The organism is Pseudomonas sp. R2-37-08W, assembly GCF_003851705.1.
Classification (GTDB): domain Bacteria; phylum Pseudomonadota; class Gammaproteobacteria; order Pseudomonadales; family Pseudomonadaceae; genus Aquipseudomonas.
The window spans coordinates 298015-354687 of record NZ_CP027728.1; the positions used below are offsets into that span (position 1 = coordinate 298015).

54 protein-coding genes (2 of these 54 cut by a window edge) are annotated in these 56673 nt (G+C 60.5%); 19 read left to right on the forward strand and 35 right to left on the reverse strand.

Annotated elements, in window-relative coordinates:
• The 4 genes from tcyN to C4J93_RS01235 all read right to left on the reverse strand — a co-directional run.
• A protein-coding gene (gene tcyN, locus C4J93_RS01220; protein WP_124360781.1) for an L-cystine ABC transporter ATP-binding protein TcyN crosses the window boundary here: on the reverse strand, positions 1 to 667 show its 5' portion. It extends 80 nt beyond the left edge of the window; the window shows 667 of its 747 coding nt (coding positions 1–667); it begins with the start codon at positions 665 to 667; the stop codon falls past the left edge of the window.
• A gap of 3 nt (positions 668 to 670) precedes the next feature.
• Positions 671 to 1336, reverse strand: a complete 666-nt coding sequence (gene tcyL, locus C4J93_RS01225) for a cystine ABC transporter permease (protein ID WP_003187646.1) — start codon at positions 1334 to 1336, stop codon at positions 671 to 673.
• The gene (tcyJ, locus tag C4J93_RS01230; RefSeq protein ID WP_124428382.1) at positions 1336 to 2130 is read right to left on the reverse strand and encodes a cystine ABC transporter substrate-binding protein; all 795 of its coding nucleotides are present in this window, start codon (positions 2128 to 2130) and stop codon (positions 1336 to 1338) included. Before tcyJ ends, tcyL begins: the two co-directional genes overlap by 1 nt.
• Positions 2131 to 2408: 278 nt before the next feature.
• Positions 2409 to 3404: a D-cysteine desulfhydrase gene (locus C4J93_RS01235; RefSeq protein WP_124428383.1), complete on the reverse strand. Its 996-nt coding sequence runs from the start codon at positions 3402 to 3404 to the stop codon at positions 2409 to 2411.
• Positions 3405 to 3569: 165 nt separating this feature from the next.
• On the opposite strand from C4J93_RS01235, the gene epsC reads away from it, so the two are divergent.
• Both epsC and betT read left to right on the forward strand, forming a co-directional pair.
• Positions 3570 to 4496 carry a serine O-acetyltransferase EpsC gene (epsC, locus tag C4J93_RS01240; RefSeq protein ID WP_124360785.1) on the forward strand — a complete coding sequence of 309 codons (927 nt, stop codon included), beginning with the start codon at positions 3570 to 3572 and terminating at the stop codon, positions 4494 to 4496.
• A gap of 402 nt (positions 4497 to 4898) precedes the next feature.
• On the forward strand, positions 4899 to 6860 hold the full coding sequence (gene betT, locus C4J93_RS01245) for a choline transporter BetT (RefSeq protein ID WP_164487677.1): 1962 nt from the start codon (positions 4899 to 4901) through the stop codon (positions 6858 to 6860).
• A gap of 123 nt (positions 6861 to 6983) precedes the next feature.
• Here betT and C4J93_RS01250 read toward each other — a convergent pair whose 3' ends face one another.
• Genes C4J93_RS01250 through C4J93_RS01260 form a run of 3 tightly spaced genes read right to left on the reverse strand, consistent with a single transcriptional unit; the run spans position 6984 to position 9177 of the window.
• Complete coding sequence (locus C4J93_RS01250) at positions 6984 to 7880, reverse strand: SDR family oxidoreductase (RefSeq protein WP_124369202.1); 897 nt, start codon at positions 7878 to 7880, stop codon at positions 6984 to 6986.
• A 25-nt stretch (positions 7881 to 7905) separates the two neighbouring features.
• The gene (locus tag C4J93_RS01255; protein WP_218566849.1) at positions 7906 to 8415 is read right to left on the reverse strand and encodes a DUF1097 domain-containing protein; all 510 of its coding nucleotides are present in this window, start codon (positions 8413 to 8415) and stop codon (positions 7906 to 7908) included.
• Between the two features lie 30 nt (positions 8416 to 8445).
• Entirely contained in the window at positions 8446 to 9177 is a 732-nt protein-coding gene (locus C4J93_RS01260; protein WP_124369203.1) for an SDR family oxidoreductase, read from the reverse strand.
• A gap of 115 nt (positions 9178 to 9292) precedes the next feature.
• Here C4J93_RS01260 and C4J93_RS01265 point away from each other — a divergent pair, with 115 nt between their 5' ends.
• On the forward strand, positions 9293 to 10183 hold the full coding sequence (locus tag C4J93_RS01265) for a LysR family transcriptional regulator (protein ID WP_124428384.1): 891 nt from the start codon (positions 9293 to 9295) through the stop codon (positions 10181 to 10183).
• A gap of 206 nt (positions 10184 to 10389) precedes the next feature.
• On the forward strand, positions 10390 to 11427 hold the full coding sequence (mgrA, locus tag C4J93_RS01270) for an L-glyceraldehyde 3-phosphate reductase (protein WP_124360787.1): 1038 nt from the start codon (positions 10390 to 10392) through the stop codon (positions 11425 to 11427).
• 129 nt (positions 11428 to 11556) lie between these two features.
• Here mgrA and tauD read toward each other — a convergent pair whose 3' ends face one another.
• The 7 genes from tauD to C4J93_RS01305 form a co-directional block, all read right to left on the reverse strand.
• A complete protein-coding gene (gene tauD / locus C4J93_RS01275) occupies positions 11557 to 12393 on the reverse strand; it encodes a taurine dioxygenase (RefSeq protein ID WP_124428385.1) in 837 nt (278 codons plus the stop codon).
• 14 nt (positions 12394 to 12407) lie between these two features.
• A complete protein-coding gene (gene tauC / locus C4J93_RS01280) occupies positions 12408 to 13244 on the reverse strand; it encodes a taurine ABC transporter permease TauC (protein WP_124428386.1) in 837 nt (278 codons plus the stop codon).
• Positions 13241 to 14020: a taurine ABC transporter ATP-binding subunit gene (tauB, locus tag C4J93_RS01285; RefSeq protein ID WP_124360790.1), complete on the reverse strand. Its 780-nt coding sequence runs from the start codon at positions 14018 to 14020 to the stop codon at positions 13241 to 13243. The genes tauC and tauB overlap by 4 nt, the downstream gene beginning before the upstream one ends.
• 13 nt (positions 14021 to 14033) lie before the next feature.
• Positions 14034 to 15026, reverse strand: a complete 993-nt coding sequence (gene tauA / locus C4J93_RS01290; protein ID WP_124428387.1) for a taurine ABC transporter substrate-binding protein — start codon at positions 15024 to 15026, stop codon at positions 14034 to 14036.
• Positions 15027 to 15256: 230 nt separating this feature from the next.
• The gene (gshA, locus tag C4J93_RS01295) at positions 15257 to 16840 is read right to left on the reverse strand and encodes a glutamate--cysteine ligase (protein WP_124428388.1); all 1584 of its coding nucleotides are present in this window, start codon (positions 16838 to 16840) and stop codon (positions 15257 to 15259) included.
• Positions 16841 to 17054: 214 nt separating this feature from the next.
• Entirely contained in the window at positions 17055 to 17438 is a 384-nt protein-coding gene (locus C4J93_RS01300; RefSeq protein WP_124428389.1) for a PaaI family thioesterase, read from the reverse strand.
• Positions 17438 to 19762: a Tex family protein gene (locus C4J93_RS01305; protein ID WP_124413541.1), complete on the reverse strand. Its 2325-nt coding sequence runs from the start codon at positions 19760 to 19762 to the stop codon at positions 17438 to 17440. The genes C4J93_RS01300 and C4J93_RS01305 overlap by 1 nt, the downstream gene beginning before the upstream one ends.
• Positions 19763 to 20117: 355 nt before the next feature.
• Here C4J93_RS01305 and ompR point away from each other — a divergent pair, with 355 nt between their 5' ends.
• Complete coding sequence (gene ompR / locus C4J93_RS01310; RefSeq protein WP_003236035.1) at positions 20118 to 20858, forward strand: two-component system response regulator OmpR; 741 nt, start codon at positions 20118 to 20120, stop codon at positions 20856 to 20858.
• Between the two features lie 116 nt (positions 20859 to 20974).
• Positions 20975 to 22288 carry an ATP-binding protein gene (locus C4J93_RS01315; RefSeq protein WP_124360795.1) on the forward strand — a complete coding sequence of 438 codons (1314 nt, stop codon included), beginning with the start codon at positions 20975 to 20977 and terminating at the stop codon, positions 22286 to 22288.
• Between the two features lie 141 nt (positions 22289 to 22429).
• Here the strand turns inward: C4J93_RS01315 and rimK are convergent, their stop codons facing one another.
• The 3 genes from rimK to C4J93_RS01330 all read right to left on the reverse strand — a co-directional run bounded on the left by rimK (position 22430) and on the right by C4J93_RS01330 (position 24606).
• On the reverse strand, positions 22430 to 23335 hold the full coding sequence (gene rimK / locus C4J93_RS01320; protein ID WP_057725432.1) for a 30S ribosomal protein S6--L-glutamate ligase: 906 nt from the start codon (positions 23333 to 23335) through the stop codon (positions 22430 to 22432).
• Positions 23332 to 23748 (reverse strand): ATP-dependent zinc protease, encoded by a 417-nt coding sequence (locus tag C4J93_RS01325; RefSeq protein WP_235365450.1) that lies wholly within the window; start codon positions 23746 to 23748, stop codon positions 23332 to 23334. The genes rimK and C4J93_RS01325 overlap by 4 nt, the downstream gene beginning before the upstream one ends.
• A 78-nt stretch (positions 23749 to 23826) precedes the next feature.
• On the reverse strand, positions 23827 to 24606 hold the full coding sequence (locus C4J93_RS01330; RefSeq protein WP_124428390.1) for an EAL domain-containing protein: 780 nt from the start codon (positions 24604 to 24606) through the stop codon (positions 23827 to 23829).
• Positions 24607 to 24722: 116 nt separating this feature from the next.
• On the opposite strand from C4J93_RS01330, the gene C4J93_RS01335 reads away from it, so the two are divergent.
• Positions 24723 to 25130, forward strand: a complete 408-nt coding sequence (locus tag C4J93_RS01335) for an RNA-binding S4 domain-containing protein (protein WP_124428391.1) — start codon at positions 24723 to 24725, stop codon at positions 25128 to 25130.
• Between the two features lie 136 nt (positions 25131 to 25266).
• On the opposite strand, the gene C4J93_RS01340 is transcribed toward C4J93_RS01335, so the two are convergent.
• Positions 25267 to 26070: a phosphatase PAP2 family protein gene (locus tag C4J93_RS01340; RefSeq protein WP_124428392.1), complete on the reverse strand. Its 804-nt coding sequence runs from the start codon at positions 26068 to 26070 to the stop codon at positions 25267 to 25269.
• 124 nt (positions 26071 to 26194) lie between these two features.
• Here C4J93_RS01340 and hslO point away from each other — a divergent pair, with 124 nt between their 5' ends.
• Together hslO and C4J93_RS01350 are read left to right on the forward strand one after the other, a co-directional pair.
• Positions 26195 to 27097 carry an Hsp33 family molecular chaperone HslO gene (gene hslO / locus C4J93_RS01345; protein WP_124428393.1) on the forward strand — a complete coding sequence of 301 codons (903 nt, stop codon included), beginning with the start codon at positions 26195 to 26197 and terminating at the stop codon, positions 27095 to 27097.
• Positions 27098 to 27276: 179 nt separating this feature from the next.
• On the forward strand, positions 27277 to 28818 hold the full coding sequence (locus tag C4J93_RS01350) for a phosphoenolpyruvate carboxykinase (protein ID WP_124365432.1): 1542 nt from the start codon (positions 27277 to 27279) through the stop codon (positions 28816 to 28818).
• Between the two features lie 59 nt (positions 28819 to 28877).
• On the opposite strand, the gene C4J93_RS01355 is transcribed toward C4J93_RS01350, so the two are convergent.
• From C4J93_RS01355 to C4J93_RS01380, 6 genes are all read right to left on the reverse strand, one after another.
• The gene (locus C4J93_RS01355; RefSeq protein WP_256660123.1) at positions 28878 to 29741 is read right to left on the reverse strand and encodes a DMT family transporter; all 864 of its coding nucleotides are present in this window, start codon (positions 29739 to 29741) and stop codon (positions 28878 to 28880) included.
• A 335-nt stretch (positions 29742 to 30076) separates the two neighbouring features.
• Positions 30077 to 30433, reverse strand: a complete 357-nt coding sequence (locus C4J93_RS01360) for a DUF1493 family protein (protein ID WP_124428394.1) — start codon at positions 30431 to 30433, stop codon at positions 30077 to 30079.
• Between the two features lie 286 nt (positions 30434 to 30719).
• A complete protein-coding gene (locus tag C4J93_RS01365; RefSeq protein ID WP_124428395.1) occupies positions 30720 to 31202 on the reverse strand; it encodes a hypothetical protein in 483 nt (160 codons plus the stop codon).
• A gap of 273 nt (positions 31203 to 31475) precedes the next feature.
• On the reverse strand, positions 31476 to 31796 hold the full coding sequence (locus tag C4J93_RS01370; RefSeq protein WP_164485224.1) for a hypothetical protein: 321 nt from the start codon (positions 31794 to 31796) through the stop codon (positions 31476 to 31478).
• Between the two features lie 301 nt (positions 31797 to 32097).
• A complete protein-coding gene (locus tag C4J93_RS01375; protein ID WP_124402735.1) occupies positions 32098 to 32697 on the reverse strand; it encodes a putative adenosine monophosphate-protein transferase Fic in 600 nt (199 codons plus the stop codon).
• The gene (locus tag C4J93_RS01380) at positions 32697 to 32867 is read right to left on the reverse strand and encodes a YhfG family protein (RefSeq protein ID WP_124402736.1); all 171 of its coding nucleotides are present in this window, start codon (positions 32865 to 32867) and stop codon (positions 32697 to 32699) included. Before C4J93_RS01380 ends, C4J93_RS01375 begins: the two co-directional genes overlap by 1 nt.
• Before the next feature lie 175 nt (positions 32868 to 33042).
• Here C4J93_RS01380 and C4J93_RS01385 point away from each other — a divergent pair, with 175 nt between their 5' ends.
• The 3 genes from C4J93_RS01385 (at position 33043) to C4J93_RS01395 (ending at position 36881) form a co-directional block, all read left to right on the forward strand.
• On the forward strand, positions 33043 to 34218 hold the full coding sequence (locus C4J93_RS01385; protein WP_124428396.1) for a tetratricopeptide repeat protein: 1176 nt from the start codon (positions 33043 to 33045) through the stop codon (positions 34216 to 34218).
• A gap of 270 nt (positions 34219 to 34488) precedes the next feature.
• The gene (locus tag C4J93_RS01390; RefSeq protein WP_124428397.1) at positions 34489 to 36426 is read left to right on the forward strand and encodes an ATP-dependent DNA helicase RecQ; all 1938 of its coding nucleotides are present in this window, start codon (positions 34489 to 34491) and stop codon (positions 36424 to 36426) included.
• A gap of 23 nt (positions 36427 to 36449) precedes the next feature.
• A complete protein-coding gene (locus C4J93_RS01395) occupies positions 36450 to 36881 on the forward strand; it encodes a thioesterase family protein (RefSeq protein WP_124428398.1) in 432 nt (143 codons plus the stop codon).
• Between the two features lie 80 nt (positions 36882 to 36961).
• On the opposite strand, the gene C4J93_RS01400 is transcribed toward C4J93_RS01395, so the two are convergent.
• The 3 genes from C4J93_RS01400 to fdhD form a co-directional block, all read right to left on the reverse strand.
• Positions 36962 to 37441, reverse strand: a complete 480-nt coding sequence (locus tag C4J93_RS01400) for a glycine zipper domain-containing protein (RefSeq protein ID WP_124369222.1) — start codon at positions 37439 to 37441, stop codon at positions 36962 to 36964.
• Positions 37442 to 37657: 216 nt separating this feature from the next.
• Positions 37658 to 40006, reverse strand: coding sequence for an FdhF/YdeP family oxidoreductase (locus C4J93_RS01405; RefSeq protein ID WP_124428399.1), 2349 nt, complete (start codon positions 40004 to 40006; stop codon positions 37658 to 37660).
• Entirely contained in the window at positions 40003 to 40842 is an 840-nt protein-coding gene (gene fdhD, locus C4J93_RS01410; RefSeq protein ID WP_124428400.1) for a formate dehydrogenase accessory sulfurtransferase FdhD, read from the reverse strand. The genes C4J93_RS01405 and fdhD overlap by 4 nt, the downstream gene beginning before the upstream one ends.
• Positions 40843 to 41053: 211 nt before the next feature.
• Here fdhD and lysM point away from each other — a divergent pair, with 211 nt between their 5' ends.
• The gene (gene lysM / locus C4J93_RS01415; protein ID WP_003187704.1) at positions 41054 to 41494 is read left to right on the forward strand and encodes a peptidoglycan-binding protein LysM; all 441 of its coding nucleotides are present in this window, start codon (positions 41054 to 41056) and stop codon (positions 41492 to 41494) included.
• A gap of 109 nt (positions 41495 to 41603) precedes the next feature.
• On the opposite strand, the gene yrfG is transcribed toward lysM, so the two are convergent.
• A complete protein-coding gene (gene yrfG / locus C4J93_RS01420) occupies positions 41604 to 42266 on the reverse strand; it encodes a GMP/IMP nucleotidase (protein WP_124428401.1) in 663 nt (220 codons plus the stop codon).
• Between the two features lie 87 nt (positions 42267 to 42353).
• On the opposite strand from yrfG, the gene nudE reads away from it, so the two are divergent.
• Together nudE and cysQ are read left to right on the forward strand one after the other, a co-directional pair.
• Entirely contained in the window at positions 42354 to 42920 is a 567-nt protein-coding gene (gene nudE, locus C4J93_RS01425) for an ADP compounds hydrolase NudE (RefSeq protein WP_124360813.1), read from the forward strand.
• On the forward strand, positions 42917 to 43753 hold the full coding sequence (gene cysQ, locus C4J93_RS01430) for a 3'(2'),5'-bisphosphate nucleotidase CysQ (RefSeq protein WP_124428402.1): 837 nt from the start codon (positions 42917 to 42919) through the stop codon (positions 43751 to 43753). Before nudE ends, cysQ begins: the two co-directional genes overlap by 4 nt.
• 110 nt (positions 43754 to 43863) lie before the next feature.
• Here the strand turns inward: cysQ and C4J93_RS01435 are convergent, their stop codons facing one another.
• The 7 genes from C4J93_RS01435 to rfbB are packed head-to-tail and all read right to left on the reverse strand — an operon-like array spanning position 43864 to position 50935.
• A complete protein-coding gene (locus C4J93_RS01435; protein ID WP_124428403.1) occupies positions 43864 to 44319 on the reverse strand; it encodes a YiiD C-terminal domain-containing protein in 456 nt (151 codons plus the stop codon).
• A gap of 26 nt (positions 44320 to 44345) precedes the next feature.
• Entirely contained in the window at positions 44346 to 45731 is a 1386-nt protein-coding gene (locus C4J93_RS01440; protein WP_124428404.1) for a sigma-54 dependent transcriptional regulator, read from the reverse strand.
• A complete protein-coding gene (locus C4J93_RS01445) occupies positions 45728 to 47536 on the reverse strand; it encodes an ATP-binding protein (RefSeq protein ID WP_124428405.1) in 1809 nt (602 codons plus the stop codon). Before C4J93_RS01445 ends, C4J93_RS01440 begins: the two co-directional genes overlap by 4 nt.
• A 36-nt stretch (positions 47537 to 47572) precedes the next feature.
• Positions 47573 to 48442 (reverse strand): dTDP-4-dehydrorhamnose reductase, encoded by an 870-nt coding sequence (rfbD, locus tag C4J93_RS01450; RefSeq protein ID WP_124428406.1) that lies wholly within the window; start codon positions 48440 to 48442, stop codon positions 47573 to 47575.
• Complete coding sequence (rfbC, locus tag C4J93_RS01455; RefSeq protein WP_124428407.1) at positions 48439 to 48984, reverse strand: dTDP-4-dehydrorhamnose 3,5-epimerase; 546 nt, start codon at positions 48982 to 48984, stop codon at positions 48439 to 48441. Before rfbC ends, rfbD begins: the two co-directional genes overlap by 4 nt.
• Positions 48981 to 49856, reverse strand: a complete 876-nt coding sequence (gene rfbA, locus C4J93_RS01460; protein WP_124428408.1) for a glucose-1-phosphate thymidylyltransferase RfbA — start codon at positions 49854 to 49856, stop codon at positions 48981 to 48983. The genes rfbC and rfbA overlap by 4 nt, the downstream gene beginning before the upstream one ends.
• Complete coding sequence (gene rfbB / locus C4J93_RS01465) at positions 49853 to 50935, reverse strand: dTDP-glucose 4,6-dehydratase (RefSeq protein ID WP_124428409.1); 1083 nt, start codon at positions 50933 to 50935, stop codon at positions 49853 to 49855. Before rfbB ends, rfbA begins: the two co-directional genes overlap by 4 nt.
• A gap of 185 nt (positions 50936 to 51120) precedes the next feature.
• Between rfbB and C4J93_RS01470 the strand changes: the two genes are divergently transcribed.
• The 4 genes from C4J93_RS01470 to C4J93_RS01485 form a co-directional block, all read left to right on the forward strand.
• Positions 51121 to 54027 carry an aminotransferase gene (locus tag C4J93_RS01470; RefSeq protein ID WP_124428410.1) on the forward strand — a complete coding sequence of 969 codons (2907 nt, stop codon included), beginning with the start codon at positions 51121 to 51123 and terminating at the stop codon, positions 54025 to 54027.
• 121 nt (positions 54028 to 54148) lie between these two features.
• Positions 54149 to 55255 (forward strand): agmatine deiminase, encoded by a 1107-nt coding sequence (aguA, locus tag C4J93_RS01475; protein ID WP_124428411.1) that lies wholly within the window; start codon positions 54149 to 54151, stop codon positions 55253 to 55255.
• 237 nt (positions 55256 to 55492) lie between these two features.
• Positions 55493 to 55708, forward strand: a complete 216-nt coding sequence (locus C4J93_RS01480) for a hypothetical protein (protein WP_124369234.1) — start codon at positions 55493 to 55495, stop codon at positions 55706 to 55708.
• Positions 55709 to 56009: 301 nt separating this feature from the next.
• Positions 56010 to 56673 carry the 5' portion of an OprD family porin gene (locus C4J93_RS01485; protein ID WP_124369236.1) on the forward strand. It continues 623 nt past the right edge of the window, so 664 of the gene's 1287 nt are visible here — the first part of the coding sequence; the start codon lies at positions 56010 to 56012; its stop codon lies beyond the right edge, outside the window.

The window sequence follows — 56673 nt, forward strand, 5'->3', positions numbered from 1 at the left end:
GTTCGACGATCACGCCCTTGTCGAAAAAGATCACACGGTTGGCCACATCCCGGGCAAAGCTCATCTCGTGGGTGACGATCACCATGGTGCGGTTTTCTTCGGCCAGGCTGCGGATGGTCGCCAGCACTTCACCCACCAGTTCGGGGTCGAGGGCCGAGGTGGGTTCGTCGAACAGGATGACCTCCGGCTCCATGGCCAGCGCCCGAGCGATCGCCACACGCTGTTGCTGCCCACCGGACAAGCGCCGAGGATAAGCCGCCTCCTTGCCCGCCAGGCCCACTTTGGCCAGTAGCTTGCGGCCCAGTTCGGTCGCCGCCTCGCGTGGCATCTTCTTGACCACGATCGGGCCTTCGATGACGTTTTCCAGCGCGGTGCGGTGGGGGAACAGGTTGAAGTTCTGGAAGACAAAACCGACGTGCTGGCGCAGGCGTCGCACCAGGCCCTGTTGCTGGTTGAGTGGCTTGCTGCTGTCGATCTCGATGTCGCCCACCTTGATGCGGCCGCTGGTGGGTTCTTCGAGAAAATTCAGGCAGCGCAGGAAGGTGGTCTTGCCGGAACCGCTGGGGCCGATGATGGCCACGACCTCGCCGGCCTTGACCTCCAGGTCGATACCGTTGAGCACCACCTGGCCGTTGAATTGTTTGGTCAGCTTTTCAACCACGATCATGCTTCAAGACTCCAGGTCGTGCCGGTTGACCCGGTCTTCCAGACGATTTTGCAGATGCGCCAGGATGCTCGCCAGGATCCAATAGATCAGGGCTGCGGACAGATACATGGTGAAAATTTCGAAGGTGCGCGCCGAGACCAGTTGCGCCTGACGGAACAGCTCGGGCACCTGGATAGTGGCGGCCAGCGCCGTGTCCTTGACCAGCGAAATGAAACTGTTGCCCAGCGGCGGCAAGGCCGTGCGCATGGCTTGCGGCAGGATGGCCCGGCGCAACGTCTGCGCACGGGTCATGCCGATACTCGCGGCGGCTTCCCACTGGCCACGCTCGATGGACGCGATGGCGGCCCGCAGGATTTCACAGGCGTAGGCGGCCATGTTCAGCGAAAAGCCGATCATGGCGGCCGGGATCGGGTCCAGCTCGATGCCCACTTGCGGCAAGCCGTAGTAGATCAGGAACAGTTGCACCAGCAACGGCGTGCCGCGAAAGAACGACACGTAGACCCGCGCCGTCCAACTCAGCAGCTTGAAGCGCGACAGGCGCATCAACGCCAGGCCGAAGCCCAGCAGCAGGCCGAAAAACATCCCGCCCAGGCTAAGGATCACCGTGTAATACGCGCCCTTGAGCAGAAAGGGCGCGGAGTCCAGCGCGAGTTGGAAACCTGCTTCCATTATTGAGTGACGTCAGCGTTGAAGTACTTCTCGGACAACTTCTTCAAGGTGCCGTCGGCGCGCAGCTTGTCGAGGGCCTTGTTTACCGCGTCGAGCAGTTCAGGCTCGCCCTTGCGCAGGGCAATACCGGCTTCCTGGCGGGAGAAGGCGTCGCCGGCAGCGGCGGTGTCCTTGGCTTTCTTGGCGTATTCCAGAGCGGCCAGGCGGTCGATCAGGATCGCGTCGATGCGGCCGATGCGCAGGTCCTGGAATTTGGTCGGGTCGTCGTTGTAGGTCCTGATTTCCGCTTTGGGTTGGTTGGCCTTGAGCCATTGTTCGTAGTTGGTGCCCAGGCCTACCCCGACTTTCTTGCCGGCCAGGTCGGCGGCGGTCTTGATGCTGTCGACATTCTTCGCCAGGGTCAGCGCCTGGATACCGGAAATGGTGTAGGGCTTGGAGAAGTCATACTTCTTCTTGCGCTCTTCGGAAATCGTCACCTGGTTGACCACGGCGTCCAGGCGTTTGGATTCCAGGGCGGCGAGGATGCCGTCCCATGGCGTGGCTTGCAGCTTGACCTTGACGCCCAGCTCCTTGGCCAGCGCCTCGGACAGCTCCACCTCGAAGCCGCTGAGCTTGCCGCTTTCATCGACAAAGCTGAACGGTGGGTAGGTGCCTTCCAGGCCGATCTTGATCTCGCCGGCTTTCTTGATGGTGTTCAGTTGCTCGCCGGCGACCGCCTGGCCAAGCATGCCTGCGCCGAGCGCCAAGCCCAATGTGCCGACCAGCAATGTGCGACGCAATACAGAAATAGTCATGAAGAGCCCCTGTGGTTTTTTATGGTGAGCGAAGCCGGTGACGCAGTAGCCGTATCCTGCCTTAAAGCGCGGTGCGCGTCTTCGCCTTCGGCGCGATGATAAAGCCGGTTTTTAAGACTTGAAAATAATATAAATCCAACTTCATATTCATATTTCGAATATCAATGAGGTCAAGTGTGGGAGGGGGCTTGCTCCCGATGGCGGTGTAACAGTCCCTTTATCTGTATCTGACCCACCGCTATCGGGAGCAAGCCCCCTCCCACATTTACAGCGCTCAGTCAGTTGAACACCGAATCGTACGCAAACAACGCCGGCGCTCCGCCGGTATGCAGGAAAATGATCGGCCCGTCTGCGAACCGCTGGCGCCCGATACCGTCCAGCAGGCCGGCCATGGCCTTGCCCGTGTAGACCGGGTCGAGCAACAGACCTTCCTGGCTGGCCAGAAGTTTGATCGCCGACAACGTACCCGCATTCGGCTCGCCATAACGCGGGCCGAAGTATTCGTCCCACAGGATCACCTTGAAGGCTTCGGGCACCTGCATGCCGAGCAGCTCGGCCGTGCGCTCGGCCAGGCCTTGCACTTTCGGGCGTTGGGCTTCGTCGGTGCGCGACACGGTGACGCCGATCACCGGCAGGTTCGGCAGCGCTTCGCTCAACGCCAGTGCCAGGCCGCTGTGGGTGCCTGCGCTGCCGGAGGCCAGTACCACCGCCGCAAAGTCGAGGCCGCTGTCTTCGATCTGCGCCGCCAGCTCCAGGCCCGCGCGCACATACCCCAACGCACCGAGGGCGTTCGAGCCGCCGATAGGCACCAGGTAGGGCTTCTTGCCGTTGCTGCGCAGGCGGTCGGCGAGGGCGTTGAGTTGGTCGTCGGCATTGTCGAGGTTTTCCACCCGCTCCACCTTGGTGTCGAACAGCTCCAGCAACAGGCGGTTGCCGTTGCTCAGATAGTTGGGGTCTTCGGTGCCGGTGGGGTTTTCCAGCAGGGCGACGCAGCCCAGGCCGAGCCTGGCAGCCAGCGCGGCGGTCTGGCGCACATGGTTGGACTGGATAGCGCCGGCGGTGACCAGGGTATCGGCGCCCTGGGCGATGGCGTCAGCGGCGAGGTATTCAAGTTTGCGCAATTTATTGCCACCCATGGCCAGTGGGGTGGTGTCGTCACGCTTGACGTAGATATCCCTGCCCAGCCAGGCCGACAGCCGCTCGAGTTTTTCCAGGGCGGTGGCGCCGCCCAACAGTTCCAGACGGTTAAAGCGGTCGAGCTGTTGTTTGATCATGGCTATGCACGGTGGCTGAGTGATGGGGCGACTATAGGCAGGCACTTTTCATCGGGCAACCGCCAATCGCTTATGTCAGATGGTTCTTAGCCTCACACCATTGGTTCTTAAGCGCTGCCATGGCCATACCGTAAAGTGAGGGCCATTTCGTCAGGAGTGAATACTGTGAGTGAGCGTTCCAGCCATTGGCAACTACAGACCATCGTCAGCCAACTGCGCAGCGCCCGGGACCAGTGGCGAACGCGCAATGGCCGCTTGAGTGGCGAACATGGAGGCCGCGAATTACCGTCTCGCCAAGCGGTGGCGCAGATTCTCGAAGCCTTGTGCGGCGCACTGTTCCCGATGCGCCTGGGCCCGGTGGACCTGCGCGAAGAAAGTGAAGACTTCTACGTCGGGCATACCCTCGACGTCGCCCTTAACGCCTTGCTCGCCCAGGCCCGCCTGGAGTTGCGCTACGCCGCGCGCCAGGGCGGCCAGGATGACCGTGAGGTCGACGCCCAGGCCATTCGCCTGATCCAGGATTTCGCCCTGGCCTTGCCGGCGTTGCGCAGCCTGCTGGACACCGACGTACTGGCCGCCTACCACGGAGACCCGGCCGCGCGGAGCGTGGATGAGGTGCTGCTGTGCTACCCCGGCATCCTGGCGGTGATCCACCATCGCCTGGCCCATCATCTGTACCGCGCCGGTTTGCCCCTGCTGGCGCGGATCAGCGCGGAAATCGCTCATTCGGCCACCGGTATCGATATCCATCCCGGCGCGCAGATCGGCCCGAGTTTCTTCATCGACCACGGGACCGGCGTGGTGATTGGCGAGACGGCGATCATCGGCGAGCGGGTGCGCATCTACCAGGCGGTGACATTGGGCGCCAAGCGCTTCCCCGCGGATGAAGATGGGCAATTGCAGAAAGGCCATCCGCGCCACCCTATTGTGGAGGACGATGTGGTGATCTACGCCGGCGCTACGATTCTGGGGCGGATTACCATCGGCCAGGGTTCGACCATCGGCGGTAATGTGTGGCTGACCCGCAGCGTGCCGGCCGGGGCGAATATTACCCAGGCGAATTTGCAGCATGATGATGGCGCGCAAAAGTAACGAACCTGCGCAAATCCCCTGTGGGAGGGGGCTTGCTCCCGATAGCGGTGGACCAGCCATACATGTGCTGGCTGACCCACTGCTATCGGGAGCAAGCCCCCTCCCACATGTTTGACTGCATTCCAAAATCATCCCGTCATTGCTGAACGAATTCCGCACCTCACGCGTCATACCAATCCCTAAGCTAGTGTAGGAATCACCTACCACTCGGCCCCGAAATTAGTCCCAAACCGCCTATCCATGTTTAACTTGAACGTTCGTTCAAGTTAAACCGGTGGTTCGCTGCCCGCTCACAACAGGAGGCTTACCTTTGCTGAGTCCGTTATTGACAGCCACATTTCACACCTCGGGGGTGCATGGTTCATGAGTGCATCATCTACCCCGTCCAGCGGTCAGGTGCGCATGAATGCGCCCGTCTTCTACTTTGCCGCCACGGCTATTCTGCTGTTCGGCATCACTGTCATCGCTATCCCGCAACAGGCCGGTGCCTGGCTGCTGGCGGCGCAAAACTGGGCGGCCAATACGGTCGGCTGGTACTACATGCTGGCGATGACCCTGTATCTGGTCTTCGTGGTGGTCACCGCGTTATCGGGCTACGGCAAGATAAAACTCGGTGCCGACCACGACGAGCCCGAATTCAGTTACCTGTCCTGGGCCGGCATGCTGTTCGCCGCCGGGATCAGCATCACGCTGTTCTTCTTTTGCGTGTCCGAGCCGTTGACCCACCTGGTGCAACCGCCCCAGGGCGAGGCGCTGAATGCCGACGCGGCGCGCCAGGCCATGCAGATCCTGTTCCTGCACTGGGGCCTGCACGGCTGGGGCGTGTTCGCGTTTGTCGGTATGGCTCTGGCGTACTTCGCCTACCGGCATAACCTGCCGCTTGCGCTGCGTTCGGCGCTGTACCCGTTGATTGGCAAGCGCATCAATGGCCCGATCGGTTATGCGGTGGATGGCTTCGGCATCATCGCCACGGTGTTCGGCCTGGGTGCCGACATGGGCTTTGGCGTGCTGCACCTCAATTCCGGCCTGGATTACCTGTTCGGTATTGCCCATACGCAGTGGATCCAGGTGGGCTTGATCACCTTGATGATGGGCGCGGCGATCATCGTCGCCGTGGCCGGCGTCGACAAGGGTGTGCGGGTGATGTCCGATATCAACATGCTGCTGGCCTGCGCGCTGCTGCTGTTTGTGTTGTTTGCCGGGCCCACCCAGCATTTGCTCAACACCTTGATCCAGAACATCGGGGACTACCTGGGGGCCTTGCCGACCAAGAGTTTCGATGTGTACGCCTACGACAAACCCAGCGACTGGCTGGGTGGCTGGACGGTGTTCTACTGGGCGTGGTGGATCGCATGGTCGCCGTTTGTGGGCCTGTTCATCGCACGGATCTCCCGTGGCCGCACCATCCGCGAATTCGTGTTTGGCGTGCTGCTGATCCCGCTGGGTTTCACCCTGGCGTGGATGTCGATCTTCGGCAACAGCGCCATCGACCAGGTGCTCAACCATGGCATGACCGCGTTGGGCCAGTCCGCCATCGATGAACCGTCGATGAGCCTGTACCTGCTGCTGGAAACCTACCCGTGGAGTAAAACCGTGATTGCGGTCACGGTGTTCATCAGCTTTGTGTTCTTCGTGACCTCGGCGGATTCCGGCACCGTGGTGCTGTCGACCCTGTCGTCCAAGGGCGGCAACGCCGATGAAGACGGACCGAAATGGCTGCGCGTGTTCTGGGGCGCGATGACCGCCCTGGTCACCAGCGCCTTGCTGTTTGCCGGCAGTATCGATTCGTTGAAGTCAGCGGTGGTGCTGACTTCGCTGCCGTTCTCGCTGATCCTGTTGCTGATGATGTGGGGGCTGCACAAGGCGTTCTACCTCGAATCGCAAAAGCAGATCGCGCAGTTGCATTCGCTGGCGCCGGTGTCGGGCTCACGCAAGGGCACGGGCGGTTGGCGCCAGCGTTTGAGCCAGGCCGTGCATTTCCCGTCGCGGGATGAGGTGTACCGCTTCCTTGAGACCACGGTACGTCCGGCGATTGAAGAAGTGACGGCGGTGTTTGTCGAAAAAGGCCTCAACGTCGTCACCCAGCCTGACCCGTCCAACGACAGCGTCAGCCTGGAAATCGGCCACGGCGAAGAGCATCCGTTTGTTTACCAGGTGCAGATGCGCGGCTATTTCACGCCCTCGTTTGCGCGCGGCGGCATGGGGTCCAAACAGCTCAACAATCGCCGCTATTATCGGGCGGAAGTGCACTTGCGTGAGGGCAGCCAGGACTACGACCTGGTGGGCTACACCAAGGAGCAGATCATCAACGACATCCTCGACCAGTACGAGCGGCACCTGCAGTTTCTGCACCTGGTGCGCTAGCAGAAGCGAACTGGCTGGCGAGGGACGTTAACGGTAATGCGGGCATGCTGGATGCCCGCGTTGTCCTGGCGTTTTTCTCGCGAACCAGCTCGCTCCTGCAGAGATCGACCCGCCAGCCATTTTTCAATGTGCAGCCGGTTTCAGCAGGTCCTGCAGGCCGATACGACGAAACATCTCTGCGCGCACTCGGTCTGCCACGCCGTTGACCACTTCACAGCCGTCTTCGGAAGGGTCGATATGCCGACGAAACGGGCGCGTACCAAAGGGCAGGCCGACAACCTCGACAATCGCCCGCGCCACCTCGCGCACATCGGCATCCGCCGGTTCCAGCGCCGCCAGGCCTTGCAGGGCGGTATCCGCCACGCCGGCGTAGGGGCCGTCTTCGTACTCGCTCGCACGGGCTTGGTCAGCGGGTTTGCCGGAGTGCACAAAGTGGTTGGTGCCCTTGGTGAAAGCACCCGGCACGATGATCGACGTTTCAACCCCCCACCGACTCAGTTCACTGGCATAGGAAACCGCCAGGGAATCCATCGCCGCCTTGGCCGCGAAGTACGGCGCAAGAAACGGCGGGGTGCCGCCACGTGCGCTGCTGGACGACACCCACAGCACCAGGCCTTTGCCTTGTTTGCGCAGGTACGGCAGTGCGGCGCGGTTGACCCGCTGGGTGCTCAACACGTTAATGTCGTACAGCTGGGCGAACTGTTCAGGACTGAAAGCTTCTGCCGGGCCGAATGACATATGCCCGGCGTTGTGGATGATCACATCCAGGCGGCCACAGTCCGCGACGATCCTGGCGACGCCTGCCTCTACGGAGTCACTGGATGCCACGTCCAGCTCGACACTGCGCAAGTCCACGCTGTGTTCGGCGGCGTAACGCTCTACCTCGGCCACCTGCGGCGCGTTGCGCCCCAGGGTTTCACGCATGCTGGCGTAAACGGTGTGGCCGGCATCGGCCAGGGCGCGAGCGGTAAGGGCGCCGAAACCGCTGGACGCACCGGTAATCAGGATGATGGATTTCATGGCATTGGCCTTTAAAAATGGAGATTCAGGCGTGGCGTGCAAGGCGTTGCTGCACGGCGTGTGAGAGCCAGCCGGCGAAGGCACCGAGGCTGCTGGCGCCGCCCAACTCAGCGACGCTTTCCAGCGATGGCTCCAGATGCGAGGCGAAGTACGCGATCAGGCCGAGGAAATAGCTGAGGATGTTGTTCATCACCGGCACGGCGCGCAGCGATACCACGACCATTGCCACGATAAACACCACCGTCGGCAGTGCCCACGCACCGAGTACGGGGTTCAAGGCCCCGATGCCCAGGGCCGCCAACAGACCGATGGCAATGCCCATCCATACACATCCGAGGTTGGCCAAGCCGTGGCGCAGGGTCAGCCCGCGGCTGAAAAATGCCACCCATCCGACGAACATCGCCCAGACCGGCAAGGTCAACATTCCGCTGGTACCCGCAGCCACGGCCGCCATGACGGCCGCGATAGCAGTGGCCAGGGTAAACGCCCATTTCGATTGACTGCGAGGTTGGGCAGCGCTGTTTGCGTGGTTCATGAATGCAACTCCTCCGATAGGATCAGCGAATTAAACAAGGCCGCCATTGGCGCGCAGGATTTGCCCGTTGACCCAGCTGGCGGCCGGGCTAACCAGGAAAGCCACCGTGCGGGCGATATCTTCCGGTTGGCCGAGGCGCTCCAATGGCGCCATCTTGGCCAGGCCCTGGATCTGTTCTTCGCTCTTGCCGTGCAGGAACAACTCGGTGGCGACCGGGCCAGGGGCGACGGCGTTGACGGTGATGCCACGCCCGCGCATTTCCTTGGCAAATACCTGAGTCAAGGATTCCACCGCCGCCTTGCTGGCGATGTACACCGCGTAACCGGGGAAGTTAAGGCCGACGGTGCTGCTGGAAAAATTGACGATTCGCCCGCCGTCATTCAGGCGTGTGGCGGCTTCACGCAGGGCGTTGAAGGTGCCCCGAGTGTGGATATCGAAATTTTGGTTGTAGAGCTCATCGCTGTGCTGGGCCAGGGGCATTGCCTTGAGAATGCCGGCGTTGTTGACCAATACATCCACCTTGCCCAGTTGCGCCTCGGTTTCATCGAACAGCCGCTTGATGTCGGCAGGCTTGGCCACGTCGCCTTGAATCGCTATGGCTTGGTACCCTGCCTGGCGCAGTTCCACGACCAGCCTGGATGCCTCGGTCGCGCTGCTGGCGTAGTTGATGGCCACGGCGTAACCCTCGGCGGCCAGTTGCCTGGCGACTACCGCGCCGATACCGCGGGAAGCGCCGGTGATGATTGCGACTTGAGTTTTCATGATTCGGTTTCCTTGAAGTTGGGGGTGTGGAAGCAGATTCACATGTTTACCCAAGCGGATAAATGCGCCAAAGTTGCCTTGACTGTTCAATTATCGCCAACAATGGAGACGCAAAATGGATCAGGTCAAAGCGATGAAGGTGTTCGTACGCATCTACGAACGCTCAAGCTTCACGCTGGCGGCCGACGACCTGAATCTGCCGCGTGCGACGTTGACCCACACCCTCAATCAATTCGAAGCCTGGCTGGGCACGCGACTGCTGGAGCGCAGCACTCGACGCGTGCGTCCGACCCTGGATGGCGAGGCCTATTACCAGCGGTGCGTGCACCTGCTCGCCGAACTCGAAGAGGCTGAACTGGCTTTTCGCAGCGTGGCGCCCAAGGGCCGTTTGCGAGTGGATCTGCACGGCACCCTGGCCAAGTACTTTGTGATACCGGCGTTGCCGCAATTCATGGCGCGTTACCCGCAGATCGAGCTGTCCATCAGCGAGGCGGATCGCTTTGTCGACCTGATCAGCGAAGGGGTGGATTGCGTGCTGCGCGCAGGCAGCTTGGGCGACTCCGCGCTGATCGGCCGGCGGGTGGCGACCTTGCGCCAAGTCACCTGCGCCAGCCCCGCCTACCTGCGCACCTACGGCGAGCCTGAGAGCCTGGCTGACCTGAGTCGGCATCGCGCGGTGAACTACGTTTCGCGCACCACGGCCAAGTTGTTTCCGTTCGAATTCATGGTCGAAGGCGCGCTGCGGGAAGTCGCTATCGAGAGTGCGCTGTCGGTGTTTGGCGCGGAAATTTACTCTGCCAGTGCGGTGGCTGGGTTGGGCATTATCCAGTGCCCGCATTACCGCATGGCCGAGCTGATCGAGCAGGGGATAATGCGTGAAATTCTAAAAGAAACACCGCCGCCGTCGATGCCGGTTTCCGTGCTTTACCCGCACAATCGACACCTCTCGCCGAGGGTGCGCGTATTCGTCGACTGGCTCGCTGAAATTTTCGAAAATGCCCGCTGACTTCATCCGCTCAAGGCGATGACATGCGTACCGCGCAGGGCATGACCGGCGAGTGGAGCGTGACAGTGTCGTGGAGTATCCAATTCCACCCTGGCGGAAAATTGCTGTAAAAGACAGGGGCAGACTTAAGCGATTCAGCGGGCAGATAAGGCCTGGGAATAACCTTATTCCCAGGCCTTATCTGCCCCAAGCCCAGAGAGGATTCGATGACGTACATTGCTGCCGAAAACCGCTATGAATCTATCCCTTATCGCCGCGTAGGCCGCAGTGGGTTGGTGCTGCCGGCACTGTCCCTGGGGTTGTGGCACAACTTTGGCGACAGCACCCCGATCGCCACCCAGCGCGCCCTGCTGCGCACCGCATTCGACTTAGGCATCAACCACTTCGACCTGGCCAATAACTACGGCCCGCCCTACGGCAGCGCCGAGATCAACTTCGGCCGGTTGCTGCGCGAAGACTTCAAGCACTACCGCGACGAGCTGATCATTTCCAGCAAGGCCGGTTGGGACATGTGGCCCGGCCCCTATGGCCAGGGCGGCGGTTCGCGTAAATACGTGCTGGCGAGCCTGGACCAGAGCCTGCAACGCCTGGGCGTCGACTATGTGGATATTTTCTATTCGCACCGTTTCGACGCCGACACGCCGCTGGAAGAAACCGCCAGTGCGCTGGCCACCGCCGTGCAGCAGGGCAAGGCGTTGTACATCGGTATCTCGTCCTACTCCGGTGTAAAAACCCGTGAGATGGCAGCGCTGCTCAACGAGTGGAAAGTGCCGCTGTTGATTCACCAGCCTGCCTACAACCTGCTCAACCGCTGGGTGGAAAAAGACCTGCTCGACACCACCGAAGAGCTCGGCGCCGGGGTGATTGCGTTCACACCGTTGGCCCAGGGTTTGCTCACCGATAAATACCTCAACGGCGTACCGGCCGATGCCCGGGTGAATCGACCGGGGGGTGGCTCGCTGCAGGCCAAGCACCTGTCCGACGCCAACATTGCCCATGTTCGCGCCCTCAACGAAATCGCCCAGCGTCGCGGCCAAAGCCTGGCGCAAATGGCGCTGGCCTGGACCCTGCGTGATCCACGGGTGACCAGCGCGCTGATCGGTGCCAGCCGGCCCGAGCAGATCATCGAGAACGTCGGGGCGTTGAAGAACCTGAGTTTCAGTGCGGAAGAACTGGCGGAGATTGATCGGTTTGCGCAGGAAGGCGGGATTAACCTGTGGGAAAAACCATCCACAGCTGAATGACCTGACACCGCTGGGTTAAAAATGTGGGAGGGGGCTTGCTCCCGATGGCAGTGGATCAGTCAATAGATATAGTGACTGACCCACCGCTATCGGGAGCAAGCCCCCTCCCACATTTGAACCGAGGTGTTCTTAGAACGGCACATCGCCCAGGATGGTTGCCCGATGCATCACGCGCCGCTGCGGCCGGTAGTCATCCACCGCGTAATGCTGGGTCACGCGGTTGTCCCAGAACGCCACGTCATTTTCCTGCCAACGCCAGCGGAGGGTGAATTCCGGGCGTGTGGCATGGGCGAACAATAGTTTGAGAATCGCCGCGCTTTCAGCCGATTCCAGTTCATTGATCCGGGTGGTGAAGCCTTCGCTGACGAACAGCGATTTACGCCCGCTCACCGGGTGCGTGCGGATCACCGGGTGCGACAGGGGTGGGTTTTTTTGGCGGGCTTCTTCCCAGCGGGCTCGGTCGTCGTCGGTGTTGCCAAAGCGCTCCAGTGGGAAAGACTGGGTGAAGTCGTGGGTGGCAGTCAGCCCATCGAGCAACGCTTTGAATGGCTCGGACAGCGCTTCATAAGCCGCAATCCCACTGGCCCACAAGGTATCGCCACCGAACGCCGGCAGCAGTTTGGCGCTGAGCACCGCGCCCAGGGCTGGTGTGGGCAGGAAGGTCACGTCGGTGTGCCATACGGCGTTATCACGCACATCGGTGACCGCCGTGTCGAGGATCAACACTTCGGGCTGTTCCGGCACATTGGGGTAGGTCGGGTGGATGTGCAGGTCGCCGAAATTCGCCGCGAACCGTGCCTGTTGCTGCGGGGTGATCGGCTGGTCCCGGAAGAACAGCACCGAATGCTTGAGCAGGGCTTGTTCGATGGCGTCGCGCTGTTCGGCGCTCAGTGTCTGGGTGATATCGACGCCACTGATCTGGGCGCCGAGCGCGATGCTTAGGGGGGTAACGGTCAGGCTGCTCATTTATTCATCATCACTCAGTGTGCCTGGCCATGCCACGGCACTAATTTACGCTGCAGGGCGCGCAGGCCCATTTCCATGGCGAAGGCGATCAGCGCGATCACCAGGATGCCCAGGACCACGACGTCAGTGACCAGAAACTGCGCCGCCGACTGCACCATGAAGCCCAGGCCGCTGGTGGCGGCGATCAGCTCGGCAGCCACCAGGGTCGACCATCCCACCCCCAGGCCGATGCGCACGCCGGTGAGGATGTCGGGCAGGGCGCTGGGCAGGATCACATGCCGGATCAACTGGGCACGGGTCGCGCCGAGCGACTGTGCGGCGCGCAACTTGGCCGGGTCGACCGTGCGTACGCCGGTCGCGGTGGCGATGGCAATCGGCGCAAAGATCGCCAGGTAAATCAGCAGCACTTTGGACAGCTCGCCGATGCCGCACCAGATCACGATCAACGGCAGATAGGCCAGCGGCGGGATCGGCCGGTAAAACTCGATCAGCGGATCGAGAATGCCACGGGCGATACGGTTGGCGCCGATGGCGATGCCCACCGGCACGGCAGTCAGCACCGCGAAGCCCAAACCCAGGCCGATGCGGCTGAGGCTCGCGCCCAGGTGCTGCCACAAGGTGGAATCCATATACCCCGTAGTCGCCAGCAACCAGCCTTTTTGCAACACGGCAGAGGGCGGCGGCAGGAACAGCGGCTCGATCAAGCCGGTGGCGGTCACGGCCCACCAGATAGCCAGCAAGGCCAACAGGGTCAACAGGCTGATCCAGCGCGTGCTCAGGCGGCGGCGTACGGGAATGACGGCGTGTGTCACCGGCTTGGCCGCCGTGGCAGCGAGTTCGTAGCTGCTCATGCGCACACCTGCCGTTGCGAGAACACTTTGCCCAGCACGTGTTCGCGGGTTTCGATAAAGCGCGGGTCGGACTTGATCGCCCGTGCCGATTCGCCCGCCGCGTAGCGTTGGCCGAAGTCCAGGTGCAGGCGCTCGACGATCTGGCCGGGGTTGGGGGCCAGCAGAATCAAGTCGGTGGCGAGGAACACCGCTTCTTCGATGTCATGGGTGATCAGGAATACCGGCTTGGCCGTGCGTCGCCAGACTTGCAGCAGCAGTTCCTGCATCTGTTCGCGGGTAAAGGCATCGAGGGCGCCGAAGGGCTCGTCCATCAGCAATACACGAGGGTCGGCCGCCAAGGCGCGGGCAAGGCCGACGCGTTGCTTCTGGCCGCCAGAGAGTTGCCAGATGCGGCGGCTGTCGAAACCGCCCAGGTCAACCAGCGCGAGCATTTCCCGGGCGCGCACTTCACGTTGCGCCTTGGGCACGCCGGCCAGTTCCAGGCCGAAGGCGACGTTGGCCAGTACGTCCTGCCAGGGCAGCAGGGCATCGTCCTGGAACACCACGCCGCGCTCGGCGCTGGGCCCCTTGACCGGCACGCCATCGAGGGTGATGCGCCCGGCCGAGGGCTCGACAAAGCCGGCAATCAGGTTCAACAGCGAAGTCTTGCCACTGCCGGACGGGCCGAGGGCAACCAGCAATTGCTGGGGCCCAAGCTCGAGTGAAATATCCGCCAGTACCGGTTCCGGGGCGCCTGGGTACTGTGCGCTGATGCGCTCCAGCTGTAGCAAGGCCATCGCGATGAACTCCTCAGTTAGTGATGAATTTGGCGCTGATGTAAGGGGCGTAGTCTGGGAGCACGGCATCGACCTTGCCCTGTTCCTTGAGGAACGCCGCAGTGTCGGTGACGGCCTTGGTGGTCGGCGCGCCCAGCAGGGTGACCTGGTCAGCGGCCAGCGGGTAGACGTTGCCTTGCAGCAGCAACGGAATGTCGCTGGCCTTGGCACCGGAGAGCTTCACCAGTTTGTCGACGTTGCCTTTGTCGGCGAGCCAGGCTTGTGGGTCTTTGCGGTACGCCGCGTAGGCATCCAGGGTGACTTTGGCGAAGGCGGTGACGATTTCCGGATGCTTCTCGGCAAAATCCTTACGCACGATCCAGGCATCGAAGGTCGGTGCACCGAACTTGGCCAGCTCGCCGGAGGTGATCAACACCTTGCCGTTTTCCTTGGCTACGCCCAGGGCCGGGTCCCACACATAGGTGGCGTCGATATCACCGCGCTTCCAGGCGGCGATGATGGCCGGTGGTGCGAGATTGAGGATGGTTACTTTCGAGGGGTCGATGTTCCAGTGCTTCAGCGCGGCCAACAGGCTGTAGTGACCGGTGGACACGAACGGCACGGCGATCTTTTTACCGATCAGGTCCTGCGGGCTGTTGATCCCCGAACCATCGCGCGCCACCAGGGCTTCGGCGCCGCCGATCTGGGTGGCGACGAGAAAGGTCTGCACCGGTACGTTGCGCGTGATTGCGGCGGTCAACGGGCTGGAACCGAGGTAACCGATCTGCACGTCGCCCGAGGCGATGGCGGCGATGATATCGGCGCCATTGTCGAATTTGCGCCAGTCGATTTTGGCATTGGTGGCTTTTTCATAGGCGCCATCGGCCTGGGCAACTTTCGCCGGGTCGACGGTGGTCTGGTACGCGACGGTCACATCCGCCGCCTGGGCAAACAGACTGGCACCGGCCAGGGACAACGCCGCCAGCAAGCGCAGGGGGTCAACAGTTTCAAAGGGAAGCTCCTCGATCAGGCGGCCGGGGGTCGGCGTGTGAGGAGACTAAATGATCTAAGAATCCGAAAATAAATAACATTTTCGAATTAGCTTAGTCGGAGAAGAATTGAAGCAAATCTTTGAGCATATGAGAGACAAATGTGGGAGGGGGCTTGCTCCCGATAGCGGTGGATCAGTCACTGATGGAGCGACTGACACGCTGCTATCGGGAGCAAGCCCCCTCCCACAATGGACCGAGCTGGACCTTAGTTACTGATCGCCAGAATACTCGCCTGGTACGACCCGACAAACACATCGAAATCGCCCACCTCGTTCTGCTCGAGCTCCGCCTGCTGGGCCAGCGACGTCCGCGCCAGTTCCTCAAAGCGCGCCTGTTCCTCAGCCGGAAGCGGCTCCTTGCGGAAATACTCAGCATGCACCTCGCTCTGATGCAGGGAGAACTGCGCAAAGCTTTCCTTGCGCTCGGCCATCGCTGCCAGCACCTGAGCCGACGGCGTCAGTGACGGGTCATTGACCTTCGCCAACTGCGCGTCCAGTGCCTGGCTGTGCTCAGTGATGCCGTGGCTTTCATCGAGCAGGGCGGCCAGGGGGGCGATGTGCTCCAGCAGCTCGGTGGCCCACTCTTTCATATCCACCGCTTGGCCCTCACGCTGCAATTGCAGGCCCGGACGGCGACCTTCCTTGACCACGCTGAGGAAGTTGGAGGTGGCGTTCCCGCATTCATTATTGGCGAACAGTGGGCTGTCATTCAGCGCGCAATACAGCAGGAACGCGTCGAGAAAGCGCGACTCTGGAAGATCGATGCCCATCGGCAGGAAGGGGTTGATGTCCAGGCAGCGCACTTCGATGTACTGAATGCCTCGCGCCATCAGCGCCTGGATCGGCCGCTCGCCGGTATAGGTCACGCGCTTGGGGCGGATGTTGGAGTAGTACTCGTTTTCGATCTGCAGGATGTTGGTGTTGAGCTGCACCCACTCACCGTCCTTGTGCGTGCCGACTTCGACATAGGGCGCGTAGGGCGTTGCCACCGCTTCGCGCAGGCTGTCGGTGTAGCTGACCAGGTCGTTGTAGCACGGCGTCAGGCCGGCCTGGGCGTTGCTCTGGTAACCCAGGTCGCTCATGCGCAGGCTGGTGGCGTACGGCAGGTACAGGGTGTCGGCGTCGAGCACTTCAAGCTGGTGCGAGCGACCGCGCAGGAAGCCGGCGTCCAGGGCCGGCGAGGCACCGAACAGGTACATCAACAGCCAGCTGTAGCGCCGAAAGTTACGGATCAGCGCGATATAGGCGGTGGACTGATAGTCGCGATCGGTGCCGACAAACCCTTCGGCTTCCTTGAGCAGCGGCCACAGCTGTTCCGGCAACGAGAAGTTGTAGTGGATGCCGGCAATGCACTGCATGGTCTTGCCGTAGCGCAGGGCCAGGCCCTTGCGATAAACGTACTTGAGCTGCCCGATATTGGAGGTGCCGTAGTAGGCAATCGGAATATCTTCCTCGGCCGGCAACGGGCACGGCATCGAGGGGCTCCACAGGTATTCGCTGCCCAGCTTGGTGTAGGCAAAGCGATGGATCTTGTCCAGGCTGCTCAGGGTATCGGCCGGGTTGGGCAGCGCGGGAGTGATGAACTCCAGCAGCGATTCCGAGTAGTCGGTCGTGATCTGTTCGTGAGTCAACGCGGCGCCCAGGGCTTCCGGATGCGGCGTCTGGGCCAGGCGGCCCTCGCTGGTGACGCGCAGGCATTCACGCTCGATGCCATGCAGGCAGTGCTCTAGCAGGGAGAGGTGTTCGCGCTTGCCGAGCAGAGCCAGGCGGCGGTTGAGAAGTTCGCTCAAGTTGGATTCCTTCACGCGTCAGTCGCCCCAATATGGGGGTGGGCAAGACGGTCTACAAGGGTGAAGTTGAAACTGGCGTGATCGCCTGGTTCTGAGTCGATTTGACCCGCTCTGAATTTGCCGACTTCACTCCATGAATTGGGCTACAGCGCAGCGAGAAAATTCCGACGCTGTTGTCACAGCGCCGAAATTAACTCAAATCATGGGCGAGGAGCTATAGGACAGCGAACGTGCCCTGTGCTTTTGCGACAAGTCTTTCGCCCTGGTACACGTCGGCTTCGACCACTAATGTGCGCCTGCCGGCGTGGATCACCCGGCTTGTGCACAGTACGTCACCGTCTTCCACAGCGCGGATATAGTTGATTTTGCACTCGATGGTCGCGCTCTGCTGGTCGAACCCATGGGCGCTGGAGCAGGCCAGGCCCATGGTGATGTCCACCAGGCTGAAAATCGCGCCGCCATGCAGCTTGCCGCCGCGATTGCGCAAATGCGGCGCCAGGCTCAGGGCCACTTCGGCAACGCCCTCATCCAGGCGCTGCAGGCGGCAGCCGATCAGTTCGCTGAACGCGCTCTGGGTCAAACCGGCCGGAATCTCCATCAGCGCTTCTTCAACTGTTTGGCGTTGGCGAACAGCGAAGCCATGGCGTTGTTGCTCGGAGCGGCTGTCGCGGTTTCCTTGCGCGGCGCGGTGTTCTGCGACGAGCGCGGGGCCGAGCCAGGACGAGCACCACGGGCGCCGTCGATTTTCTCGCCGGGGGTGTCGCTCATGCGCATCGACAGGCCAACGCGTTTACGTGGGATGTCGACTTCCATCACCTTGACCTTGACCACGTCACCGGCCTTCACCGCTTCGCGGGGATCCTTGATGAATTTCTCCGAAAGCGCAGAGATATGCACCAAACCGTCCTGATGCACACCGATATCCACGAATGCGCCAAAGTTGGTCACGTTGGTCACCACGCCTTCGAGAATCATGCCCAGTTGCAGATCCTTGAGGTCTTCGACACCGTCCTGGAATTCGGCGGTCTTGAATTCGGGGCGCGGGTCGCGGCCGGGTTTTTCCAGCTCTTGCAGGATGTCGGTGATGGTCGGTACGCCGAAGGTTTCGTCGGTGTACTTCTTCGGGTCCAGACGCTTGAGGAACGCCGCGTCGCCGATCAGCGAACGGATGTCGCGGTCGGTTTCGGCAGCGATTCGTTGCACCAGCGGATAGGCTTCCGGGTGAACCGCAGAGGCATCCAGCGGGTTATCGCCGTTCATTACGCGTAGGAAACCGGCGGCTTGCTCGAAGGTTTTCTCGCCCAAACGCGCGACCTTTTTCAGCGCGGCGCGGGTTTTGAAAGCGCCGTTCTCGTCGCGGTGAGTCACGATATTCTGCGCCAGGGTAGCGTTGAGGCCAGAAATACGTGCGAGCAGCGCCACGGAAGCGGTGTTCACGTCCACACCCACGGCGTTCACGCAGTCTTCCACCACTGCATCCAGGCCACGCGCCAGCTTGAGCTGCGACACGTCGTGCTGGTATTGGCCGACACCGATGGATTTAGGGTCGATCTTCACCAGTTCGGCCAGTGGGTCCTGCAGGCGACGGGCAATCGACACGGCGCCGCGGATCGACACATCGAGGTCCGGGAATTCCTTGGACGCCAGTTCCGAGGCCGAGTACACCGAAGCGCCTGCCTCGGAGACCATGACCTTGGTCATCTTCATGGCCGGGTATTTTTTGATCAGTTCGGCGGCCAACTTATCGGTTTCGCGGCTGGCGGTGCCGTTGCCGATGGCGATCAGGTCCACGGCGTGCTTGGCGCACAGGGCGGCCAGGATGGCGAGGGTCTGGTCCCACTTGTTGTGCGGCACGTGCGGGTAGACGGTGGCGTGGTCCAGCAGCTTGCCGGTGGCGTCGACCACCGCGACCTTGCAGCCGGTGCGCAGGCCCGGGTCCAGGCCCAGGGTGGCGCGTGGGCCCGCCGGAGCGGCCAGCAGCAGGTCATGCAGGTTGTGGGCGAATACGTTGATCGCCTCGGTTTCGGCGCCGTCGCGCAGCTCGCCGAGCAGGTCGGTTTCCAGGTGGGTATAGAGCTTGACCTTCCAGGTCCAGCGCACGACCTCACTGAGCCACTTGTCCGCAGGACGATTCTGATTCTGAATGCCGAATTGTTGACCGATCATGCCCTCGCACGGGTGCATGGTGCCCGGCAGCTCGTCGCCGACTTTCAGCGCGGAGCTGAGAATGCCCTCGTTACGGCCACGGAAAATCGCCAGGGCGCGGTGGGACGGCATGCTCTTGAGGGGCTCGTCGTGTTCGAAGTAATCGCGGAACTTGGCGCCTTCTTCCTCTTTGCCGGCGATGACGCGGGCGCTGAGGATGGCTTCCTGTTTCAGGTAGGTACGCAGTTTTTCCAGCAGGCTGGCGTTTTCCGCGAAGCGCTCCATCAGGATGTACTTGGCGCCTTCCAGGGCAGCCTTGATATCGGCGACGCCTTTCTGCGCGTCGACAAAGCGCGCGGCTTCGGTTTCCGGGGTCAGCGACGGGTCATTGAACAGGCCGTCGGCCAGGTCGCCCAGGCCCGCTTCCAGGGCGATCTGGCCCTTTGTGCGACGTTTCTGTTTATACGGCAGGTAAAGGTCTTCGAGGCGGGTCTTGGTGTCGGCGAGCTTGATGTCGCGTTCCAATTGCGGGGTCAACTTGCCCTGTTCCTCGATGCTGGCAAGGATGCTGATACGCCGCTCGTCGAGTTCTCGCAGGTAACGCAGGCGTTCTTCCAGGTGCCGCAGCTGAATATCGTCAAGGCTACCGGTCACTTCTTTTCGGTAACGGGCGATGAAAGGCACCGTGGAGCCTTCATCCAGTAGCGCGACGGCCGCTTCGACCTGTTGTGGGCGTACACCGAGTTCCTCGGCGATGCGGCTGTTGATGCTGTCCATAAAACCACCTGAAATTCTGAAAAGCAGTTCGCACGCCCGGAAAACAAGGCCTTGCGAGGCTGGTTGAGCGGCCCGACTGGCGCCGCTGCCTGGGTCAAGAGGCAGCCTATTGACCCTCGAAATCGAAAAAACACGAACAAGCGGGTAAAAAAGCCCGGCAGTAAACGGTAACGATCTGACGTTGCCCTGCACGAAGGCGCCGCATTATAACCAGCGTTCTGCCCTTGGGGGCTACTGCGCCAGTGGTCGTAGAGCGCGGCTTGGCTGGCAGTAGAGGAAAAATCTGCTAACAATGCACACGGTGCGTATAACGGCAGCTAGGCCATAATGCGCGCCGAGATAAGAGGAGCATCTAATGAGCAGCACTGCACAAACTGCTGAAGGCGAAAAAATTCTCATCGTTGACGACGATCCGGGGCTGAGCAGCCTGCTGGAGCGTTTTTTCAACTCCAAAGGCTACCGGGCGCGCGCGGTGCCGAACACCGAGCAGATGGACCGCCTGTTAGGGCGTGAAGTGTTCAATCTGGTCGTGCTCGACCTGATGCTGCCCGGCGAAGACGGCCTGACCGCCTGCAAGCGTCTGCGCGGTGCGAACAACCAGATCCCGATCATCATGCTCACTGCCAAGGGCGATGAGCTGAGCCGCATCAAGGGCCTTGAACTGGGCGCTGATGACTACCTGGCCAAGCCGTTCAACCCGGACGAGCTGATGGCCCGGGTCAAGGCCGTATTGCGTCGCCAGGCCCCGTCGGTACCGGGTGCGCCGGGCAGCGAAGACGAAAGCGTGACCTTTGGCGACTACGAGTTGTCCCTGGCGACCCGCGAGCTCAAGCGTGGCGACGAAGTGCACATGCTCACTACCGGCGAATTCGCGGTGCTCAAGGCCCTGGTGATGAACGCTCGCCAGCCGCTGACCCGCGACAAGCTGATGAACCTGGCCCGTGGCCGAGAATGGGACGCCCTGGAGCGCTCCATCGACGTGCAGATCTCCCGACTGCGCCGGATGATCGAGCCGGACCCTTCCAAGCCGCGGTATATCCAGACGGTGTGGGGTGTGGGTTATGTGTTTGTGCCGGATGGCACCGCAACCAAGTGACCGATGATTTGCAGGGGCGGGCATCCGGCGTTTGATTCCATGAGGATCGACGGGGTGTCCGGCGTCTGCAATTCTGCGAGCGCCGCTCGTTCCTGCAAGGTGTCTAGCTGTCTCCTATGAAAACCCCGCTGTGGTTCCCGCAAAGTTTCTTCTCCCGCACCCTTTGGCTGGTGCTGATCGTCGTTCTGTTTTCGAAGGCACTCACACTGGTTTATCTCTTGATGAACGAGGACGTGCTGGTGGATCGGCAGTACAGCCACGGCGTCGCCTTGACGTTGCGCGCCTACTGGGCCGTAGACCCTGAGAACCGTGAAAAGGTAGCCAAGGCCTCAACCCTGATCCGGGTTGATGGGGCCGGCGTGCCTGAGGGCGAACAGCATTGGCCCTACAGTGAGATCTACCAGCGCCAGATGCAGGCGGAACTGGGCGACGACACCGAGGTGCGGCTGCGCATGCATGTGTCGCCTGCGCTGTGGGTGAGGGCGCCCAGCCTGGGAGATGCCTGGATCAAGGTACCGCTGTATCCGCACCCGTTGCGCGGGCAGAAAATCTGGAACGTATTGGGCTGGTTCCTCGCCATTGGCTTGCTTTCAACCGCGTCCGCGTGGATTTTCGTGCGCCAGCTCAATCAACCGCTCAAACGCCTGGTGTTCGCGGCCCGCCAATTGGGCCAGGGGCGCAGCGTGCGCCTGCCAGTCAGCGATACGCCCAGTGAGATGACCGAGGTGTACGGCGCGTTCAACCAGATGGCGGAGGATGTCGAGCAGGCCGGGCGCGAGCGCGAGCTGATGCTGGCGGGCGTGTCCCATGACCTGCGCACACCGTTGACGCGACTGCGCTTGTCCCTGGAGTTGATGGGCAACCATACCGACCTCACCGATGACATGGTGCGCGACATCGAGGACATGGACGCGATTCTGGACCAGTTCCTGGCATTCATCCGTGATGGGCGCGACGAGGTAGTGGAGGAGGTTGACCTGACCGATCTGGTACGTGAAGTGGTCGCACCCTACAACCAGAGCGGTGAGCAGGTGCGCCTGCGCCTGGAACCGATTCAGCCGTTTGCGTTGCGCAGGGTGTCGATGAAGCGCCTGCTGAACAACCTGATCGGCAATGCCTTGCATCATGCCGGTTCGGATGTGGAAGTGGCGGCGTACGTGTCTGGCGACAGCGCTGCGCCCTATGTCGTGCTGAGCGTGATGGACCGCGGCACCGGTATCGACCCGGCGGAACTGGAGGCCATCTTCAACCCGTTCACCCGTGGCGACCGCGCCCGTGGCGGTAAAGGTACCGGCTTGGGCTTGGCGATTGTGCGGCGGATTGCGTCGATGCATGGCGGCAATGTCGAGTTGCGCAACCGCGAAGAGGGCGGCCTGGAGGCACGGGTGCGCCTGCCGCTTGGGTTGATGTTGCCCCGGGATGCGGTCTAAACAGACAACATGAATCAAATGTGGAAGGGGGCTTGCTCCCGATAGCAGAATGTCAGTCAATGCAGATGTGACTGACCCACCGCTATCGGGAGCAAGCCCCCTCCCACATTTGAACTGATGTTGTGTCAGGAGCAGAGCTTTTCAGCCCTTTCCCTTGGTCCGGGTCATGTTCGGCCCGCCATTTTTTTCCAGATGCTCAATTATGATCCCCGCCACATTTTTGCCCGTGGTGGTCTCGATCCCTTCCAGGCCCGGCGATGAGTTCACCTCCATGACCAACGGGCCATGGTTGGAGCGCAGGATATCCACGCCCGCCACGGCCAACCCCATGACCTTGGCTGCACGCAGCGCGGTCATGCGCTCCTCCGGGGTGATCTTGATCAGGCTCGCGCTGCCGCCACGGTGCAGGTTGGAGCGGAACTCACCCGGCTTGGCCTGGCGCTTCATGGCGGCAATCACCTTGTCGCCCACCACGAAGCAGCGGATATCCGCACCGCCCGCTTCCTTGATGTACTCCTGCACCATGATGTTCTGCTTGAGGCCCATGAACGCCTCGATCACCGATTCCGCCGCCGTTGCGGTTTCGCACAACACCACGCCGATGCCCTGGGTGCCTTCCAGCACCTTGATCACCAGCGGTGCGCCATTAACCATTTCGATCAGGTCGGGGATGTCATCCGGGGAGTGGGCAAAGCCGGTGACCGGCAGACCGATCCCCCGGCGCGACAGCAGCTGCAGCGAGCGCAACTTGTCCCGCGAGCGCGCGATGGCCACGGATTCATTCAGCGGGAAGACCCCCATCATTTCAAACTGGCGCAGCACCGCGCAGCCGTAGAACGTCACCGAGGCGCCGATGCGTGGGATCACCGCATCGAAACCTTCCAGCGGCTTGCCCCGGTAGTGGATCTGCGGCTTGTGGCTGGCAATGTTCATATAGGCCCGCAACGTGTCGATCACCACCATTTCATGGCCACGTTCAGTGCCGGCCTCGACCAGGCGGCGGGTGGAATACAGACGCGGGTTTCGCGACAGCACAGCAATCTTCATGCAGCACCTGGGGCAGAAATAGTAGAGACCGGGAACACCGGCTTGTCTTGAACGTACTTGACGCCTGGGCTGACCACCAACTGGCCGTCAATCAGCGCCTTGGAGCCCAGCAACAGGCGATAACGCATGGCTTTGCGGCAGGCCAGGGTGAATTCCACCCGCCACACCCGATCGCCCAACGCCAGGGTGGTGCTGATCACGTAGCGCACCTGCGCATGGCCGTTGGAGCTCTTGATGGTTTTCATCGTTACCAGGGGCGCTTCGCAGCGGCGGTGACGCAGTTGCACCACGCTGCCCAGGTGGGCGGTAAAACGCACCCATTTCTCGCCATCACGCTCGAACGGTTCGATGTCGGTGGCGTGCAAGCTCGAGGTGCTGGCACCGGTGTCGATCTTGGCACGCAGGCCAGCCACTCCCAGGTCGGGAAGTGCCACCCACTCTCGCAGACCCACAACGGTCAAATGGTCAAATGTCTTCAATATGGGTACCGGTCAATGTGCCCAGGCGCGAGGCGAAACCTTGGCCAGGGCATTGAATGCAGGCTTGGCGAACCAATAGCCCTGCATTAGAAATATTCCACAGTCGGAGAGGAAGTCCCGCTCGCCGGCACTTTCGATGCCTTCGGCGATGACAGTAACCCCCAACTGCTCACAGATTGTGACAATCCCCCGGACGATCACCTGACGGACACGGTCTTGGTCGACATCGCGAATCAGCGCCATGTCGAGTTTGATCAGGTCCGGCTGGAAATCGGCCAGCAGATTCAGCCCCGAATAGCCCGCGCCGAAATCATCGATGGCGGTCTTGAAGCCGAATTCGCGGTATTCACGCAGAATATTCGTCAAATGGCGATTGTTATCTACATGCTCGCTTTCCAGTGTCTCGAAAATCAGGCGGTCCAGCGGAAACTTGTGCGCGCGGGCGGCCTCCAGGGTGCTGCGGATACACAGTTCCGGACGGTATACGGCATTGGGCATGAAATTGATGGAAAGGTGAGTCTGCATGCCCAGGGCGGCAGCGCCGGCAATTGCCTGGGTGCGGCAGCGCTGGTCGAAGCGGTAGCGATTGGTTGCGTTGACGTGGGCCAGCACCGACGACGCGCCTTCACCCTGGATGCCGCGCACCAAGGCTTCATTGGCAAATATCGAATGGTCACGCAGGTCTACGATAGGCTGGTAGGCGAAAGCGAAATCGAACCCCAGGGGCTCGCTTTGCTGGCAACCCACGCACCGCTGGTTGGGCGAGGTGAGTGAAACGGGAAAGTCGGTCACAGCGTGTCCTCGCGAAAACAGAGTGCTACCTGGCGTATCTTAGGTGAGCCTCAGGGTTTATGCGTCGAAGCGTTTCAACGGTAAGGTTGCGACATTTTTCAGAGCGAGGAATTCAAGTGGCTCAAAAACAGGAAGAGGAAGAAAAGGTCCGCCTGGACAAATGGTTGTGGGCCGCGCGTTTCTACAAAACCCGTGCCCTGGCCAAGGCCGCTATCGAGAGCGGCAAGGTGCACCATCGCGGCGAGCGCTGCAAGCCGGGGAAGGAGCCGCGTGTCGGTGACGAGTTTCAGATTCGTACAGGGTTCGATGAAAAGACTGTCGTGGTTCAGGCGCTTTCTGTCGTGCGCCGGAGCGCGCCAGAAGCGCAGACACTGTATGCGGAGACCGAAGCCAGCATTACCAAGCGCGAGAACGCTGCGGCCATGCGCAAGGCGGGAGCTTCGGGTTTGACCACCGATGGCAAGCCGAGCAAAAAGCAACGCCGTGACTTGTTCAAGTTTCGCGGCAGTGGCAATGATGATTGATTACGCAAATCTCCGACCCAACGGAGATCAAAATGTGGGAGGGGGCTTGCCCCCGATTGCGGTAGGTCAGCTACCTATAAGCTGACTGATCCACTGCTATCGGGAGCAAGCCCCCTCCCACATTTAGCTGGCGGTGTTAACGGGCTGTACGTATCACACTCAATCGCCCGATCACCGGCAATTTGCCAAGCAACCCGAAAACCGGCGCTGTTACCCGCAACAGGAACCCCGACACCTTCGCTGCAAACGGCGTGTAGTAACCCCAACCCAATGCCAACAGCGCCAGCAAAACCCCGCCGATGTAATCGTCCTGGCCCCAGTGCGCGCCTGCTACGAGCCGCGGCATCATGAACAACAGCGCCAGGCCCCAGATCACCAGCACCTGGCCGATGCGCTGGGCGAACACGGTCATGAACATCGCCCAGATCAACAACACCGATGCATGATCGCCGGGAAAGCTCTGGCTCGAACGGTCTTTCAGTTCCCAGGTTTTCTCCAGCCCAGGGAAAAAATCACTCATCTGCACTGCGCCGCCGATCACCATCGACGGGCTGCTGTGCTGCCAACCCATCTGCGCCGCGAATTTGGAAAACAGCATGCGGATAAACAGCAACAACAAAAGAATGCTGAGGAAGCCAAAGAACGCTTGGCGAACCTGCACGGCCTTGAACACCCAATCGCCGCGTATCAGCAGCGCCAACAGAATTACCCCGACGACCGCATCAAATGGCCGCAGGCTCGCCACGGCCCACACATGCAACCAAGTGGAGTTGCTCGCCAGCGGACCATTGAGCAGATGAAACAGCCACTCGTCGAAAACCACACACAGCATCTGCCCCGTGGGCCACAGCCAAAAACACAGCAGCCCGATAGCGAGTAGATTGCAAAGAGCCCATCGCCGGAGGTTCCAGTTCGCTTGGAACAAACCCGGATTGTTCATAAACTGTCCCTCATCGTCCTATTAAGCTCCTTGTTTTCAGGAGAATCCGCACCAATATGGTGCTAAAGCGTTTAATTTTATAAACGTTGTAATCATTTTGTCATCACTTCAGATACCCAGACCTATGACTGATCTACCGGATACCGACTTCACCCAACGCTTTATCTTTGACGAGAACGACGCCCGCGGCGAATTGGTTTCGTTGGAGCTCAGCTATGCCGAAGTCCTTGCCAAACACGCGTATCCGGAGCCGGTCGCGCAGTTGCTCGGTGAGTTGATGGCAGCGGCTTCGCTGCTGGTGGGCACGATGAAATTCGATGGCTTGCTGATCCTGCAGGCACGTTCCGAAGGTCCGATCCCGATGCTGATGATCGAGTGTTCCAGCGAGCGCGAGATCCGTGGCCTGGCCCGTTATGACGTCGACCGGATTACACCGGATGCCACATTTTCCAAGTTGATGGCCGATGGCGTGCTGGCGATCACCGTTGACCCCACCGAAGGCCAGCGCTACCAGGGCATCGTTGACCTCGACGGCGAGACCTTGGCGGACTGCTTTACCAACTATTTCGTAATGTCCCAGCAAGTCGGCACCAAGTTCTGGCTCAACGCCGACGGCAAGCGCGCTCGCGGCCTGTTGTTGCAGCAATTGCCGGCTGACCGGATCAAGGATGAGGATGATCGCGCTGAAAGCTGGCGGCATATCATCGCCCTAGCCGACACGTTGAAGGCCGAAGAGCTGCTGGGCCTGGACAACGAAACCATCCTGCACCGCCTTTACCACGAAGAGGCCGTGCGCCTGTTCGACGAACAGTCCCTGCGCTTCAATTGCAGTTGCTCCCGCGAGCGCTCGGCCAATGCCTTGGTCAGCCTGGGCCTGGAAGATGCGCAGAATCTGGTGGTGGAACACGGTGGCCATATCGAGATCGACTGCCAGTTCTGCAACGAGCGTTATCTGTTCGATGCTGCCGATGTCGCCCAATTATTCGCCGGCGCAGGCATCGACACCCCTTCCGACACCCGCCACTAAAACGTTTAAGCACAGGTAAATCACCTGTCAAATGCCGGATTAGAGGCGTTCTGACGGGAGGGCCCTACTCTTTTTGGGCTTTTCTGGCATAATCCGGCCCACTTTTTTCGCGGTAGTAGTGCGCAACTTTCTACTACAAAACGTTTGGAGCACTCGGCCATAGGCCGACGGGGAACCTCATGACGCAAGCCAATAACGCCGTATACACCGATCTGAGTGTTGACGATCTGGTCAAAGAAGCCCTGCAGCGCGGTGAAGGCGTGCTTGCCGATACTGGCGCGCTGGTCGTAGAAACCGGTCACCGCACCGGTCGTTCGCCGGTCGATCGTTTCATCGTTGAAGAGCCGACTACCCAGGCTGCAATCGCCTGGGGCCCGATCAACCGCAAGTTCCCGGCCGACAAGTTCGATGCCCTCTGGGCTCGCGTCGAGGCCTTCAACAATGCGCAAGAACATTTCGTTTCCCACGTTCACGTAGGGGCTGCCGAAGACCACTACCTGGCCGTGAAAATGACTACCCAGACGGCTTGGCAGAACCTGTTCGGTCGCTGCCTGTTCATCAACCCGGCGCAGTACAACCCGGCCGGTCGTGAAGAGTGGCAAGTGCTCAACGTGGCCAACTTCGAGTGCGTGCCAGAGCGTGACGGCACCAACTCCGACGGTTGCGTGATCCTTAACTTCGCCCAGAAAAAAGTGCTGATCGCCGGCATGCGTTACGCCGGTGAAATGAAGAAAGCCATGTTCTCGGTGCAGAACTTCCTGCTGCCGGCCGCCGACGTGCTGCCGATGCACTGCGCCGCCAACATCGGTGAAGCAGGCGATGTGACCCTGTTCTTCGGCCTGTCCGGCACCGGCAAGACCACCCTGTCCGCCGACGAAAGCCGTTACCTGATCGGTGACGACGAGCACGGTTGGGGCGAAGGCGTGGTGTTCAACATCGAAGGCGGTTGCTATGCCAAGTGCATCGACCTGTCCGAGCAGAACGAGCCGGTTATCTGGAAGGCCATCAAGCACGGCGCCGTGCTGGAAAACGTCGTCATCGACGAAGCCGGACATGCCGACTACGCCGATGTCAGCCTGACCCAGAACAGCCGCGCCGCCTACCCGCTGGAACACGTTGCCAAGCGTTCCGAGAAGAACCTGGGTGGCGAGCCCAACGCGGTGATCTTCCTGACCTGCGACCTCACCGGCGTGCTGCCGCCCGTGTCGATCCTCAGCGAAGAACAAGCGGCCTACCACTTCCTGTCCGGCTACACCGCACTGGTGGGCTCGACCGAAATGGGCTCGGGCAGCGGCATCAAGTCGACTTTCTCCACTTGCTTCGGCGCACCGTTCTTCCCGCGCCCGGCCGGTGAATACGCTGAGCTGCTGATCAAACGCATCCGTGGTTTCGGCTCCAAGGTCTACCTGGTCAACACCGGCTGGACCGGCGGCGGCTACGGCGTCGGCAAACGCTTCAACATCCCGACCACGCGCGGCGTGATCGCAGCGATCCAGAGCGGCGCGTTGATCGGTGCCGAAACCGAACACCTCGACACCATCAACCTCGACGTGCCATTGGCCGTACCGGGCGTCGAGACTGGCCTGCTGAACCCACGTAACACCTGGGCTGACAAGGCTGCCTACGATGAAGCGGCGAAGGCGTTGGCTGGGTTGTTCATCGAGAACTTCAAGAAGTTTGAAGTGAGCGATGCGATCAAGGCTGCAGGGCCTAAGTTGTAAGACTCGTTTGTTGTGAAAAAGCCGCCTCTTGTGGGCGGCTTTTTTTTGTGCGCAAAAGGTCAGTCGGCGATGTGCAAAACCACTGCTCCGACCAGAACCAGCACAACCCCCAGCACCTGCACCGCCGTCAGCCGCTCCTTGAAAAACACAAACCCCAGGATCGCTGCAATCCCACCTGACAGCGTACTGATCACCGTCACCACCGAAACCGACCCTGCCATCGCCCCCCATGAAAACGCCGAGAAACCACCGAGGTTCATCACGCTCGCTCCGGTCAATGTCGCGCAGCTTTTCAGCGGCGGGATTTTCAAGCCGTCCTTGATCTTCAGCACCATCATCACCATTACGCACCCTCCAACCAGGTAACCCAGCCACAGCATGGTGATGGGTCCCAGCGCTGGCAGCGTATAGCGGCCTTGCAGCCAGAAACTGGTGCCGTACAGCAGCGCGGCGAGCATGGCGTAGGCGATGGACAGGCGCGGTTTGTTGTGAGGTACGCCGTTGTCCTTATGGAGGCTGGAAAGGATCACGCCGATGACGCACAGGCCGATACAGCCGAGTTGGATCAGGCTGATCTGCTCGCCGCTGGCCCAGGACAGCAAGGTGGTGACTACGCCGTATGAGGTCACGAGTGGCGCAACGATGGCGGCTTTGCCCAGGGCGAAGGCCTTGGACAGTGCGAGGGCGCCGGACACGGTGAGCAGCGCGGCCGCGATACCCAGAAGCCAGACGCTCAACGGCGCATTGAGGGATTTGAAAAAGAATGCAGGAAAACTGACCAGCAGCAGGGTCATGATCAAAAAGCCGAGGGCTTGGCCGAAATACACCGCGCGTTTAACACCAACGGCCCGGGCGTTGAGGCCCACCAGAAAGTCCGTGCCGCCCCAGAGCAGGGCGGCCAGCAGGCCCATCGTTACGTCCATGTAAGGTCCTTGTTATGTATCGCTCGCCAGATTTGCGCAAAGCTAATGTGGGAGGGGGCTTGCCCTAATGCCAGTCAGTTAAGGACGAACACTGTACCTGTGGCGAGGGAGCTTGCTCCCGCTGGGCCGCGAAGCGGCCCCAAAGATGGGACTGCTGCGCAGTCCAGCGGGAGCAAGCTCCCTCGCCACAGGTTACTTTTTACCCTTTCTACTTCTTAACTGACTGGCATTAGGGCTTGCCCCCGATTGCGGTTTAACAGACAAAAATTTGCTGGCTGGCATACTGCTATCGGGGGCAAGCCCCCTCCCACATTTGGATATCAGCGTTCTTTAGATCAGCTCAGATTTTCCAGCGTCTGTGTGTCCCAGCTGTGGGTCTTGATCGCCAGGTAGAGCATACCAATGGTCAGCGGGACTTTGTCGCTATGCCCCTTGGCCCGGCGCTTGAGAAACACGTCGAAGACCGGTGGGTTGAAGTAACGATAAGTGTCGTAGTCGCCCAAGTCGAGGGCGAACTCCTGCTCCAGTGCTTCCATCAGTTGCTTGGCCTCGCTGCCGTCACAGCCCAGGTCGAAATTGAGTGAGGTTTGCAGATGGATGGTCTTGTGTTTCGGCAGGCCGATTTCTTCGTGCAGCAGTTGCAGGAGTTGCTGCATGACGGGGTCTTTGGGGAAGTTGGGGGCGAGGTTCATGGTAGGGACACGCAGGAGTGGGTGAGGGGGACGGTTGCGTTGGTGGCGATACTTGTTTTGGCTTTTTAACAAAATGACGCCTGTTACAAAAGCGATGACCGGCAGGCTCTCTATTTGTGTCTCCCTTATCCAAGAGGTGACGCAGAATAAGATTGTCGGACCGCTCACCACGAGTATGAGCCCAAAACCCTTTCTGAATACGGGCCGCTTGATTGTTTTGTCGGCTAAAGCGGCAAGTGCCAAGAGTAGGATCAGATTTATCCATTGGATGTACATGGTTATCGTATTAGCCACCCTGAAACTGTCGGACCATTGACGAGAGGGATCGCTGAGGGCCGATGCCTCCGTTGACCTGAGCGTCGATCCCTATAACGACGTCACCGGCGTAATAGCTACGAATGAGGCCTTTGATAGTCAAACCTACGGCCGCTCCTGCGGCGAGTCCTACTGCTGGCGATGCCAGGCTTATTGGCGCTGATACCGCGCCGCTGATTAATCCTGCGACGATTTCCCCGCGAATGTTGAGCAAGTCGGCATGTTGCCGGGTAATTGGCTTCGAGATGGCAATGGTGATTTTGCAAGGCAAATCACGGGCGAGCATTTTGTCGTATAAATATACGAGCCGCTGGCGCAGCTCATTTGCGGATGTGCCTGCTTCCAGTAGGCAGAGGTTTGCTAGTGCGTGCCGGTTGGCTGGTAAGGCTATAAGGCGAAGCACCGTGAAGGTGACGCCATAATGGCCGATGTATTGAGTCCTTTCGATGTTCACGGGTGTCCGCCGAGAAAGTTGAGACCGGGCTATTTTCATTCAGCTACGGGTAACTTCTGTAGAGGTTAGGCGGGTGTTTGGAGCAGTTTGGGAAGGGGATGTCACGGTGTTTGGAGGTTTCTTACAGCGGTTTCCGGCATTTGTAGCTTGGCAGCGACGCCATAGGTGAAACTGGTCAAATGTGGGAGTCGGACTTGCCCGCGTTGACGTTGGGTCAGGTGTGGAAATGTCGCCTGATGCTCCGCTATCGCAGGCAAGCCAGCTCCCACAGGGTTAGCTGTGTGGCTGGCCAGTTTGTGTTGGACTGTCGGCCGCCGGCTGTAGCTGCACGTGTTGCGCCGCTTCCAGCAAATCACATCCGTCCTGGACGAGCAGGTACAAGGCGTTGGTGATGTGGGAGATGTCTTTGAGGTCGGCGTGTTCGAAGGTCAGGCAGGAGAAGGTTTCCAGTAAGTCGGTGGCAGCGCGGATGCGTTGGTGGGCGGCGGACTGGATGTCTTCGGCTTTGGCTTGGGTGTCGATGAGAAGCGGATGGGTATCAGTGAAATTGGTGCGTAACTGACGATAGCGGATCATCGTTTCAGGTATTTGCATTTGAAGTTACTCAGTTTGCTGTTAGGTAACCGACATCACCGTGACCAAGCGGTGGGAGGCGGACTGTGCGCAGGTTGGTCAACCGGAAACAGCAATCCGGCACACCCGAAGGCGTCCTACACACAGCCGCCATAGCATTGCGTTACGAGACGATAGACGTCTGTAGAGCAAGTAATGGCACTTATGTGTGCTGTTTTTCGGGTGACCAAACCCGGCCGCTGATTTAGCAGCGACGGAACGAACCTTAGAAGTGAGTGTGTTCTTGGGCAATAAACGGATGGTTTAATCGTTCGTAGTTTTATCAGGTGCTGGCAGGTTTACTGATACACCGCTCAAAAATCGCCTCCAACCCCCGATAGTCACACGCCACCGCGTCAATATTTGCCGGTATCCACGCCGCATGTTTGACCAGCCACCAGTTCACCGAAAATCCCGCGTTCACGATGATCTGTTCAAACAAAATTCGCTGCGCCCGGCCATTGCCTTCGCGGAAAGGGTGGATAACGTTGAGATCGCCATAAGCCTCGGCGACTTTACTCGCCAACTCGGGTTGGTTCGCGCCGACAAACCAGTTTGCCTGCTCCATCTGCCGGATGATTTTCGCGGCTTCTGGCGGGATACGTTCCGGAGTGCAGAACAGCGTGTCGCCTTTCTGGAGGTTGACGCTGCGTAGCTCACCGGCCCAGTCGTAGATGTCGCCGAACAGGATGCGGTGGATATGTTGCAGGCGTTCGAGGTCGTAGGGCGGCGGAAAGAGTGGGAGGTTGCCTACGGCGATTTCGGATAGTTCACGCTCGGCTTGGTGCAAGCGGAGCTCGTCGAGCAAGTCGAGTCGGTTGCGCAGGACACTGCTACCGGGGTAGCAGTACGGGTCCTGGCCCACCCCGTACTTGTCGAGCATTAGCGTGGGGTGTTGCGGTACTTGGCAAGGACGGCTTCGCGTGTCGGCAGCGGCTTGTCGACGTCGGTCGGTTGGGTGTCGAACCCTTCCAGGCGCAGGCTGGCCAGGTAATTGGAACGGCGGATCTTATGATAGTGATCCTGTTTTTGCTCAAACGTCAGTTCGCTCATTGCAGCGTACTCCTAGTTAGCAAGGCTTTGATTGTAGCGCAATGCATCAGGGGGCAGGCAGGATAAAAACCACGTCACACTCTATACAAAAAACCCGCCAAAAATCTGAATTCAGCGTATGTTTCACCGCAAAATCTTGTAGGGCAATTCCGCCCACTACTTAAAGGGAATTAGCATGGGTTTGCTTCGTGTCGCTTCGGCGATGTCATTGTTTGCGGTGGCTTTCTCGATCCAGGCCGAGCAGTTGCCGATCGAGGTGCTGAGTGCGGTGGTCAAGGACCAGAAAATCGCCGACGCCGAGGTGCTGCTGCAACGCAACGGTGCGCAGAACGTGGTGGGCCGCACCAACGCTCAAGGGCAGGTGACGCTGACCAGCGAGGCGGCTGACGACGTCAGCAACCTATTGATCATCAAAAAACCGGGCTATTCCAACCTGGTGGTGAAATGCCCGTGCAAGGGCATGACCTACGCTATCAGCCCTGTGATGGAAAACCTCGATGGCTTGCGCGTGGTGCTGAGCTGGGGCCAGACGCCGGACGATCTCGACTCCCATATGATCTTCCCCGGCAACAATATCTACTTCGAGAACAAGACCGGCACTGACGCCGAGCTGGACGTGGATGACACCGACAGCTACGGCCCGGAGACCATCACCCTGCAGAAAAAACACTACGGTGAAAGCTACGTTTACGCTGTGCATGACTACAGCAACGGCGGCAATCCAGGCTCGCGTCAGTTGTCCAACAGTGAAGCCAAAGTATTCGTGTACATGGGCCAATCGCTGGTGCGCACCTACTACGTGCCGAAAAACCGCAGCGGTAACCTGTGGACCGTGTTCCGCATGACCGGCAGTGGCGATTTCCAGGACATCAACACCTTCAGCGGCGTGACCGTGAATGCCGCCAATGTACTCAACGAAGTCAAACCATTGCTGGACGACAGCGTTGCCGTTACCGCAGTAGCCGTCAGCTCTTCCGCACAGACCGATGCGAAGCGTCTGAATGTGCAGGGCGAAGCGGCCTACCAGGCGGGTAATCTGGACCAGGCGATTGACCTGTTCCGCCAGGCCATTGATCTGGATAACGGCTTCGGTAAAGCCTATGGCAACCTCGGCCTGGCGTATCAGAAGGCTGGCAACACCGCCGAGTCGATCTGGGCCAACCGCAAGGCTATCGCCCTGGCGACGGGGGCCAATGCGGCAACCGTACGCGCGGGTGCCTACTACAACATTGCGCGAATCTACGAAGCGGCGGGCCAGTTCCCGGATGCGCTGCGTCACTACCAGTTGGCCAAGGAGCAGAAGGCCAATCCGGTGTACGACACGGCGATTGAGCGGGTGCAGAACCGCTGATTCGGTTGTAGCGCGGTTTTGAAATGTGGGAGGGGGCTTGCTCCCGATAGCAGTGGGTCAGTGAGTTATTTGTAGCTGATCCACCGCCATCGGGGGCAAGCCCCTTCCCACATTTGGTTTTTGGTGTTCCTACAGTCGTATTTGGCCCAAGGCCATTGCTGCACCCTGTGTATCATCCTGTCTCTTTTTTCCATGCGACCTTTCTCGATCCGCTGAACTTAATGGGCTACGTTTTTAAGCCACGTTCAACGGTCAATGGAGTGACAGCCTATGCACGACACCCTCCAGCAGGTCTTTGGTTATCCACAGTTTCGTTTGGGCCAGGAAGAGACGGTCAGCGCTGTGCTGGCCGGTCGTTCGGCGGCCGCTATTTTCCCCACCGGGTCGGGCAAGTCCCTGTGTTATCAACTGTCAGCCGTATTGCTGCCACACCTGACGCTGGTGGTGTCGCCGTTGTTGGCATTGATGCAGGACCAGTTGGGTTTCCTGCGGCGTCACGGCATTTCAGCGGGCAGCATCGACTCGGCGCAAAGCCGCGAGGACGCCAATGACGTGATGGCTCGCGCACGTTCAGGCGAATTGAAAATCCTGATGATTTCCGTGGAGCGCTTGAAAAATGAGCGTTTCCGCAACTTCCTGCAAAGTGTGCAGCTCTCGCTGCTGGTGGTGGATGAGGCGCACTGCATTTCCGAGTGGGGCCACAACTTCCGTCCGGACTATCTGAAGCTTCCCGACTACCAGCGCCAGTTCAAGATCCCACAAGCGCTGCTGCTGACGGCTACGGCCACGCCCAAGGTGATTGCCGATATGCAGGCCAAGTTCGCCATTGCGCCGCAGGATGTGATTACCACGGGCTTTTACCGGCCCAACCTCAACTTGTTGGTAGAACCGGTGAGCGGCGCGGACAAACGCCGCCGTCTCGTGCAATGGATGAGCGAGCGGGCCAATCAGCCGAGCATCGTCTACGTCACCCTGCAAAAAACCGCCGAGCAGATCGCCGAGCACCTGAACCGTAACGGCATCCAGGCCGAGGCGTATCACGCCGGTTTGCCCCACGACAAACGCGAGGGCATCCAGCAGCGTTTCATGGGCGGGCGCTCCAATTGCATCGTCGCCACCATCGCGTTTGGCATGGGCATCGACAAGAGTGATATCCGCAATGTAGTGCACTTCGACCTGCCCAAATCCATCGAAAATTACAGCCAGGAAATCGGCCGCGCCGGGCGCGATGGCCAGCCTTCGGACTGCCTGGTGCTGGCCAATCGCGACAGCCTCAATGTGCTGGAAAACTTCGTGTACGGTGATACGCCGGAGCAGGAAGGTATCCGCCGGGTGCTGGAAGAGGTGCAGGCCGCGCGAGACGAGGGCCAATGGGAGTTTTTACTCAGGTCTTTATCGGACCACAGTAACATTCGCGAGCTGCCGTTGAAGACGCTACTGGTGCAGTTGGAGCTCAAGGGCGTGATCGCACCGCGCTACGCGTTTTATGCCGAGTACCGTTTCAAGTACCTGATCGAACCCGATGCCTTGCTGGCCCGATTTTCCGGGGAGCGGCAACAGTTTGTCGCGGCGATCATCCAGGTGTGCAAGCGCGCGAAAACCTGGGCGACCGTGGATTTCGACGCGCTCTACCAGCAGCACAACGCCGAGCGCAGTCGTGTGGTGAAAGCGTTGGATTATTTCCAGGAACAGGGCCTGATCGAATTGGAAAGCAAGCAGATGACCGAGGTCTACAGCTTGCTGAACACCGATTTCGACCCACAGGTGCTGAGCGCCGAGTTATACACAGGCTTCAAGCAGCACGAGGTGACAGAAGTGGCGCGGATTCACGCCATGCTTGATCTGTTCGCCACCGAGCAGTGCCTGGGGCAACGCCTGGCGCGCTATTTTGGCGACGAAAATGTACCTGAGCGTTGCGGGCATTGCTCGGTGTGCCATGGGCACGTCGCCCATCTATCGCCGCCGCCGCGCCTGCCTCCGCTTGTGGATAAAAACTTCATGAGCCTGTGCGGCGATTTTATCCACAGGCATCATGAGCACACCGGCCAATTGCCGGGTGCGCAACGGTTGACGCGCTTTCTGGGTGGGATCAGCGTGCCGTTGTTCACCAAGTTGAAGGCGCGGGGCATTCCCGGTTTCGCTGCGCTGGAGGACTATCCCTACGCCGAGGTTCGTGAGTGGGCCGAAGCTCATTTGAATGACCTGTAAACTCCTTCTAACGAGAGGTGCCCATGCCTGACTCAGTGCCACAACGTGCCGATTACGCACACTTCCAGCCGATCATTACGCGCTGGCACGACAATGACGTGTACGGCCATGTGAATAACGTCACCTACTACAGCTTTTTCGACACGGCGGTGAATACCTACCTGATCGAACAGGGCGAGTTGGATATTCATGACGGGGAAGTGGTCGGGTTTGTAGTCAGTTCGGCGTGCGATTACTTTGCGTCGATCGCTTTCCCAGAGCGCATTGATATCGGCCTGCGGGTGGGCAAGTTGGGCAATAGCTCAGTGCAATACGAGTTGGCGGTATTCAAGGCAGGCGAGCAGGAAGCCTGTGCGGCGGGGCGTTTTGTGCATGTGTTTGTCGACCGGGGCACGAACCAGCCGGTGACGATTCCGGGGAGGTTGCGCGAGGCGTTACAGCGGTTGGTAGCCTGACTCGGTCCCGCAAACACCGCTGAACCAAATGTGGGAGGGGCTTGCCCCCTCCCACATTGATTTGCAGTGTTCTTTAAAGCTTAGCGGTGACGGTAGTGATGTTTGTTCTTGCGATGCCCATAGGCATGACCGCGGCCAGGGTGGCCATCGCGGTAGTAGCGACGGTCGTCGCGGCCACGGTAACGACGGTCATCGTCATCGCTCTTGTTGCCCATGTAGTTGCCCAGCGCGCCACCTGCCCCACCGCCGGCGGCTGAGCCGATCAGTGCGCCGGTGCTGCCGCCGACACTGCGGCCTACCACGTTGCCGCCGGCGGCGCCCAGTGCGCCGCCAATGGCTGCTTCGCCACGGCTGCGCTTGTCGGCGCCGACTGCGCTACCGCCCGCGCCACCCAGCGCTGCGCCGATGGTCGAACCGGTGTTGCCGCCCAACTGCTGGCCGACAACCGAACCTAGAACCCCGCCCAATGCGCCGCCCACACCGGCTTCGGTGGTGCCACCGGCCATGGCTGCGCCACTGACCAGGCCAAGGGACAACAAGAGAATCGAGGAGAACTTCATTCAGGGAAACCTCAAGGGGATGACGGCGCGATCCTGAGGTTGTATCGAACCGCTGACAATCGAAATCCGACCGGCGGCAGCAGTTGTATACAATTTGCTAAGTTGCTGTTTTGTATAGGGAACTTAAGTTGTTTTTACGAGTCTTTAGCTACTTGGGAAAGGCCGCTTTTATATAAAAAGCGGCCTTTTTTGTGCCTGCAAAATGTGTAGCACACGTCAGGCCGAGCGCGCCATGATCAACCCATTATCGCTCGCCGCTTCCAAACGAATCGCCACAAACTTCGACGTTGGCGTATGGCTACCGTCGCCCGTGCTTTCCAACGGCACCAGAGGGTTCACTTCCGGATAGTAAGCAGCGGCCTGCCCGGCCGGAATATCGAACGCCAGCAGGGTGAAGCCCTTGACGCGCCGCTCTCGGCCGTCTTCCCACAGCGAAATGATGTCCGCCTTCTGCCCCGGCTTGAAGCCCAGGCGGATGATGTCGGCTTCGTTGACGAACAGCACATCCCGTTGGCCTTTGACGCCGCGATAACGGTCGTCTAGCCCATAGATAGTGGTGTTGTACTGATCGTGGGAACGCATCGACTGCATGATCAGGTCCGGCACACGCCCTGTGGCGCGGGTGCGTTCGTGAATCAGGTCTTTGGGCAGGACGTTCGGTCGGAAGTTGGCGCGGCCCGATGGGGTGTTCCAGCGGCGTGCGCCGGCGGAGTTGCCCAAGTAGAAACCGCCCGGGTTTTTGAGCTTCTCGTTGAAGTCCTTGAAGCCTGGAATGGTGTCGGCGATCAGGTCGCGAATGCGTCCGTAGTCAGCCACCAGCCAATTCCAATCCACCGGTTTGCTGCCCAGGGTCGCGGCGGCAATGCCCGCCACAATCGCGGGCTCCGATTTCATCAGCTTCGACAGCGGCTGCAATTGGCCGTTGGAGTCGTGGACCATGCTGAACGAGTCTTCCACAGTCACCGCTTGCGGGCCCTCGGCCTGGATATCGATGTCGGTACGGCCCAGGCATGGCAGGATCAGCGCGTCTTTACCGTGCATCAGATGGCTGCGGTTGAGCTTGGTGCTGATCTGTACAGTCAGGTCGCAGTTACGCAACGCTTCGAACGTGCGGGTGCTGTCCGGCGTGGCCTGGGCGAAGTTGCCGCCCAGACCGATAAACACCTTGGCGCGGCCTTCAAGCATCGCGTGGATGGCTTCGACCACGTTGTGGCCATTGGTGCGCGGCACCTGGAACTGGAAGCGGCGCTCCAGTGAGTCGAGGAATGCCACCGGTGGGCGTTCATTGATGCCCATGGTGCGGTCGCCCTGCACGTTGCTGTGACCGCGCACCGGGCACAGGCCGGCGCCTGGGCGGCCGATATTGCCGCGTAGCAACATCAGGTTGGCGATTTCCTGGATGGTCGGCACCGAGTGACGGTGTTGGGTGATGCCCATCGCCCAGCACATGATCACGTTTTTGCCTTTGGCATACATGCGCGCGGCTTGCTCGATCTCCACCAGCGTCAGGCCGGACTGCTCGACGATTTCCTCCCACGAGGTGTCGTCGATCTGGCCCAGATAGTCCAGCACGTTGATGGTGTGTTCGTTGAGGAAGTCGTGATCGAACACCGCTTCCTTGCCTTCGGCCAAGGCTTGACGCTCCCACAGCAGCAGGAACTTGGCCATGCCGCGCAGGATGGCCATGTCGCCGCCCAGCGCCGGGCGGAAGTAGGCGGTGTTGGTTGGCTTGTCGCCGTTGGTGAGCATTTCCAGCGGATGTTGCGGGTGCTGGAAGCGTTCCAGGCCACGTTCTTTCAGGGGGTTGATACACACCACCTGAGCGCCGCGTTTCACCGCTTCGCGCAGCGGCTCGAGCATGCGTGGGTGGTTGGTGCCGGGGTTCTGGCCCCAGACGAAAATCGCGTCGGCATGTTCGAAGTCATCAAAGGTCACCGTGCCTTTGCCCACGCCCACACTCTGGGCCAGGGCCACGCCGCTGGCTTCGTGGCACATGTTCGAGCAGTCCGGGAAATTGTTGGTGCCGTAGGCGCGCACAAACAGCTGGTACAGGTAGGCGGCTTCGTTGCTGGCGCGACCCGAGGTGTAGAACTCGGCCATGTCCGGGCTGGGCAGGGCATTGAGGTGCTTGCCGACCAGGTCGAACGCGGCGTCCCAACTGATGGGCTGGTAGCGGTCGGTCGCGGCGTCGTAGCGCATAGGCTCGGTGAGACGGCCTTGGTACTCCAGCCAGTAATCGCTTTGTTCAAGCAGCGCGGTCACGCTGTGTTTGGCGAAGAATGCGGCGTCCACGCGGCGCTTGGTGGCTTCCCAGTTGACCGCCTTGGCGCCGTTTTCGCAGAACTTGACCATGCCACTTTCCGGCGAGTCGCCCCAGGCACAGCCCGGGCAGTCGAAGCCGCCGTTCTGGTTGGTCTTGAGCATCATGCGCAGGTTTTTCAGCGCGTTGTCGCTGGTCAGCCAGGCGTGCGCCACGCTGATCAATGCACCCCAGCCGCCTGCCGGGCCTTTATAGGGCTTGTAGCGTGGGGTTGGGGTTTGGTCGGCTTGGTGGTGAAGGCTCATGGCTGGTACTCCATCGCTGGGCTGTAGACCCGCGGCGCGCTTTTCTGCGGCAGGTGGATGAGATTGAGGTTATGCCGGCGCGCCCATTGCAGGGCAAGGCCGGTAGGCGACGACAGGCTGACCAGAGTCTGGATGCCCGCGCGCAGGACTTTCTGGATCAATTCGAGGCTGCAGCGGCTGGTGACAATTGCCAGGCCACCGTCGGTCGGAATCTGTTGGCGGGTCAGTGCGCCAATCAATTTATCCAGGGCGTTATGCCGGCCGATGTCTTCGCGGCCCATCAGCAATTCGCCCTGGTTGTTCATAAATATGGCTGCGTGCACCGCGCCGCTGTGTTGGCCCAAGGGCTGGAAGGCGCTGATGCGCTGGCGCAGGCCATCAAGCCATGCGGCGGGTGGCAAGGGTGCGCCGGGCAGCACCTGCAGGTCGGGCAAAGCCTGCTCCACGGCTTCGACGCCGCACAGCCCGCAGCCGCTGGTGCCCGCTAATTGGCGGCGCTGCTGCTTGAGGTTCCAGAACGCCCGGCTGGAAATCTGTACCTGGGCATATTGTGCAGAGCCCGATCCGCTGAGCTTCAGGTCATAGATGTCGCTGACGTCGGTGATAATGCCGCTGCCAAGGCTGAAGCCGACAATGAAGTCTTCCAGGTCGGTCGGCGTCACCAGCATGACGGCCTGGCTGATGTCGTTATAGGCAATCGCCAACGCCACCTCTTCGGCCAGTGCAGTACTGCCGACGTCTGTGTGTTCGAGATTGCTGTACTCATAGCTCTGGCTGGCGGCGGGCGCGGGCGTTTCAAGGGCGGGCGCCGCGCAGGTTGGGCGCTTGGCGTTCATGAGGCAATTACCACCGACGGATTGATCAGTGTTCAGACTAGGCGCGACAAAGGGTCGCGTCTAATTGCCAGTATTGATGTAGTGATAGACGGCGTCGATCAAGGCTCGGTTTTGCGCGGTCGTCTGCTCGCCGTCGAAGGCTCTGGAACCCAAAACCTTGGGACTGGTCTAGTCTTGGGCATCAGGAACTTAAACCCAAGGAGAGCGCACTATGAGTATTTTCAGCTTTATCAAAGAAGCCGGCGAAAAGATCGTCGACCTGTTGACGCCGGGTAATGCTAATGCGAGTGAGCAGTTGAAGGAGCATGTGAGCAAGGTGGGCCTGGGTAATCCAAACGTGCAAACCACCGTGGATGGCGACAAGGTCACCGTGACCGGTGAAGTGGCCACCCAGGAAGAGAAAGAGAAAATCCTGCTGGCACTGGGCAACATCGCCGGCGTGGCGAGCGTGGATGATCAGATCACCGTCACGGGCCCTGCGGTTACCGCTGCGCGTTTCGTCGTGGTGAAAAAGGGCGATACCCTCAGCGCGATTTCCCTGGCTGTGTACGGTAATGCCAACCAGTACAACAAGATTTTCGAGGCCAACAAGCCGCTGTTGTCGCACCCGGACAAAATCTACCCAGGCCAGACCCTGCGTATTCCTGAGTAATACGCACAACAATCCTGTGGGAGGGGGCTTGCCCCCGATGGCAGTGTGTCAGTCACTGGATGTGTTTCTGATATACCGCTATCGGGAGCAAGCCCCCTCCCACATGGGTTCAGAGTCCGGGTATTAGATCGCGGTAGTCCTCGACAGCCGCAAACTCTGCGGTGTCCTTGGGTCCCTTTCTGCTGTCCGGCTCTTTCACCGCCAGTAGATGCCCTACACCGAACTCCCTGGCGCTGCGCAGGATCGGCAGGGTGTCGTCGATAAACAGGCTGCGGGCCGGGTCGAACTGGATATCAGCGTGCAGCGCTTCCCAGAACTGCTGGTTTTCCTTGGGAAAACCGTAATCGTGGGAGCTGATCAGTTGCTCGAAGTACGGCGCCAGCTCAATGCGCTCCAACTTCAATGACAACGAATCGCGGTGAGCATTGGTGATCAGGATCACGCGTTTGCCGGCCTGTTTGATCGCCGCCAGAAATGTATCGGCGTCCGGGCGCAGGGCGATCAGGTGGGCGGTTTCAAGCTTGAGTTCGCGCACTGGGATCTTCAGTTCGGCGCTCCAGAAATCCAGGCAATACCATTGCAACTGTCCGGCGTTACGCTCGAACAGGGGCTGCAGTTCCATTTCGGCCATGGCCCGGCTTACGCCATGCAGTTCGGCATAACGCTGGGGCAGGTGCTCCATCCAGAAATGGTTGTCGTAGTGCAAGTCGAGCAAGGTGCCGTCCATGTCCAGCAGGACGGTGTCGATGGCGTGCCAGGGCAAAGAGGGCATGGGGCGTTCTCATGTAAGTAAAGATATCCGACACAGACAATCGGAAAAGCCACGGTATAGTAACCCGATCACGCCAAGGAGCCGTTCATGCGCCAGAAACCCACCGTCCTCGCCCGCGAAATAGTCGCCAGTAGCCGTTTGTTCCGCGTGGAGGAAGTGCAACTGCGCTTTTCCAATGGCGTTGAACGGACCTACGAGCGCCTGGTGGGCCGTGGTGCCGGTTACGGCGCAGTGATGATCGTCGCCATGATCGACGAAGACCATGCCTTGCTGGTGGAAGAATACTGCGGTGGCACCGACGAGTATGAGTTGTCCTTGCCTAAAGGCTTGATCGAGCCCGGCGAGGATGTGCTGGCGGCGGCCGACCGCGAACTCAAGGAAGAAGCCGGCTATGGCGCACGCCAGTTGGAACACATCACTGAGCTTTCACTGTCACCCGGCTACATGAGCCAGAAAATCCAGGTGGTGCTGGCCACCGAGCTTTATGAAGAGCGCTTGGAAGGCGATGAGCCCGAGCCCATGCGCGTGGAGCGGGTCAACCTGCGTGAGCTGTCGGCACTGGCGCAAAACGAGCAGTTCAGTGAGGGCCGGGCACTTGCCGCGCTGTACCTGGTGCGAGACCTGCTGACCCAGCGTGGAGTGTTTACCTTATGAGCGAACTGTTTCTGGGCCATCCCTTTATCGCCCCCGTCATCGAACTGGCTCGCCAGGCCGGTGAAGCCATCCTGCCGTACTGGCGTGCCGACGTCGCGGTTACCTCCAAAGCGGATGATTCGCCGGTGACGGCCGCCGACCTGGCTGCGCACCATCTGATTCTCGCGGGCCTCACTGCGCTGGACCCAAGCATTCCGGTGCTGTCCGAAGAAGACGCCGATATCGACCAGAGCGTGCGCGCCGGTTGGCAGCGTTGGTGGCTGGTGGACCCGTTGGACGGCACCAAGGAATTCATTGGCGGCAGTGAAGAATTCACGGTCAATATCGCCTTGATCGAACAGGGCCGCGTGGTGTTCGGCGTGGTGTCGATGCCCACCAGTGGTCGTTGCTACTTCGGCGGCGCGGGCCTGGGGGCTTGGCGTTCGGATGTGAATGCCGCGCCCAGGCAGATCCAGGTGCGCCAGGTTCCGGCCGCGGGTGAAGCCTTTACCGTGGTTGCCAGCCGCCGTCATACCAGCCCGGAGCAGGAGCGTTTGCTGGAGGGGCTGAGCCAAGGCTTGGGGGAGCTGAAACTGGCGAATATCGGCAGTTCCTTGAAGTTCTGCCTGTTGGCCGAGGGCAGTGCCGACTGTTATCCGCGCCTGGCGCCGACCTCGCAGTGGGACACTGCGGCGGCGCAAGGCGTGCTGGAAGGGGCGGGGGGCGAAGTGCTGGAGTTGAATGGCAAGCCGTTCAGCTACCCGGCGCGGGAATCGTTGTTGAACCCGTTCTTCCTGGCGTTACCGGCCAAGGCGGCGTGGCGTGAGCGCCTGTTGACCCTGGCCAGATCCTGAAGCCGCAACAGATCAAACTGTGGGAGGGGGCTTGCTCCCGATAATGGAGTGTCAGTCACTGAATGTGCTGCTGATACACCGCTATCGGGAGCAAGCCCCCTCCCACATTTTTAACGGTGCAGGACGTATTGGCCAGTGAAGGCTACTGCTCTTTCGTCATTGCCCTCATTCACAATCCACGTCTCCAGCGTCAACCGCGCTCGCCCATAGCGCTTGTACGTTGCGACAAAGCGCTTCCACACTTTCTCCTCCGGCGCTGCGCAAATCACCGTCGCGTCCTGCGTCACCGGCAACGGATAGCTGATCTGCCCTTCCTGAATCACGATGTGCCCGTCTTCGATGCCCTCTTCGCGCAGTCTCAGGTGCAACCAACCCCAACCCGCCAGCACGGCGCCGCAGTAGAGGCTGCCGCCAAACATGGTGCTCTTGTGGTTGATATTGGCCTGTAAGGGTAAATGCAGTTGCAGTTGGCCGTGTTGCCAGTCGAGCACCTTGAGGCCCATTTCCCGGGTGAGGGGGATGTCGTGATGGAGGACGGATTCCAGGTAACGGCTGTCGCGGCTCATGGCGGTCTCTTGGCGGGTGGGCAGTGTCATTCGTCGTCTGCGCTGTGGCTGGTGCTGTCGGCGAAGTTCAGGCCATGCTTGCGCAGTTTGTCGTGCAGGGTTTTGCGGGGCACGCCGAGGGCTTCGGCGAGGCTGCGCATGGAGCTGTGGGGGCGGGTCAGTTCGGCGGCGATCAGGCTTTTTTCGAATTGTTCGACTTGCTCGCTCAAGCCGCCGGGCGTGGAGGTCAGTGCGCTGGCGGAGGGATTATCCAGCGTACTGTCCAAGGCCAGTTCAAGGCCCAGGGCAAAGCGTTCGGCGGCGTTTTGCAGCTCGCGTACGTTACCTGGCCAACTGTGGCGCAACAGCAGCGCGCGCTGGCCCGGTTGCAGCTCATGCAAGGGCAGGCCGTGGCGGCTGCTGGCTTCGTCGGCGAAGTGCTGGAACAGCATCAGCGCATCTTCACCGCGCTCGCGCAGTGGCGGAATACGCAGCGGCGCGACATTCAGGCGGTAATACAAGTCAGCCCGGAAGCGGCCCTGGTCGGCCGCCTGGCGCAGGTCTTCCTTGGTGGCGGCGATGATGCGGATATCCAGTGCAATCAACTGGTTGCCGCCCAGCCGCTCCACAACGCGCTCCTGCAGCAGGCGCAACAGCTTGACCTGTACATCCAGGCTCATGCTTTCGATTTCATCGAGGAACAGCGTGCCGCCATTGGCGAATTCGAACTTGCCGATGCGGCGCTTCTGCGCGCCGGTAAACGCGCCCGGTTCATGGCCGAACAGCTCGCTTTCCACCACCGATTCGGCCAGGGCCCCGGCGTTGATCGCCACGAACGGACCGCTGCGGCGGCTCGACAGATCGTGCAAGGCGCGGGCGACCACTTCCTTGCCGGCGCCGGTTTCGCCGAGGATCAGCACATCGGCCTTGGTCGCTGCCAGTGCGCCGATTTGCTCGCGCAGGCGCAGCATCTGCGGCGAATGCCCCACCAGGCGCGTGCTCAGTTGCTGCCGGTCACTGAGGGCCAGGCGCAGGCTGCGGTTGTCCAGCACCAGTCGGCGCAGGGCCAGGGCGCGGCGCACGCTGTCGAGCAAGGCGTCGCTGGCGAAGGGCTTTTCGAGGAAGTCATAGGCGCCGGCACGCATGGCCTGCACCGCCAGCGGCACGTCACCGTGGCCGGTGATCAGCAGCACTGGCAGGTCAGGGTCCTGGCCGTGCAGTTCGGCGAGCAGTTCCAGGCCGTCCATGCCGGGCATGCGGATATCGCTGACCACGACGCCCGACCAGTCCCGCGACAAGCGCGCGGTGAGGCCGCTGGCTTCGCCCAGGGGCAGCACTTTCAGCCCGGCCAGGTCCAGGGTCTGGCACAGCGCCTGACGCAAATGGGGATCGTCATCGATCAGCACCACCTGAATCTGGTTATCGATACTCATACACTGCGGTCCTCGGACGGTTGCAGACTGACGCCCGGCGAGCCGGCACGCAATTTCAAGGTTAACAGCGCGCCGCCTTCCTTGTGGTTGGCGAATAGCAGTTCGCCGCCGAAGGCACGCATCAGGGTGTCACAGATCGCCAGGCCCAGGCCCAGGCCCTGGGTGCGCGTCTTGGTGGTGTAGAACGGCTCGCTGGCGCGGCCCAACGCCTCCATGCAAAAGCCCGGGCCGTTGTCGCGAATGTACAGGTTGACGCCCTGGTTAGTGGTTTGGGCGCTCAGCCACAGTTTGCGTGGCGGGCCTTTTTCGGTAAGGGCGTCCAGGGCATTGGCCAGCAGGTTGCCCAGCACCTGACGCAGACGGGTTTCACCGGCTTGTACCCATAAGGTCGCCTCGGGTAGGTCGCGGATCAATTCCACTTCCATCGAGCGCCGCCGTTTGGCCAGTAAGGCCAGGGCATCGTCCAGCGCGGGTTGCAGCGCCACGCTTTCCGGCGCGTGACGGTCACGGCGGGCGAACGCGCGCAAGTGGGCGATGATCGAGGCCATGCGCCCGGTCAGTTCGCTGATCAACTTGAGGTTGCCGCGCGCATCGGCGGTGCGTTCATGGTCGAGCAGGATTTCCGCGTTTTCCGCGTAGCTGCGAATCGCTGCCAGGGGTTGGTTCAGTTCATGGCTGATACTGGCCGACATGGTGCCCAGCGCCGAGAGTTTACCGGCCTGCACCAGGTCATCCTGGGCACGTACCAGTTCCTGCTGAGCGTGTTCGCGCTCCAGCACTTCCTGTTTCAGGCGCCGGTTCAGGCCTTCCAGGTCGCTGGTGCGCTCGGCCACGCGCATTTCCAGCTCGCGGCGCGCCTTGGCTTCGAAGGCGATGCGCTCCAGGTAATGCCGGCGGCGCTGCATCATCAAGCCGAGCAGCAGCATCAGCACCAGCAAGGTCGCGCCGCCTACGGCCACCACGGTACGCACCGGGCGGTTGATCAAGGATTGGGGGGCGAGGATTTCCACGTTCCAGCCGGTCTCGGCGATGGCGGTGGATTGGCGCAGCCAGGCGCTGCTGCTGAGGTTCAGCGGCTGAGGATCACGGGTGGGATAAGGCTGGATGGCAATAATGGCCTGGCGCTCTGCGGCGGTCAGCGGCCGGGTAGCGCGGAACCGCCATTGCGGGCGCGAGGTGAGGATTACCACGCCGTTGTGGTCGGTCACCAGGAGTTGTTCCGGGGTGTTGCCCCACAAGCTCTCGGTGTGGTCCAGATCCACCTTGACCACCAGCACGCCAATGATGTTCTCACCATCGCGTACGGCGGCGGCGAAGAAGTAGCCGCGCTTGGCCGAGGTGGTGCCTAGCCCGAAAAAGCGCCCCAGGCGCCCGGCCATGGCTTCGCTGAAGTAGGGGCGAAAGGAAAAGTTGCGCCCGACGAAGCTGTCTTGTTTGTCCCAGTTGGACGCGGCGAGAGTCTTGCCGGTGGTGTCCATCAGGTACATCACCTCCACCCCGGCCTGGGCGGCGACGTCCTTGAGCAGCGAGTTGGCGTTGACCAGGTTGGTGCTGACGTGAGGCGCATCCAGCGCGGTGCGCAGGGCCGGCAGGTCACCGAGGATCTGCGGCAGCACTTCATAGCGATGCAGGGTGCCCAACAGGTTGGCGACGTACAGGTCGAGGGTCTGACGGTTTTGCCCGGCCAGCTCGCTGCGGTAGTAGCGCTCGGCCAAGTGCTCCAGCGGCCAGAGCAGCGGCGCCAGGCACAGCGCCAACAGGGCGAGGCTGCGCCAGCGGGGTCTTCGCGGAAGGGGTGGGGTCATGGGAGTCGTGCGCCTGTGGGTACAGGCGCATTATGCCTAGTGCTGCTCGGCAAGACACTCGTGCAATGCGTCGTGCCACTGCGGCTGGCTGACCTGCCATTGCTGTTGCAGGCGGCTGCAATCGAGGCGCGAGTTCAGCGGGCGCCGGGCGGGTGTCGGATAGGCGCTGGACGGGATCGCTTCCAGCTCGGCGCAGGGTTTGCCTGCGGCGCGGAGGGCTTGGCCAATGGCCTCGGCAAAGCCGAACCACGACGTTTCGCCCTGGGCCGTGAGGTGGTAAACCCCCCAATCCCCGGCGGTGCCGGCTTGCCAGCACTCAATCAGCGCACGCGTACTGTTGGCGATGGTCCCGGCCCAGGTTGGCGCGCCGATCTGGTCGGCGACGATGCGCATCTGCGGCTTCTCCTGCAGCAGACGCTGCATGGTCAGCAGGAAATTCTTGCCGTGACCCGAGTACACCCAACTGGTGCGCAGAATCAGGTACTTCCCGCCCACGGCCGCAATCGCCTGCTCGCCCGCCAGCTTGCTCTGACCGTAGACGCCCAGTGGGTTGGGCGAATCGCTTTCGGTGTACGGGGCCGGTTTGCTGCCGTCGAACACGTAGTCGGTCGAGTAGTGGATCAGCGGGATGCCAAGGGCCTTGGCTTCTTCGGCGAGGATGCCGGGGGCGATGGCGTTGATGGCGAACGCTGCTTCCGGCTCGCTTTCGGCCTGATCGACCGCGGTGTGAGCGGCGGCGTTGATGATCAGGTCGGGGCGGTGGGCGCGCACTTGTTGGCGAATCTGCTCGGCGTGGGCCAGGTCAAGCTGGTCGCGGCCCAGGACGATGAGTTCGCCCAGGCCTTGGAGCCGCTGTTGCAGCTCTTGGGAGACTTGGCCGTGTTGGCCGGTGATGAGTATTTTCATGGAAAAAGATCGGCTTCCGTCAGTAATTTACCGACCTGGTCCTTGGCAGACAGTTGCGGCGGCTCGGACAGCGCCCAGTCGATAGCCAGCGTCGGGTCATTCCAGAGAATGCTGCGTTCGGCACTCGGTTGATAGTAGTCGGTGGTTTTGTATAGAAACTCGGCATAGTCGCTCAGCACCACAAACCCATGGGCGAAACCTTCCGGCACCCACAGTTGGCGATGATTCTGCGCGGATAAACGTACGCTCACCCATTGGCCGAAGTTCGGTGAGCTGCGGCGGATGTCGACGGCAACATCCAGCACTTCACCGTAAGTGACACGTACCAGTTTGCCCTGAGTGTGTTCAAGCTGATAGTGCAGCCCGCGCAGCACGCCTTTTTGCGAGCGTGAATGGTTGTCCTGCACGAAGTCACGTTTGAGCCCGGTGGCGGCTTCAAAAGCGCGAGCGTTGAAGCTTTCGTAGAAAAAACCGCGCTCATCACCGAATACTTTTGGCTCGAGAATCAGCACGCCAGGTAACGAGGTTTCAACGACATTCACTTGGTTTCTCCGGCCAGCGAGTAGAGGTATTGACCGTAACCGGTTTTGCCGAAGTACTTGGCACGTTCCAGCAGATAGTCACGATCAATCCAGCCGTTCTCGTAGGCGATCTCTTCCAGGCAGGCTACTTTCAGGCCCTGGCGATGCTCGATGGTCTGCACGTAGGTCGACGCTTCCAGCAAGCTGTCGTGGGTGCCGGTATCAAGCCAGGCGAAACCACGACCGAAACGCTCAACGTGCAGGTCGCCGCGCTTGAGGTAGGCGTTGTTGACGTCGGTGATCTCCAGCTCGCCGCGTGGCGAAGGCTGGACGGCCTTGGCGATCTTGATCACGTCGTTGTCGTAGAAATACAGGCCGGTCACGGCATATGGCGACTTGGGCTTGGCAGGTTTTTCTTCGATGGACAGGGCGCGGCCTTCCTTGTCGAAGTCGATTACGCCGAAACGCTCTGGGTCTTTGACCCAATAACCAAATACTGTGGCGCCGCTGGTGCGTTCTGCCGCAGTGCGTAGTTGGTCGCCAAAATGCTGGCCGTGGAAAATGTTATCTCCCAGGATAAGGCAGACAGGGTCATTACCGATGAAGTCTTCACCAATCAGAAATGCCTGGGCCAGGCCATCCGGTGTGGGTTGCTCGGCATAGCTGAAGTGCACGCCAAACTGGCTGCCATCACCCAACAGGTTGCGATACTGCGGCAAGTCCACCGGGGTGGATATGACCAGGATGTCCTTGATGCCCGCCAGCATCAGCACAGAGATCGGATAATAAATCATCGGTTTGTCGTATACCGGCAACAGCTGTTTCGACACGCCCAGCGTAATGGGATGCAAACGGGTGCCGGAGCCGCCGGCCAATACGATGCCTTTCATCATGCGATCAAATCCTTCAAGTCGGTGTTGCCCAATCGTTGGCCTTGATAACTACCGTCCTGGACCCTGCGGCACCATTCCAGATTGTCGAGGTACCACTGCACGGTTTTGCGTAGACCCGTTTCAAAAGTCTCTTCAGGCGTCCAGCCCAGTTCATGTTCGATCTTGCTCGCATCGATCGCATAACGTTGGTCGTGACCGGGGCGGTCTTTGACGAAGGTAATCAGATCGCTGAACTTCTCCACCTCGGCCGGGCGTTGTGGCGCCAGCTCTTCAAGCAGGTTGCAGATGCTGCGTACCACGTCGATGTTCTTTTGCTCGTTGTGCCCACCGATGTTGTAGGTCTCGCCAACCACGCCTTTGGTCACGACTGTCAGTAGCGCCCGGGCATGGTCTTCGACATACAGCCAGTCGCGTACCTGCAGCCCATCGCCATATACCGGCAGCGGCTTGCCCGCGAGGGCGTTGAGAATCACCAGCGGGATCAACTTCTCGGGGAAATGGAACGGCCCGTAATTGTTGGAGCAGTTGGTCAACAGTACCGGCAGGCCATATGTACGCTGCCACGCGCGTACAAGATGGTCGGACGCCGCCTTGCTGGCTGAATAAGGCGAGCTGGGGGCGTAAGGCGTGGCCTCGGTAAACAGGTCGTCCACGCCGTGCAGGTCGCCATACACTTCGTCAGTAGAAATGTGGTGAAAACGAAACGCATGCCTGGCGGGCTCGTCGAGCTTCTGCCAATAAGCACGGGCGGCTTCCAGCAGGCTATAGGTGCCAACGATATTGGTCTGGATAAAGTCCGATGGGCCATCGATAGAGCGGTCTACATGGGACTCGGCCGCCAGGTGCATGATCGCCTGTGGCTCGAAGCGCGCCAGTACGGCGCTGACTGTCGCCTGGTCGACGATGTCGGCCTGGACGAACTCATAGCGGCTATTGGACGCGACGCTGGTCAGCGACTCCAAGTTGCCGGCGTAGGTGAGTTTGTCCAGGTTGAGCACTTCGTGCTCGGTATGTTGAATCAAGTGCCGGATCAAGGCAGAGCCGATGAAGCCAGCGCCGCCGGTGATGAGAATACGCATATCGGAGGCCCTTTCCTTAGACGGACATTAAGCGAGTGAAGCATAGCTTGAGTTGTGTAGCAGGGGTGGCGCAAGCACGGTGTATGTTGGGGGTTGCCTAACCCTTTCATCAATGGCGATATAGGCCCTGTCAAAAATAGACACCTGTCAAAAACAGACACCTGACAAAACGCAGAGGTTGTCCCATGTTGCTCGCTACCTTGATTCACCGCGCCAGCTTAGCCTGCCCGCAAGTAGGGCCTACCCACGCGGCGAGGTTGCTTGAGCAGCATTATGGCCTCACAGGTAGATTAACTTCATTGGGTAGCCAGCAAGACCTCAACTACAAAGTTGAAAGCCCCCTGGGCCGCTTTGTTCTGAAAATCTGCCGGGGTGACTACGCCGCAATCGAGCTACTGGCCCAGCATGCAGCCCTCAACGAGCTGCAGGCCCACGTAAAGGTGCGCGTGCCCAAGGTCATCAAGGCCCTCAATGGCGACGAACTGCTGAGCGTCACCGTCGATGGGCAAACCCTGCACCTGCGGCTACTGGACTACATCGACGGCCAGCCGCTGACCGATTTGCCTCACCTGGGTCGCGATGTGATCGCAGGGTTCGGCGACCTGTGCGGGCGAATGAGCCTGGCACTGTCAACGTTCACCCATCCCGGCCTGGACCGCACCCTGCAATGGGACCCACGCCACGCGCAGGAGCTGATCACCCATCTGCTGGCGACCTTGCCCGAGCTTCCCCATCGCACTGCACTGGAGCAGGTCGCCGGGCAGATCGAAGCGCATATCCGGCCATTGGCTGCACACTTGCCCTGGCAGGCCGTGCACATGGACATCACCGATGACAACGTGGTCTGGCAGCGCGATGCGCAGCGGCATTGGCAGGTCCAGGGTGTGATCGATTTCGGCGACCTGGTACACACCTGGCGCATCGCTGACCTGTCGGTGACGTGCGCTGCGCTGCTGCATCACGCTGAGGGCGACCCGTTTGCCATCCTGCCGGCGATCCAGGCCTGTCACGCGATCACGCCGTTGCAGCATGAAGAGTTGCGCGCGCTGTGGCCGTTGATCGTCGCCCGTGCGGCGGTGTTGGTGTTGAGCAGTGAGCAGCAGCGACGTCTGGACCCTGATAACGCCTACCTGTTGAAGAACGCCGAGCACGAGTGGGAAATTTTCCATGTCGCCACGTTGGTGCCGTTCGAACTGATGGAAGCGGCGATCCTGAGCAGCGTTGGCGAGGCGTTGCCTGCCTTGGCCAGCCAGGACTTTGCCCCCTTGCTGCCGGGGCTGGTCGGGCGGGAGTTTGCGCTGATCGACCTGGGCGTGCTCAGCCCGCATTTCGAGGCGGGCAATTGGGAGACGCCGGGCATGGATCGGCGGCTGCTGAATGAAGCCGCTGCGGTGCATGGGCTGGCAGCCAGCCGTTATGGGCAATATCGCTTGTCGCGCACCCGCCCGGACAGTGCTGGGGAACCGGACACCTTCGCTCTTCATGTCGAATTAAGCCTGCCCCATGGCACAGTGCTTGAGGCACCTTTCGCCGGGACACTGCGCGAGGGCGCCGACGGCTTGCTGTGTGTGTACGAAGAGCGCCTGAATCTGCGCGTATGGGGCGTGACAACGCGGCTCAAAGCCGGTGCGCAGGTGGTGAAGGGGCAAATACTCGGTGAAGTCCACGGGCCGTTGATCGTGCAGCTGTGTCGTGCCGATCTTGCGCCCCCGCTGTTCTGTGCGCCTTCCCGGGCGTCGGCGTGGCAGACGTTGTGCCCGTCACCGGCGGCGTTGCTCGGGCTGGCCTGTGATGCCGAACCGGAGCTGGACGCCGAAGCCCTGCTGGCCCGGCGCGACGCCAGCTTCGCCCGTTCGCAGAAGCATTATTACGTCGACCCGCCCCGTATCGAGCGGGGCTGGCGCAATCACTTGATCGACATGCAGGGCCGCTCCTACCTGGACATGCTCAACAACGTGGCGGTGCTGGGCCACGGCCACCCGCGCATGGCAGCAGTGGCGGCGCGGCAATGGTCATTGCTCAACACTAATTCACGTTTTCACTACGCGGCGATCGCCGAGTTTTCCGAACGCCTGCTGGCGCTGGTGCCGGCGGGCATGGACCGGGTGTTCCTGGTCAACAGCGGCACCGAGGCCAATGACCTGGCGATCCGCCTGGCCTGGGCCTACAGCGGCGGGCGCGACATGCTCAGCGTGCTGGAGGCCTATCACGGCTGGTCGGTGGCGGCGGACGCGGTGTCTACCTCGATTGCCGATAATCCCCAGGCGTTGAGCAGCCGCCCGGACTGGGTGCACCCGGTGACGGCGCCGAATACCTACCGGGGTGAGTTTCGCGGGCCAGACAGCGCGCCTGACTATGTACGAAGCGTGGAACATAACCTGTCGAAAATCGCCGCTGGCCAACGCCAACTGGCGGGTTTCATCTGCGAACCGGTGTATGGCAACGCCGGTGGCATTTCGTTGCCGCCCGGCTATTTGCAGCAGGTTTATGGGCTGGTCCGCGCCCAGGGCGGTGTCTGCATTGCCGATGAGGTGCAGGTAGGTTATGGGCGCATGGGGCATTTTTTCTGGGGCTTTGAAGAGCAGGGCGTCGTGCCGGACATCATTACCATGGCCAAGGGGATGGGCAACGGGCAGCCGCTGGGCGCGGTGATCACCCGTCGAGAGATTGCCGAAGCCCTGGAAGCGGAGGGCTATTTCTTCTCGTCATCGGGCGGCAGCCCGGTGAGCTGCCGTATCGGCATGGCGGTGCTGGATGTGATGGAAGAGGAAAAGCTGTGGGAAAACGCCCAGGTAGTGGGCGGATATTTCAAGACACGCCTGCAAGCGTTGATCGAGCATCATCCGTTAGTCGGCGCGGTACACGGTTCCGGCTTCTATCTGGGCCTCGAACTGGTACGTGACCGACAGACCCTGGAGCCCGCGACGCAAGAGACTGCGCTGTTATGCGACCGTCTGCGCGAACTGGGAATCTTCATGCAGCCGACCGGCGACTACCTGAACATCCTCAAGATCAAGCCGCCGATGGTCACGACCCGGCGCAGTGTGGATTTCTTCGTCGACATGCTGTCGAAGGTGCTGGGTGAGCTGTAGTCATTCGATTGTTATCGACTAAATTACGTGATCTAGCCTATTTATTATTCATGTTCACTATTAAAGCCGATATTTATCCGTTATAAAGTCGGCTTTCACCCCATTCGGAGTCCTCATCGCCATGACCACCCTGCACAGCACACCACGCGCCGATGGCTTCCATATGCCCGCCGAATGGGCGCCACAGACTCAAACCTGGATGATCTGGCCCGAGCGCCCGGACAACTGGCGCCTGGGCGGTAAGCCGGCGCAAGCGGCCCACGTGGCCGTGGCCAAGGCCATCGCACGGTTCGAGCCGGTGACCGTTGCGGTTTCCGCCAGCCAATATGAAAACGCTCGTAGCCGCCTGGATGTGCCGAATATCCGAGTGGTGGAAATGTCCAGTGACGACGCCTGGGTAAGGGACACGGGGCCGACGTTCGTGATCAACGACAGCGGTGAAGTACGCGGGGTGAACTGGGATTTCAACGCCTGGGGCGGTTTCGATGGTGGCCTGTATGCGCCGTGGAACCGTGACGCACAGGTGGGCGGCAAGATTCTCGAGATCGAGCGCGCTTCGCGTTATCGCACCGAAGGCTTCGTGCTGGAGGGCGGTTCGATCCACGTCGACGGCGAAGGCACCCTGATCACCACCGAAGAATGCCTGTTGAACCGCAACCGCAACCCGCACTTGGATCGCGCAGCCATTGAAGCGGTGCTCAGCGCCAACCTGGCTGCGGATAAGATCATCTGGTTGCCGGATGGCCTGTTCAACGACGAAACCGACGGCCATGTGGATAACTTCTGCTGCTACGTGCGCCCAGGTGAGGTGCTGCTGGCCTGGACCGACGACCCGCAAGACCCGAACTACCCGCGCTGCCATGCCGCCATGGAGGTACTGCAAAGCAGCACCGACGCCCGCGGCCGCTCGTTCACGGTGCATAAGATGCCGATTCCGGGGCCGCTGTATGCCACCGAAGAAGAATGTGCCGGTGTCGATCCGGTAGACGGCAGCCAGGAACGTAATCCGAGCGTGCGGTTGGCCGGTTCCTACGTCAACTTCCTGATCGTCAACGGCGGCATCATCGCGCCGAGTTTCGATGACCCGCTGGACCATCAGGCCAAGCAGATCCTGCAGAACCTGTTTCCACAACACGAAGTGGTGATGGTGCCGGGCCGTGAACTGTTACTGGGGGGTGGCAATATTCACTGCCTGACCCAGCAGCAGCCAGCACCGCAGAGAAATTGAGTGCAGTTGTAACAGCGCCTTGAGGGCGAGCGAGCACTGCGCGAGCGCAGTATTCCCGGCAAGCCCGCGACCCAGCACGGTCGCGGGCTTTTTTGTGCCTGAGTACCTGTGAATGCGGGAGATTGGCATACCTCTTGTATCGGCAAACACACCACAGAGCGCCAAGGTGATGACCGCATGGTTCTGTCACAAACCTTGAGTAAGTTAGCCGCTCACGCAGCAGGAGAGAGCGCTGAAATGAATGCTGAAATCAACCCGATGTACACGCGCACGTTCCACCCGGTGCGGGTCGACGGCGATGCGATCCACGCGCTGGCGCTCTGGTTGAAGGAAAACGGCGCGCGCCAGAACAGGCAACCGCCTGACTGGCGCAGCGTGATGAGTGAACGCTACCCGGCGGGCTTGTTAACGGAGGATGAGGTGCAGGTGTTGTGCGAGCTGGAGCGCAACTGAAAGCGCCGACGAATCAATATGGGAGGGGCCAAGGGCTTTTTTGTAGGAGCGCTATAGGTCTGTGCTTAGAATTATTTAGCCTAAATAGAGGCGGTTCACGAAATTGACACATAGTTCAACGCGCGCATAGGATTGCGTCCAACGCCTGTGGCTAACAGCCATGACTCATCCAATAAGAAAAGGCCCGCGGCAGTTCAGTCGTCCGCGGGCCTTGTTTTTTCTGGAGAAAGTCGACACCAGAAAGCGATACGGGGCCTGGTGTCATAGCGCGTACTCAACCAGTAATAAGGAATATAAGAAAATGTTGAAGCAACGGATGAGTCTGATCGCTCTGGGGATTTTGAGCGCATCGACAGCCATGGCGAACGACCAGGAGCAATCCAAGGGTTTCGTTGAAGACAGCCACCTGAATATCGCAGCACGCAACGCCTACATCAGCCGTGACTACAAGAACGGCAAGCAGGACAAGGCCGAGTGGGGCCAGGGTTTTATCGGCAAGTTCGAGTCCGGCTTCACCCAGGGCACTGTGGGCGTGGGTGTGGACGTGATTGGCCAATACGCTATCCGTTTGGACGGCGGCAAAGGTCGCAGCGGTGCGGGCGGTATCGACTTCTTCAAGCAAGGCGATAGCGGTGAAGCGGCCAACGATCTGGCCAAAGGTGGCGCAGCCGTCAAGGCGCGCATTTCCAACACCGTGATCAAATACGGTCAGCAGATGCCAGCCGTGCCTGTGTTGCAGTACGACAATTCGCGTTTGTTGTCGGAAACCTACGAGGGCACCTCGATCGTTTCCAAGGAAATCGCCGGTCTGCAACTGGACGCCGGCCACTTCACCAAGGAAGCACGCAAGAGCGCCGAAGGCAGCGACAGCGGTGGCCTGAAAAGCATCAACTACATCGGCGGCAGCTACAAATTCACCGAAAGCCTGTCGGCAGCGTTGTATGCCTCCGACATGCAGGACGTGC

Bases quoted from the DNA above. Each gene is read 5' to 3' on its own strand.
- tcyL (WP_003187646.1), bottom strand. From the start codon at position 1,336: ATGGAAGCAGGTTTCCAACTCGCGCTGGACTCCGCGCCCTTTCTGCTC.
- tcyJ (WP_124428382.1), bottom strand. From the start codon at position 2,130: ATGACTATTTCTGTATTGCGTCGCACATTGCTGGTCGGCACATTGGGC.
- C4J93_RS01235 (WP_124428383.1), bottom strand. From the start codon at position 3,404: ATGATCAAACAACAGCTCGACCGCTTTAACCGTCTGGAACTGTTGGGC.
- betT (WP_164487677.1), top strand. From the start codon at position 4,899: ATGAATGCGCCCGTCTTCTACTTTGCCGCCACGGCTATTCTGCTGTTC.
- C4J93_RS01250 (WP_124369202.1), bottom strand. From the start codon at position 7,880: ATGAAATCCATCATCCTGATTACCGGTGCGTCCAGCGGTTTCGGCGCC.
- C4J93_RS01255 (WP_218566849.1), bottom strand. From the start codon at position 8,415: ATGAACCACGCAAACAGCGCTGCCCAACCTCGCAGTCAATCGAAATGG.
- C4J93_RS01260 (WP_124369203.1), bottom strand. From the start codon at position 9,177: ATGAAAACTCAAGTCGCAATCATCACCGGCGCTTCCCGCGGTATCGGC.
- C4J93_RS01265 (WP_124428384.1), top strand. From the start codon at position 9,293: ATGGATCAGGTCAAAGCGATGAAGGTGTTCGTACGCATCTACGAACGC.
- mgrA (WP_124360787.1), top strand. From the start codon at position 10,390: ATGACGTACATTGCTGCCGAAAACCGCTATGAATCTATCCCTTATCGC.
- tauD (WP_124428385.1), bottom strand. From the start codon at position 12,393: ATGAGCAGCCTGACCGTTACCCCCCTAAGCATCGCGCTCGGCGCCCAG.
- tauC (WP_124428386.1), bottom strand. From the start codon at position 13,244: ATGAGCAGCTACGAACTCGCTGCCACGGCGGCCAAGCCGGTGACACAC.
- tauB (WP_124360790.1), bottom strand. From the start codon at position 14,020: ATGGCCTTGCTACAGCTGGAGCGCATCAGCGCACAGTACCCAGGCGCC.
- C4J93_RS01300 (WP_124428389.1), bottom strand. From the start codon at position 17,438: ATGGAGATTCCGGCCGGTTTGACCCAGAGCGCGTTCAGCGAACTGATC.
- C4J93_RS01305 (WP_124413541.1), bottom strand. From the start codon at position 19,762: ATGGACAGCATCAACAGCCGCATCGCCGAGGAACTCGGTGTACGCCCA.
- ompR (WP_003236035.1), top strand. From the start codon at position 20,118: ATGAGCAGCACTGCACAAACTGCTGAAGGCGAAAAAATTCTCATCGTT.
- C4J93_RS01315 (WP_124360795.1), top strand. From the start codon at position 20,975: ATGAAAACCCCGCTGTGGTTCCCGCAAAGTTTCTTCTCCCGCACCCTT.
- rimK (WP_057725432.1), bottom strand. From the start codon at position 23,335: ATGAAGATTGCTGTGCTGTCGCGAAACCCGCGTCTGTATTCCACCCGC.
- C4J93_RS01340 (WP_124428392.1), bottom strand. From the start codon at position 26,070: ATGAACAATCCGGGTTTGTTCCAAGCGAACTGGAACCTCCGGCGATGG.
- hslO (WP_124428393.1), top strand. From the start codon at position 26,195: ATGACTGATCTACCGGATACCGACTTCACCCAACGCTTTATCTTTGAC.
- C4J93_RS01350 (WP_124365432.1), top strand. From the start codon at position 27,277: ATGACGCAAGCCAATAACGCCGTATACACCGATCTGAGTGTTGACGAT.
- C4J93_RS01355 (WP_256660123.1), bottom strand. From the start codon at position 29,741: ATGGACGTAACGATGGGCCTGCTGGCCGCCCTGCTCTGGGGCGGCACG.
- C4J93_RS01360 (WP_124428394.1), bottom strand. From the start codon at position 30,433: ATGAACCTCGCCCCCAACTTCCCCAAAGACCCCGTCATGCAGCAACTC.
- C4J93_RS01370 (WP_164485224.1), bottom strand. From the start codon at position 31,796: ATGCAAATACCTGAAACGATGATCCGCTATCGTCAGTTACGCACCAAT.
- C4J93_RS01375 (WP_124402735.1), bottom strand. From the start codon at position 32,697: ATGCTCGACAAGTACGGGGTGGGCCAGGACCCGTACTGCTACCCCGGT.
- C4J93_RS01380 (WP_124402736.1), bottom strand. From the start codon at position 32,867: ATGAGCGAACTGACGTTTGAGCAAAAACAGGATCACTATCATAAGATC.
- C4J93_RS01385 (WP_124428396.1), top strand. From the start codon at position 33,043: ATGGGTTTGCTTCGTGTCGCTTCGGCGATGTCATTGTTTGCGGTGGCT.
- C4J93_RS01390 (WP_124428397.1), top strand. From the start codon at position 34,489: ATGCACGACACCCTCCAGCAGGTCTTTGGTTATCCACAGTTTCGTTTG.
- C4J93_RS01395 (WP_124428398.1), top strand. From the start codon at position 36,450: ATGCCTGACTCAGTGCCACAACGTGCCGATTACGCACACTTCCAGCCG.
- C4J93_RS01400 (WP_124369222.1), bottom strand. From the start codon at position 37,441: ATGAAGTTCTCCTCGATTCTCTTGTTGTCCCTTGGCCTGGTCAGTGGC.
- C4J93_RS01405 (WP_124428399.1), bottom strand. From the start codon at position 40,006: ATGAGCCTTCACCACCAAGCCGACCAAACCCCAACCCCACGCTACAAG.
- fdhD (WP_124428400.1), bottom strand. From the start codon at position 40,842: ATGAACGCCAAGCGCCCAACCTGCGCGGCGCCCGCCCTTGAAACGCCC.
- lysM (WP_003187704.1), top strand. From the start codon at position 41,054: ATGAGTATTTTCAGCTTTATCAAAGAAGCCGGCGAAAAGATCGTCGAC.
- yrfG (WP_124428401.1), bottom strand. From the start codon at position 42,266: ATGCCCTCTTTGCCCTGGCACGCCATCGACACCGTCCTGCTGGACATG.
- nudE (WP_124360813.1), top strand. From the start codon at position 42,354: ATGCGCCAGAAACCCACCGTCCTCGCCCGCGAAATAGTCGCCAGTAGC.
- cysQ (WP_124428402.1), top strand. From the start codon at position 42,917: ATGAGCGAACTGTTTCTGGGCCATCCCTTTATCGCCCCCGTCATCGAA.
- C4J93_RS01435 (WP_124428403.1), bottom strand. From the start codon at position 44,319: ATGAGCCGCGACAGCCGTTACCTGGAATCCGTCCTCCATCACGACATC.
- C4J93_RS01440 (WP_124428404.1), bottom strand. From the start codon at position 45,731: ATGAGTATCGATAACCAGATTCAGGTGGTGCTGATCGATGACGATCCC.
- C4J93_RS01445 (WP_124428405.1), bottom strand. From the start codon at position 47,536: ATGACCCCACCCCTTCCGCGAAGACCCCGCTGGCGCAGCCTCGCCCTG.
- rfbD (WP_124428406.1), bottom strand. From the start codon at position 48,442: ATGAAAATACTCATCACCGGCCAACACGGCCAAGTCTCCCAAGAGCTG.
- rfbA (WP_124428408.1), bottom strand. From the start codon at position 49,856: ATGATGAAAGGCATCGTATTGGCCGGCGGCTCCGGCACCCGTTTGCAT.
- rfbB (WP_124428409.1), bottom strand. From the start codon at position 50,935: ATGCGTATTCTCATCACCGGCGGCGCTGGCTTCATCGGCTCTGCCTTG.
- C4J93_RS01470 (WP_124428410.1), top strand. From the start codon at position 51,121: ATGTTGCTCGCTACCTTGATTCACCGCGCCAGCTTAGCCTGCCCGCAA.
- aguA (WP_124428411.1), top strand. From the start codon at position 54,149: ATGACCACCCTGCACAGCACACCACGCGCCGATGGCTTCCATATGCCC.
- C4J93_RS01480 (WP_124369234.1), top strand. From the start codon at position 55,493: ATGAATGCTGAAATCAACCCGATGTACACGCGCACGTTCCACCCGGTG.